Genomic DNA, 44,026 nt, shown 5'->3' with positions numbered 1-44,026 from the left:
ACGGAGGAACTCCCACTCCTCATCAGACAGCTCATGACGACGTATCACCCGACCATGATCCACCACGCAAGATCAATTGAAGACACGCCCTAGGCGGCCGTCCTCGCCCTCGCCGCCCACACCGGCACGGCGGAGGCCCGCACCGCCCTGGCCACGGCGACCACGGACACCGACGCGGACGTCAGGGCATACGCGGCACGCGCGCTGTAGCGGCGAGGGGGCGGGGTGGGTCGGGGTGCTCGGCGCGAGCTTGGGCCGCCCCGCCGACTATCTCCAGTCCTCCGGCTCCGGCTCCACATCGCCCTCGGGCCACAGCTCATCCCCACCGGACCAGGACCCGGCCTCGGACCCGCCCCCGGACGCGGACCCCGAAGTCACCCCGCCCCGGTCGCCCCGCCCAGCCCCAGCCCCACCAGAGCCGCCACCGGCACCAGAACCAGAACCGGCACCGGCACCGGCAGCAGCACCAACGCCAGAACCCGCACTCTCCCCCGGCCGCTCCATCCCCCCCAGTACCTCCAGCACACCCTCCCCATACGTCGCGAGCTTCTTCTCGCCCACTCCACTGATGCCGCCCAGCTCCCGCACCGACCCCGGCCACTGGGTCGCGATCTCGCGCAGCGTGGCGTCATGGAAGATGACGTACGCCGGAACGCCCTGTTCCCGGGCCTGCTCGGCGCGCCAGGCGCGCAGCGCCTCGAACGCGGGCGCCAGCGCCTCCGGCAGCTCGGCCACCGCCGCCGAAGCCTTGCCCTTGCGCTCACCCCGGGAGCCCCCGGTCCGGGCCACCGGCACCTTCTTCGGCTCCTTGCGCAGCGGCACCTCCCGCTCCCGCCGCAGCACCTCGCCGCTCGCCTCGGTCAGCACCAGCGTGCCGTAGTCGCCCTCGACCGCGAGGATGCCCTGGGCCAGGAGCTGCCGGACGACCCCGCGCCACTCGCCCTCCTCCAACTCCTCGCCGATGCCGAACACCGACAGCTGGTCATGATCGAACTGGATCACCTTGGCGGTCCGCTTGCCGAGCAGGATGTCCACGATCTGCACGGCGCCGAACTTCTGCCCCCGCTCCCGCTGCAACCGCACCACCGTCGACAGCACCTTCTGCGCCGCCACCGTGCCGTCCCAGGTCTCCGGCGGGGTCAGACAGCTGTCGCAGTTGCCACAGCCGGTCGCGCCGGGCTCCTGGCCGAAGTAGGCGAGCAGCTGGCCCCGCCGGCACGCCGCGGTCTCGCACAGGGCGAGCATCGCGTCCAGATGTGCCTGCGCGCGCCGCCGGAACGCCTCGTCGCCCTCGCTGGACTGGATCATCTTGCGCTGCTGGATGACGTCATTGAGCCCGTACGCCATCCAGGCCGTGGACGGCAGGCCGTCGCGCCCGGCGCGGCCGGTCTCCTGGTAGTAGCCCTCCACCGACTTCGGCAGATCGAGATGGGCCACGAACCGGACGTCCGGCTTGTCGATGCCCATGCCGAAGGCGATGGTCGCCACCACCACGAGGCCGTCCTCGCGCAGGAACCGCGACTGGTGCGCCGCACGGGTCCCGGCGTCCAGCCCCGCGTGGTACGGCACCGCCTCGACGCCGTTGCGGGAGAGGAACTCGGCGGTCTTCTCCACCGAGTTGCGCGACAGGCAGTACACGATGCCCGCGTCGCCCGCGTGCTCCTCCCGCAGGAAGCCCAGGAGCTGCTTCTTGGGGTCGGCCTTGGGCACGATCCGGTACTGGATGTTGGGCCGGTCGAAGCTGGCCTCGAAGTGCCGCGCGTCGGGCATGCCCAGGCGCTGGGTGATCTCCTGGTGGGTGGCCCGCGTCGCCGTGGCCGTGAGCGCGATGCGGGGGACGTCCGGCCAGCGCTCGCCGAGCACGGACAGGGCGAGATAGTCGGGCCGGAAGTCATGGCCCCACTGCGCCACGCAGTGCGCCTCGTCGATCGCGAAGACGGAGATCCTGCCGCGCGCCAGCAGATTCAGCGTGGCGTCCAGCCGCAGCCGCTCCGGCGCCAGGTACAGCAGGTCCAGCTCCCCGGCGAGGTACTCGGCCTCCACCACCCGCCGCTCGTCGAAGTCCTGGGTGGAGTTGATGAACCCGGCGTTCACCCCCAGCGCGCGCAGCGCGTCCACCTGGTCCTGCATCAGCGCGATCAGCGGGGAGACGACAATGCCCGTGCCCTCTCTGACCAGGGAGGGGATCTGATAGCAGAGGGATTTTCCGCCGCCGGTCGGCATCAGCACCACGGCGTCCCCGCCGGACACCACATGCTCGATCACGGCTTCCTGCTCGCCCCGGAAGGCTTCGTACCCGAAGACCTTGCGGAGCGTCTCCAGCGCCTCGCTGTCGGCTACCGCCGCCATACCACCGATCCCGCCCGTCCCACGCATCGCCGTGCCCCCGTACGTCGTGCTTCGACCACTGCGTCCACGATAGGCCCCCGCACTGACACCGCCGGAGTTATCCACAGACCCACTCCAGCCATCCGGCTCCGCCGGGAACCGGCCATCCCGACCCGGCCATCCCGACCCGGCCAACCCCGACCCGGCCAACCCCGACCCGGCCAACCCCGACCCGGCCACCCGGATCAGCCTCCCCCACCAGCCACACTCACCAGCCACTCCGACCAGCCACCCCCGCCAGCCACACTCGCCGCGCGCCGAGACCCGGGCGAGCCCCGGCTCCGCCACGGGAAGCGGGCGGGTCCAGCTCCGCCACGAAATCCGGACGGGTCCCAGCTCCACCACGGAAACCCCCGAGCCCGCTCCCACCCCCGCCCACGCCCCCGCCCCCGCCCCCGAACAGGTCCCGCCCCCGCCACGAAACCCGGACCAGCTCCGACCGCGCCCACGAAACCGGAGAAGCTCCAGCCCCGCCACAAAAACCGGGCGGGCCCCGACTCCGCCAGGAGCCGGGACCCGCCCGCACAAAGAACCCGGTCAGCGCTTCAGCAACACCGCGCCTCAGCGCCACCGCACCACCGCGCCTCAGCGCACAAACACCCCCGCAGTCCCCGCCAGATCCAGGAAGTACTGCGGGGCCACACCGAGCACCAGCGTGACCGCGACCCCCACCCCGATCGCCGTCATGGTCAGCGGCGACGGCACGGCGACGGTCGGGCCCTCGGGCCTCGGCTCGCTGAAGAACATCAGCACGATCACCCGGATATAGAAGAACGCGGCGATCGCCGACGAGATCACACCGACCACGACCAGCGGCGCCGCCCCACCCTCCGCCGCCGCCTTGAACACGGCGAACTTCCCGGCGAAGCCGGAGGTCAGCGGGATACCGGCGAAGGCCAGCAGGAACACCGCGAAGACCGCCGCGACCAGCGGTGATCTCCGGCCGAGCCCCGCCCATTTGGACAGATGCGTGGCTTCGCCGCCCGCGTCGCGCACCAGGGTCACCACGGCGAAGGCGCCGATCGTGACGAAGGAGTACGCGGCCAGATAGAACAGCACCGAGGAGATGCCGTCGGGGTTGGTCGCGACGACACCGGCGAGGATGAAGCCGGCGTGCGCGATGGACGAGTAGGCCAGCAGGCGCTTGATGTCGGTCTGGGTGATCGCCACGATGGCGCCGCCCAGCATGGTGATGATCGCCACGGCCCACATCACCGGCCGCCAGTCCCAGCGCAGGCCGGGCAGGACGACGTAGAGGATGCGCAGCAGGGCGCCGAAGGCGGCGACCTTGGTGGCGGCGGCCATGAAGCCCGTGACCGGCGTGGGGGCGCCCTGGTAGACGTCCGGTGTCCACATGTGGAAGGGGACGGCGCCGACCTTGAAGAGCAGGCCCATGACGACCAGCGCGGTGCCGACCAGCAGCAGCGCGTCATTGTCCATGGTGTCGGCGAGCGCCGGGGTGACCGTGGGGATCGTGCCGTCGACGACCTGCGCGATCGTGGCGTACGACATGGAGCCCGCGTAGCCGTACAGCAGAGCGATGCCGAACAGGGTGAACGCGGAGGCGAACGCGCCGAGCAGGAAGTACTTGACGGCCGCTTCCAGCGAGATCATCCGCTTGCGGCGGGCGAGCGCGCACAGCAGATAGAGCGGCAGGGAGAAGACCTCCAGGGCGACGAACAGGGTCAGCAGATCGTTGGCGGCCGGGAAGAGGAGCATTCCAGCGACCGCGAACATCAGCAGCGGGAACACCTCGGTGGTGGTGAACCCGGCCCTGACCGCGGCCTTTTCGGCGTCGCTGCCCGGGACCGCGGCGGCCTGGGCGGCGAAGGAGTCGACCCGGTTGCCGTGCGCCTCGGGGTCGAGGCGCCGCTCGGCGAAGGTGAACAGGCTGACCAGCGCCACCAGCAGGATCGTGCCCTGGAGGAACAGGGTCGGTCCGTCGATGGCGATGGCGCCCATGGCCGCGATGCCGGACTTGGTGGTGGCGTATCCGTCGGCGGCGAGCGCCACCACCCCGGCGAAGGCGGCGGCGAGCGCGACGACGGCCGTGAAGGTCTGGACGTAGTAACGGGACTTGCGGGGTACGACCGCCTCGATCAGGATCCCGAGGATCGCCGCGCCGACGACGATCAGGATGGGCGAGAGCTGGGCGTACTCGATCTTCGGCGCGTCGATCTTCGAGATCGGGGTCGCCGCGGTTGTCCACAGGCTGTGGACGGCTGCCGCACTCACCTTGCCGCCTCCACCTCGGGCTGGGGGTCCTGCTTCTGGACATCGGACATGGTCTGCTCGACCGCCGGGTTGACGATGTCGGCGATCGGCTTCGGATAGACGCCCAGCCCGATCAGCAGGGCGACCAGCGGGGCGACCACCACGAGTTCCCGGACCCGGAGGTCGGGCATCTTGGCCAGCTCCGGCTTCACCGGGCCCGTCATCGTCCGCTGGTAGAGCACCAGCGTGTAGAGCGCGGCGAGCACGATGCCGAAGGTGGCGATGATGCCGATCACCGGATAGCGGGAGAACGTGCCGACCAGGACCAGGAATTCACTGACGAAGGGCGCGAGACCCGGGAGCGAGAGGGTCGCCAGACCGCCGATCAGGAAAGTGCCGGCGAGCACCGGGGCGACTTTCTGCACTCCGCCGTAGTCGGCGATGAGCCGCGAGCCGCGCCGGGAGATCAGGAACCCGGCGACCAGCATCAGCGCGGCCGTGGAGATCCCGTGGTTGACCATGTAGAGCGTGGCGCCGGACTGGCCCTGGCTGGTCATCGCGAAGATGCCCATGATGATGAACCCGAAGTGGGAGATCGACGCGTACGCCACCAGCCGCTTCATGTCCCGCTGGCCGACGGCGAGCAGCGCCCCGTAGATGATGCTGATCACGGCGAGGACCAGGATCACCGGGGTGGCCCACTTGGACGCCTCCGGGAAGAGGCCGAGGCAGAAGCGGAGCATCGCGAAGGTGCCGACCTTGTCGACCACCGCGGTGATCAGTACGGCGACCGGTGCGGTGGATTCCCCCATCGCGTTGGGCAGCCAGGTGTGCAGCGGCCACAGGGGCGCCTTCACCGCGAAGGCGAAGAAGAAGCCGAGGAACAGCCAGCGTTCGGTGCTGGTCGCCATGGTCAGTTCACCGCTCGCGCGGGCGGCGGCGATCTCGGGCAGCGAGAAGTTCCCGGCGACGACATAGAGGCCGATCACCGCGGCCAGCATGATCAGACCGCCGGCCAGGTTGTAGAGCAGGAACTTCACGGCGGCGTAGGACCGCTGGGTGGCGGCCACCTTCTCGCCGTGCTCATGGGCCCGGTCCCCGAAGCCGCCGATGAGGAAGTACATCGGGATCAGCATGGCTTCGAAGAAGATGTAGAAGAGGAAGACGTCGGTGGCCTCGAAGGAGAGGATCACCATCGCCTCGACCAGCAGGATCAGCGCGAAGAAGCCCTGGGTGGGGCGCCAGCGCGTGGAGCCGGTCTCCAGCGGGTCGGCGTCGTGCCAGCCCGCCAGGATGATGAACGGGATGAGCAGGGCGGTCAGCGCGATCAGCACCACCGCGATGCCGTCCACGCCCAGTTCGTAGCGCACCCCGAACTCGGAGATCCAGGCGCGCGACTCGGTGAGCTGGTAGCGGTCGCCGCCGGGGTCGAAGCGGACCAGGATCGCGAGGGCGAGCCCGAGGGTGGCGAGCGAGACCACCAGCGCCAGCCATTTGGCCGCGGTGCGTTTGGCGGCCGGTACGGCGGCCGTGGCGATGGCCCCGACAGCCGGGAGCAGCGCCGTCGCTGTCAGCAGGGGAAAGGACATCGGTATCAGACCGCCCTCATCAGCAGGGTCGCGGCGATCAGCAGTGCCGCACCGCCGAACATCGAGACCGCGTAGGACCGCGCGAAGCCGTTCTGGAGCCCCCGCAGGCGTCCGGAGAGACCGCCGACCGAGGCCGCCGTGCCGTTGACGACTCCGTCGACCAGGCTGTGGTCGACGTACACCAGGGAGCGGGTGAGGTGCTCGCCGCCGCGGACCAGCACGACATGGTTGAAGTCGTCCTGGAGGAGGTCGCGGCGGGCGGCGCGGGTGAGCAGGGAGCCGCGCGGGGCGGTGACCGGGACCGGGCGGCGCCCGTACTGGGCCCAGGCGACGGCGACGCCGACGACCATGACGGCGACCGTGGACAGGGTGACGGTGAGGGCGCTGACCGGCGGGTGTCCGTGCTCGTAGCCGGTGATGGGCTCCAGCCAGTTCACGAAGCGGTCGCCGATGCTGAAGAAGGCGCCGCCCGCGACGGAGCCGACGGCCAGCACGATCATGGGGATCGTCATGGACCTGGGGGACTCGTGCGGGCGGGGCTCCTCGCCGTTCTCGTCGGGCTGCCAGCGCTTCTCGCCGAAGAACGTCATCAGCATCACGCGGGTCATGTAGAACGCGGTGATGGCCGCGCCGAGCAGGGCCACGCCGCCGAGGATCCAGCCCTCGGTGCCGCCCTTGGCGAACGCCGACTCGATGATCTTGTCCTTGGAGAAGAAGCCGGACAGCCCCGGGAAGCCGATGATCGCGAGATAGCCGAGGCCGAAGGTGACGAAGGTGACTGGCATGTACTTCCTGAGGCCGCCGTACTTGCGCATGTCGACCTCGTCGTTCATGCCGTGCATGACCGAACCGGCGCCCAGGAACAGCCCGGCCTTGAAGAAGCCGTGGGTCACCAGGTGCATGATCGCGAAGACATAGCCGATGGGGCCGAGGCCCGCGGCGAGGACCATGTACCCGATCTGCGACATCGTGGAGCCCGCGAGGGCCTTCTTGATGTCGTCCTTGGCACAACCGACGATCGCACCGAACAGCAGCGTGACCGCGCCGACGATGGTGACCACCAGTTGCGCGTCCGGCGCCGCGTTGAAGATCGCGCCGGAGCGGACGATGAGGTAGACGCCCGCGGTGACCATCGTCGCGGCGTGGATCAGGGCCGAGACCGGGGTCGGGCCCTCCATCGCGTCCCCGAGCCAGGACTGGAGCGGCACCTGGGCGGACTTGCCGCAGGCGGCGAGCAGCAGCATCAGGCCGATGCCGGTGAGCACGCCCTCGCTCGCCCCGCCGATCAGGGGGGACTCCTCGTGCCCGCCGAGCAGGGGGCCGAAGGCGAAGGTGCCGAACGTCGTGAACATCAGGAAGATCGCGATGGCCAGGCCCATGTCGCCGACCCGGTTGACCAGGAACGCCTTCTTGGCGGCCGTGGCGGCGCTGGGCTTGTGCTGCCAGAAGCCGATCAGCAGATAGGAGGCGAGACCGACGCCCTCCCAGCCGACGTACAGCAGCAGATAGTTGTCGGCGAGGACGAGGATCAGCATCGCCGCGAGGAACAGATTGAGATAACCGAAGAAGCGGCGGCGGCGCTCGTCGTGCTCCATGTACCCGATCGAGTACACGTGGATGAGCGTGCCGACGCCGGTGATCAGCAGGACGAACGTCATCGACAACTGGTCGAGGCGGAAGGCGACGTCCGCCTGGAAGCTCTCGACCGGGATCCAGGTGAACAAGTGCTGGATCAGGGTGCGGTCCTCGGCGCCCCGGCCCAGCAGATCGGCGAAGAGGATCACGCCGAACACGAACGAGACGGCCGACAGCAGCGTGCCGATCCAGTGGCCGACCGCGTCGAGCCGGCGTCCGCCGCACAGCAGCACGGCGGCTCCGAGGAGGGGCGCCGCGATCAGCAGCGCAATGAGGTTCTCCACGATTCTTCCGACCCCTTACAGCTTCATCAGGCTGGCGTCGTCGACCGAGGCCGAGTGGCGGGCGCGGAACAGGGACACGATGATCGCGAGTCCGACCACGACCTCGGCGGCGGCGACGACCATCGTGAAGAAGGCGATGATCTGTCCGTCGAGATTGCCGTGCATCCGGGAGAAGGCGACGAAGGCGAGGTTGCAGGCGTTGAGCATCAGCTCGACGCACATGAACAGCACGATCGCGTTCCGCCTGATCAGGACGCCGGTGGCGCCGATCGTGAACAGCAGGGCCGCGAGGTAGAGGTAATTGACCGGGTTCACTTGGACGCCTCCTCGGTCCGCTGGAAGTGCGGCGGCTCGATCTCGTCCCGCTCCAGCCGCTCCTGCGAGCGCTGCTCCAGGGCCTTGAGGTCGCTGATGGCCTCGGTGGACACATCGCGGATCTGGCCGCGCTCGCGCAGGGTCCGGTTGACCGTCAGCTCCGAGGGGGTGCCGTCGGGCAGCAGACCGGCGATGTCCACCGCGTTGTGCCGGGCGTACACGCCGGGGGCGGGCAGCGGCGGCAGGTGCTTGCCCTCGCGCACCCGCTGCTCGGCCAGCTCGCGCTGGGTCCGGGCGCGCTCGATGCGCTCGCGGTGGGTGAGCACCATGGCGCCGACGGCGGCGGTGATCAGCAGGGCGCCGGTGATCTCGAAGGCGAAGACGTACTTGGTGAAGATGAGGGAGGCGATGCCCTGGACATTGCCGCCCGCGTTGGCCGTCGCCAGGCCGTCGAACTGGTTCAGCGAGGCGTTGCCGATCCCGCCGATCAGCAGCGCGCCGAAGCCGAGACCGCACAGCAGGGCCAGCCAGCGCTGGCCTCTGATGGTCTCCTTCAGCGAGTCGGCGGCCGTGACCCCGACCAGCATCACCACGAAGAGGAACAGCATCATGATGGCGCCGGTGTAGACGATGATCTGCACCACGCCGAGGAAGTAGGCCCCGTTGGCGAGGTAGAACACCGCCAGGATGATCATGGTCCCGGCCAGACACAGCGCACTGTGCACGGCCCTCTTCATGAGTACGGTGCACAGGGCGCCGATCACCGCGACCGTGCCGAGGATCCAGAACTGGACGGCCTCGCCGGTGGAGGTGGAGTAGGCGGCGAGCTGCGCGCTCATGCGTCCACCCCCTCGTCCTCGGGCTTCTCGCCCTTGGAGACGGCGGGCTGCTGGACGGTGCCGGGGGCGGCCTCGGTGACCAGGCCCCGGTAGTAGTCCTGCTCGTCCATCCCGGGGTGGATCGCGTGCGGCGAGTCGACCATGCCCTCCTCCAGACCGGCGAGGAGCTGTTCCTTGGTGTAGATGAGGTTGGCGCGGCTGGAGTCGGCCAGCTCGAACTCATTGGTCATGGTCAGCGCGCGCGTGGGGCACGCCTCGATGCACAGACCGCACAGGATGCAGCGGGCGTAGTTGATCTGGTACACCCGCCCGTACCGCTCGCCCGGCGAGTAGCGCTCCTCGTCGGTGTTGTCGGCGCCCTCCACATAGATGGCGTCGGCGGGGCAGGCCCAGGCGCACAGCTCGCAGCCGACGCACTTCTCCAGGCCGTCCGGATGGCGGTTGAGCTGGTGCCGTCCGTGGAACCGGGGTGCGGTGGTCTTCTGCTGCTCCGGGTACTGCTCGGTCAGCCGCTTCTTGAACATGGCCTTGAAGGTCACGCCGAAGCCGGCCACGGGGTTCTGGAAACCGGGGTCGGTCTCCTTGGGCTCCTCAGCCATCGGACGCCTCCTTTCCATCCAGCGATCCGTCACTGTGAGTATCGGGCCCGCCACTGACAATCAGCTCCCGCTCCTGACGGGAACGGCGCCGGGGAACCGGCGGAAGCTCCTGTCCGGGCAGCGGCGGCACCGGGAATCCACCGGCCATCGGGTCGAACCCGGGGGTCTGGCCGGGCGGTTCGGGCGCCGGTTCGCCGCGGTCGCGGAACAGGTCGGCGATGAAGGAGACCAGCAGCAGGACAAGGACGGCGCCGCCGACGTACAGCGCGATATCGGCGAAGTCGTAGTTCTCGTTGCGCAGCGTCCGTACGGTCGCGACCAGCATCAGCCAGACCAGCGAGACCGGGATCAGCACCTTCCAGCCGAGCTTCATCAGCTGGTCGTAGCGGACGCGGGGCAGGGTGCCGCGCAGCCAGATGAAGAAGAACAGCAGCAGTTGCACCTTGAGGACGAACCAGAGCATCGGCCACCAGCCGTGGTTCGCGCCCTCCCAGAACGTGGAGATCGGCCAGGGCGCCCGCCAGCCGCCGAGGAACAGCGTCACCGACACCGCGGAGACCGTCACCATGTTCACGTACTCGGCGAGCATGAACATCGCGAACTTGATGGACGAGTACTCGGTGTTGAAGCCGCCCACCAGGTCGCCCTCGGACTCGGGCATGTCGAACGGGGCCCGGTTGGTCTCCCCGACCATGGTGACGATGTAGATGAGGAAGGAGACCGGCAGCAGGATCACGTACCAGCGGTCCGCCTGCGCGTCCACGATCGCCGAGGTGGACATGGAGCCCGAGTACAGGAAGACGGAGGCGAAGGCGGCGCCCATGGCGATCTCGTACGAGATCATCTGGGCGGCGGAGCGCAGACCGCCGAGCAGCGGGTAGGTGGAGCCGCTGCTCCAGCCGGCCAGGACGATGCCGTAGACGCCGACCGAGGCGACCGCGAGGATGTAGAGCAGCGCGATCGGCAGGTCGGTGAGCTGCATCGTGGTGCGCTGGCCGAAGATCGAGATCTCGTTGCCGGCCGGTCCGAAGGGGATCACCGCGATCGCCATGAACGCCGGGATGGCGGCCACGATCGGCGCAAGGACATAGACCGCCTTGTCGGCGCGCTTGACGATCAGGTCTTCCTTGAGCATCAGCTTGATGCCGTCGGCGAGCGACTGGAGCATGCCCCAGGGGCCGTGCCGGTTGGGCCCGATGCGCAGCTGCATCCAGGCGACGACCTTGCGCTCCCAGACGATGGAGAACAGCACGGTCACCATCAGGAAGGCGAAGCAGAAGACCGCCTTGATGACGACCAGCCACCAGGGGTCGCGGCCGAACAGCGAGAGGTCCTCGGCGGCGAGGAAGTACGGGCTCATGCCCCGGCCTCCTTGGGGGCCTCGTCGGCGGGGGCCGCCGGACCGATACGGACGAGGGAGCCGGGCAGGGCACCGGTGTCGGAGGCGACCCCGCCGCCGGTGGAGTTCAGCGGGAGCCAGACCACCCGGTCGGGCATCTCGGTGACCTCCAGCGGCAGTTCCACGGTTCCGGCGGGGCCGGTCACCACCAGCGGCGCACCGTCGGCGACCCCCGCCTCCACGGCAGTGGCGGCCGACACCCGCGCGCGGGCGGCGTGCCGGGTGCCCGCGAGGGCGCTGTCGCCCTGCTGGAGGACGCCCCGGTCGAGCAGCAGCCGGTGCCCGGCGAGGACCGCCTCGCCCGCGGCCGGACGGGGCACCTGGGCGCCGCTCTCGCGGGGCTCTCCCGCGCGGGGCCCGCCCCAGGAGCCGAGCCGGTCGATCTCCGAGCGGGTGGTCCGCAGATCCGGCAGGCCCAGATGGACGTCCATGGCGTCCGCCAGCATCTGGAGCACCCGGGCGTCGGTCGGCGGCAGCGGGCGGGTCATCTGGTCGGGCTTGAGGGCGGCGTCGAAGAACCGCACCCGGCCCTCCCAGTTGAGGAAGGTGCCCGCCTTCTCGGCGACCGCGGCGACCGGCAGCACCACATCGGCGCGCCGGGACACCTCACTGGGCCGCAGTTCCAGCGACACCAGGAAGCCGACCGCGTCGAGGGCCTCCCGCGCGCGGGCCGGGTCCGGCAGATCGGCGGTCTCCACCCCGGCGACCAGCAGCGCCTGGAGTTCGCCGGAGACGGCGGCCTCCACGATCTGCCCGGTGTCCCGGCCGTAGCGGTGCGGGAGTTCGGCCACGCCCCATACGGCCGCGACCTCCTCCCGCGCGCGCGGGTCGGTCGCCGGGCGCCCGCCCGGCAGCAGCGACGGCAGCGCACCGGCCTCGATCGCCCCGCGCTCCCCGGCCCGCCGGGGGATCCACACCAGCCGCGCCCCGGTGGCGGTCGCGGCCCGCACGGCGGCCGTCAGCCCGCCCGCCACCGCGGCCAGCCGCTCGCCGACGACGATGACGGCGCCCTCGGCCCGCAGCGCCTCGGCGGCCTGCTCACCGGGCGCCTCCAGGCCGACCCCGCCGGCCAGCGCGTCCAGCCACTCGGTCTCGGTGCCGGGCGCGGCCGGCAGCAGTGTGCCGCCCGCCTTCTGAAGACCCCGGGTGACATGGGTGGCCAGCGAGAACACCCGCTGCCCGTGCCCCCGCCACGCCTTGCGCAGCCGCAGGAAGACGCCGGGCGCCTCCTCCTCGGACTCGAACCCGGCGAGCAGCACGGCCGGCGCCTTCTCCAGCAGGCCGTACGTGACACCCGTACCGTCGAGGTCGCGGCCCCGGCCCGCGATGCGGGCGGCGAGGAAGTCGGCCTCCTCACCGCTGTGGACGCGGGCCCGGAAGTCGATGTCGTTGGTGTCCAGCGCCACGCGCGCGAACTTGCTGTAGGCGTAGGCGTCCTCGATGGTGAGCCGTCCGCCGGTGAGCACCCCGGTACGGCCGCGCGAGGCGAGCAGGCCCTGCGCGGCGATCTGGAGCGCCTCGGGCCAGGACGCCGGTTCGAGATCGCCCTCGGCGTTGCGCACCAGGGGGGTTCCCAGCCGGTCGCGCTGCTGGGCGTAGCGGAACCCGAAGCGGCCCTTGTCGCAGATCCACTCCTCGTTGACCTCGGGGTCGTTGGCGGCGAGCCGCCGCATGACCTTGCCGCGCCGGTGGTCGGTGCGGGTGGCGCAGCCGCCGGCGCAGTGCTCGCACACACTGGGCGTGGAGACCAGGTCGAAGGGGCGGGAGCGGAACCGGTAGGCGGCCGAGGTGAGCGCGCCGACCGGGCAGATCTGGATGGTGTTGCCGGAGAAGTACGACTCGAACGGGTCGCCCTCGCCGGTGCCGACCTGCTGGAGCGCGCCGCGTTCCAGGAGTTCGATCATCGGGTCGCCGGCGATCTGGTTGGAGAAGCGGGTGCAGCGGGCGCACAGCACACAGCGCTCGCGGTCCAGCAGCACCTGGGTGGAGATCGGGACCGGCTTCTCGAAGGTGCGCTTCCTGCCCTCGAAGCGGGAGTCGGACTGGCCGTGCGACATGGCCTGGTTCTGGAGCGGGCACTCACCGCCCTTGTCGCAGACCGGGCAGTCCAGCGGGTGGTTGATGAGCAGCAGCTCCATCACCCCGTGCTGGGCCTTCTCGGCGACCGGGGAGGACAGCTGGGTCTTGACGACCATCCCGTCGGTGCAGGTGATGGTGCAGGACGCCATCGGCTTGCGCTGGCCCTCGACCTCCACGATGCACTGGCGGCAGGCGCCGACCGGGGCGAGGAGCGGATGGTCGCAGAACCGGGGGATCTCGATGCCGAGCTGCTCGGCGGCCCGGATGACCAGGGTGCCCTTGGGCACACTGATCTCCGCGCCGTCGATGGTCAGCGATACGAGGTCCTCCGGCGGGACCGCCGCCTCTCCCCCGCCGGTGGGGGCGCTGGTGGTCACGGTCATGCGTTCACCTCCGGGCGGTCCGCCCAGGCTGTCGACTTGGCCGGGTCGAAGGGGCAGCCCCGGCCCGTGATGTGCTGCTCGTACTCCTCGCGGAAGTACTTCAGCGAGGAGAAGATCGGTGCCGCGGCGCCGTCGCCGAGGGCGCAGAAGGACTTGCCGTTGATGTTGTCGGCGATGTCGTTCAGCTTGTCGAGGTCGGACAGGGTGCCCTTGCCCGCCTCGATGTCACGGAGCAACTGGACCAGCCAGTAGGTGCCTTCGCGGCAGGGCGTGCATTTGCCGCAGGACTCATGGGCGTAGAACTCGGTCCACCGGGTGACGGCGCGCACCACGCAGGTCGTCTCGTCGAAGCACTGGAGTGCTTTGGTGCCGAGCATGGAACCCGCGGCGCCCACTCCTTCGTAGTCAAGAGGGACGTCGAGGTGCTCGTCGGTGAACATCGGGGTCGAGGAGCCGCCCGGCGTCCAGAACTTGAGTCGGTGGCCGGGGCGCATCCCGCCGCCCATCTCCAGGAGTTGGCGCAGGGTGATGCCGAGCGGGGCCTCGTACTGGCCGGGGGAGGCGACATGGCCGCTGAGCGAGTAGAGCGTGAAGCCCGCGGACTTCTCGCTGCCCATCGACCTGAACCATTCCTTGCCCTTATGCAGGATCGCGGGAACGGAAGCGATCGACTCGACGTTATTCACCACAGTCGGGCAGGCATAGAGGCCCGCGACAGCAGGGAAGGGAGGACGCAGCCGCGGTTGGCCGCGGCGGCCTTCGAGCGAGTCGAGCAGCGCGGTCTCCTCACCGCAGATGTACGCGCCCGCGCCCGCGTGCACGGTGATGTCGAGGTCGAGCCCGCTGCCCAGGATGTTCTCGCCGAGGAAGCCGGCCGCATACGCCTCGGCGACCGCCGAGTGCAGCCGCCGCAGCACGGGGACGACTTCACCGCGGAGATAGATGAAGGCATGCGACGACCTGATGGCGTAACACGCGATGATCATGCCCTCGATGAGGCTGTGCGGGTTCGCGAAGAGGAGCGGGATGTCCTTGCAGGTCCCGGGCTCCGATTCGTCGGCGTTGACAACTAGATAGTGCGGCTTTCCATCGCCCTGCGGGATGAACTGCCACTTCATGCCCGTGGGGAATCCGGCCCCGCCGCGTCCGCGCAGACCGGAGTCCTTGACGTAGGCGATCAGATCGTCCGGTGACATGGCGAGCGCCTTGCGCAGACCCTCGTAGCCCTCGTGCCGCCGGTAGACGTCCAGTGTCCAGGACCGGTCCTCGTCCCAGAACGCGGACAGCACGGGTGCGAGCAGTTTCTCCGGGCTCGTGCCCTTCAGCTCGGGTGCCAAGGTCATCACTCCCCCTCCTCGGCGACCGGCCCCGCCGGGTGGGCGGGGTCCGATGCCGATGTGTCCTGCGGCGCGTCGTGCGAGCTGAGGTGTTCGGTGGACGGTGCTGCGTCCTGGGGTGCCCCGGGGGCCGCGTCGCGCGGGTGGACCACCCGGGCGGCTCCGGTCTCGCCCTTGGCCAGGCGCAGCCCGATCAGGGAGGCGGCTCCGGCGCTGCCGCCGGCGGCGACGGCTCCCTCGCGCTCGTCGGGGAAACCGGCCAGGATCCGGGCGGTCTCCTTGAAGGTGCACAGCGGCGCCCCGCGCGTGGGGGTCACCTCACGGCCGGCCCGCAGATCGTCGACCAGCCGCTTGGCGCTCCCCACGGTCTGGTTGTCGAAGAACTCCCAGTTGACCATCACGACCGGCGCGAAGTCGCAGGCCGCGTTGCACTCGATGTGCTCCAGGGTGACCTTGCCGTCGTCGGTGGTCTCGTTGTTGCCGACGGCCAGATGCTCCTGGAGCGCCTCGAAGATGGCGTCGCCGCCCATCACCGCGCACAGCGTGTTGGTGCACACCCCCACCTGGTAGTCGCCGGACGGGCGGCGCCGGTACATGGTGTAGAAGGTGGCGACGGCGGTGACCTCGGCCGTGGTCAGGGCGAGCATGTCCGCGCAGAACTGCATCCCGGTGCGGGTGACATGGCCCTCCTCCGACTGGACGAGGTGCAGCAGGGGCAGCAGGGCGGAGCGGGAGTCGGGGTAGCGGGCGATCACCTCGCGCGCGTCCCGCTCCAGCCGGGCGCGGACATCGTCCGGGTAGGCGGGCGCGGGCAGTTCGGGCATGCCCAGGCTGACGCCGCGCTCCGAAGAAGAGGTGGTCACCGGTCGACGCCTCCCATCACGGGGTCGATGGACGCGACGGCGACGATGACATCGGCGACCTGGCCGCCCTCGCACATCGCCGCCATGGCCTGAAGGTTGGTGAAGGACGGGTCGCGGAAGTGGACCCGGAAGGGGCGGGTGCCGCCGTCGGAGACGGCATGGACCCCGAGTTCGCCCTTGGGCGACTCGACGGCGGTGTACGCCTGGCCGGGCGGGACCCGGAAGCCCTCGGTGACCAGCTTGAAGTGGTGGATCAGGGCCTCCATGGAGGTGCCCATGATCGTCTTGATGTGGTCGAGGGAGTTGCCGAGCCCGTCGGGGCCCAGGGCGAGCTGGGCGGGCCAGGCGATCTTCTTGTCCCCGACCATGACCGGGCCGGGCTCCAGCCGGTCCAGGCACTGCTCGACGATCCTGAGCGACTGGCGCATCTCCTCCAGCCGGATCAGGAAGCGGCCGTAGGAGTCGCAGGTGTCGGCGGTCGGGATGTCGAAGTCGTAGGTCTCGTAGCCGCAGTACGGCTGGGCCTTGCGCAGGTCGTGGGGCAGGCCGGTGGAGCGCAGGATCGGGCCGGTGGCGCCCAGCGCCATGCAGCCGGCCAGGTCCAGATAGCCGATGTCCTGCATCCGCGCCTTGAAGATGGGGTTCCCGGTGGCGAGCTTGTCGTACTCGGGGAGGTTCTTGCGCATCTTCTTGATGAACGCGCGGATCTGGTCGACCGCGCCGGGCGGCAGGTCCTGGGCGAGTCCGCCGGGGCGGATGTAGGCGTGGTTCATGCGCAGACCGGTGATCAGCTCGTACAGGTCGAGGATCATCTCGCGGTCGCGGAAGCCGTAGATCATGATCGTGGTCGCGCCCAGTTCCATCCCGCCGGTGGCGATGCACACCAGGTGGGAGGAGAGCCGGTTCAGCTCCATCAGGAGGACCCGGATGATCGTGGCGCGGTCGGGGATCTCGTCCTCGATGCCGAGGAGCTTCTCGACGGCCAGGCAGTAGCCGGTCTCATTGAAGAAGGACGTCAGGTAGTCCATGCGCGTGACGAAGGTGGTGCCCTGCGTCCACGTGCGGAACTCCAGGTTCTTCTCGATGCCGGTGTGGAGGTAGCCGATGCCGCAGCGGGCCTCGGTGACCGTCTCGCCGTCGATCTCCAGGATGAGCCGGAGCACTCCGTGGGTGGAGGGGTGCTGGGGGCCCATGTTGACGACGATGCGTTCGTCGTCGGCGCGGGCGGCGGACTGGACGACCTCGTCCCAGTCGCCACCGGTGACCGTGTAGACGGTGCCCTCGGTGGTCTCCCGCGGGGTGGCGTGCTGTGTGCTCATGAGTACGACCTCCGCTGGTCCGGAGCCGGGATCTGGGCGCCCTTGTACTCGACGGGGATGCCGCCGAGGGGGTAGTCCTTGCGCTGCGGATGGCCCTGCCAGTCGTCCGGCATCATGATCCGCGTCAGGGCCGGGTGACCGTCGAAGACGATGCCGAAGAAGTCGTACGTCTCGCGCTCGTGCCAGTCGTTGGTCGGGTAGACCGGGACCAGGGACGGGATGTGCGGGTCGCTGTCGGGGGCGCTCACCTCCAGCCGGAGCAGCCGGTTGTGGGTGATCGAGCGCAGATGGTAGACGGCGTGCAGCTCGCGCCCCTTGTCGTGCGGGTAGTGGACACCGCTGACGCCGGTGCACAGCTCGAAGCGCAGGGCCGGGTCGTCGCGCAGGGTGCGGGCGACGCGGACCAGGTGCTCGCGCTCGATGTGGAAGGTCAGCTCACCGCGGTCGACGACCGTCTTGCCGATGGCGTTCTCGGGGACCAGGCCCTGTTCCTCCAGGGCGCCCTCCAGTTCGTCGGCGACCTCGTCGAACCAGCCGCCGTAGGGGCGGGAGGAGGCGCCGGGGAGGCGGACGGGGCGGACCAGGCCGCCGTAGCCGGAGGTGTCGCCGCCGTTGTTGGCGCCGAACATGCCGCGCTGGACGCGGATCTCCTCGCCGCCGTCGCCGCGCCGGCCGGGGAGGTTGGCGGCGGCGAGGTCCTTCTCGGGGTTCACCCCGTCCGGGGCCCCGCCGGTGCCGTTGGCGTCGCTCATCGCAGCAGCCCCTTCATCTCGATCGTCGGCAGGGCCTTCAGCGCCGCTTCCTCCGCCTCCCGGGCCGCCTCCTGGGCGTTCACCCCGAGGGGGGTGCTCTGGATCTTCTGGTGGAGCTTGAGGATCGCGTCCAGCAGCATCTCGGGGCGCGGCGGACAGCCGGGGAGATAGATGTCGACCGGGACGACATGGTCGACGCCCTGGACGATGGCGTAGTTGTTGAACATGCCGCCCGAGGACGCGCAGACGCCCATGGAGATGACCCACTTGGGGTTGGGCATCTGGTCGTAGACCTGCCGCAGCACCGGCGCCATCTTCTGGCTGACCCGGCCGGCCACGATCATCAGGTCGGCCTGGCGCGGTGAGCCGCGGAAGACCTCCATGCCGAAGCGGGCGAGGTCGTAGCGGCCGGCGCCGGTGGTCATCATCTCGATGGCACAGCAGGCGAGGCCGAAGGTGGCCGGGAAGACGGACGACTTGCGCACCCAGCCCGCGGCCTGCTCGACGGTGGTCAGCAGGAATCCGCTCGGCAGCTTTTCTTCGAGTCCCATGGCTAAAGGCCCCTCAGTCCCATTCCAGGCCGCCGCGCCGCCATACATACGCGTAGGCGACGAAGACGGTGAGCACGAAGAGCAGCATCTCCACGAGCCCGAACACACCCAGGGCGTCGAAGGTGACGGCCCATGGGTAGAGGAAGACGATCTCGATGTCGAAGACGATGAAGAGCATCGCCGTCAGGTAGTACTTGATGGGGAAGCGCCCGCCGCCGGCCGGCGTGGGGGTCGGCTCGATTCCGCACTCGTAGGCTTCGAGCTTGGCGCGGTTGTACCGCTTCGGACCGATCAGCGTGGCCATGACCACGGAGAAGATCGCAAAGCCTGCCCCGAGGGCTCCCAGTACGAGGATGGGCGCATACGCGTTCACCGCTCCTCGCTCCTCTCAGTCGGCACTGACTGCTGGCGGTGGTGCATGGGCTCACATCCGCCCCACCAGTCCCACGAGGTCCACTCGTCCCGGCGAAGATCGAGAACATGTGAAGCAGGTCACAAGCCCAACTGCTCCGCATCTTATGCCCGCCGCTCTGTGATCTGCGACACGGGGTATTACACAAGCTTTGTGATCTCCACCACCTGACGAAGGATCATGAAGTCGGATGAGCGGTGATCTTCATACTGGAAGCAGCCGAGCGATCACCAATCGCGACATCCTCGGCCGCCCGCGCGACTAAAGGGCAGCTCAGAGGCGTCTCGGAAGGAGCGTCTCCATATCAAGAGAGTTCCGCTGCATGCAAATTGGCGGTGGACGGGAGCGCTTGATAGAGGGGCGCATTCACACATGAGGGCGAGGTGTCGGGTCAGGTGTGGACGTGTGCATACATTCACGAGCCGATCAGGAGTGATCCATACCGAATCACCTGGATCCACACCGATTTAGCTAAATCTGAACCGATCTCATCGAATCCCATCGGATCTCAGCTGATCTGATCACATGCGCCCCGATCGAGCCTGAACCGGCGTACCGGCCAAGCGGCCCGTACAAGACGCAGCCACCCCCGGAGACCGTTCCGTGACCTCCGCCACATTCATGAGAGGTGGCTGAGAACCGGGCTTGGCCAACCTTCGTCACCGATGGTAGGTGCGGGGCAATTCGGACGTAACCGCGAAAGCCCATGATCACAGGCGTATTACGGCCCGTCCACAATGTCCGTTACGGCGTCAATAAAGAGTGACACGCCCGGGATTCATCACGCCGATTGAACAACTGTGGCGCAGCACACGTTCCTTGAAGGTATGGAGGAGCCCCTGATACCGGTTGGTCCCATGTCCCACACCGCTCACATACGCAGCCACCGGAAACCCCGGCCCCGCAGCGCCTCGTCGCTCGCGCTGAAGGCCGGAGTGGCCGGTGGCATCCTCAGCACCGTGGCCGTCGGTTCGGCCTCGGCTTCGGCGAACGCCGCCGAGCCGGTGACGCAGACGCTCGAACTGCCCACCCTGACGTCGGACCTGTCCGTCCAGGTGTCCAAGTCGGCCCACGCCACCCAGCTGGCCGCCGCCAACTACGAGCTGCGGGCCGAGCGTGACGCCGCCGCGGCCGAGGCCGCGAAGAAGGCCAAGGCCGATCTCGCGGAGGCGAAGAAGAAGGCCGCGGCCAAGAAGAAGGCCGAGGAAGCCCGCAAGGAGGCCGCCGAGCGCGCGGCCCGCGACGCCGAGCGCACCGCGCTGGCCACCGCGTCCTCGCCCGCCTCGTCGCCCTCGTCGTCCTCGTCCGACAGCGGCTCCGAGTCGACCGCCTCCCCTGCCAGCGGCAGCGTCGGCACCGTCATCGCCTTCCTCAAGGCCCAGCTCGGCGACGCCTATGTCATGGGCGCCACCGGCCCCAACGCCTGGGACTGCTCCAGCCTGGTGCAGGCCGCGTTCAAGCAGGTCGGCGTCGATCTGCCGCGGGTCTCGCAGGACCAGTCGACGGTCGGCACCGAGGTCGGCACGTCCAACCTCCAGGTCGGGGACATCCTGTACTGGGGCGGCAAGGGCTCCGCGTACCACACCGGTGTCTACATCGGAAACGGCCAGTACCTCGACGCGGCGAACCCGTCGAAGGGTGTCGTCATCCAGGATCTGTCCGGCTACCCGGCGTCGGGCGCGGTCCGCGTCCTCTGACCCCGCCGGTCACCGGGCCACCGGATCACCGGGCCACCGGATCACCGGCCTGGGGTGACGGGACGACCGCTCCGGCGCTGCCGCCGTCCCCGTCACCCCAGGTCGAAGGTATTGGGCAGCCCCAGCCCGTACCGCACCTCGTCCACCCGCTTCAACGGCTCGAACTCCGGTGGGCGGTACAGCTCGAACACCTCGCACCGGGGCGCGTCCGAGCCCTCCGCGTCCAGCAGCGCGTTCACGGCGTGGCGCGCGGACTCGTTGGCGCCCTCCATGGTCGCGAGGTCCACGTCGGTGCGGACATAGTCCCCGGCGAGAAAGAGGTTGGGCACCCGGGTGCGGGCCGTGGGCCGGTGGTACAGGGTGCCGGTCGGATGGACGAGCAACTGCTCCCGGTTCTGCGGATCGGGCCCGCCCAGCCCCGTCACCGCCGGATCCATGAACCAGCCGAGCCGGTCGGCGTCGGTGAGGGTGGTCTTGCCGGAGTCGTTGAGGCTGTCCTTGAGCTGGGCCCAGAGTTCGGCGACGACCTCCTCCCGGGTGCACTCGCGTGCCGTCTTCCCATACAGGATGCCGGGTTTGTCCCACTCGGAGATGATCGCGGAGAGACAGTCCCGCGCCCGGCCGTCGCCGTAGTCGCGGGCGAAGTCCCGGCCGTCCCAGAACTGGGCCTGCCCGATCGCGGTCACCGACCAGGGCGAGTCCAGGCAGTTGACGTGGCCGTGTACCACGGGGGTGGGGGTGCGCAGATAGAACATCACGCCGGTCATCCAGTCGGTGGTCAGCGCGTCACAGCGGGCGAGCTGCGGGTCGGCCGCGCGCAGGGCCGGTCCCCAGGTCCGGCGGGCGTGCTCGACGGGCAGCGCGCAGACGTAGTGGTCGGCACGGACGGTACGGACCTGCCCGCCCTCGCCACGGCTCCGCCCACCGTCACCGCGACCCCGTCCGCCCTCGTCCTGTCGGCTGGGTCCGCCCGCCCGCGGGGCGACGCGTACGCCGGTGACGCGTCCGGCCTCGTACTCGATCTCGCGCACCTCGGTGCCGAGGACGAATTCCACGCCCAGTGAGCGCAGATACCGCTCCCAGGGGTCGATCCACGCCTCGCTGGTCGGGGCGTTGAGCACCCGGTCGATATCGGCGTCCGGGCCGTCCATGCCCCGGCCGAGCAGGCCCCACAGCATCAGGGCCTCGATGATGACGCGGCCGACGGTCCGGGTGGAGGCGGCCTCCGCGCGGGTGGCGACCAGATTGCGGGTCAGGCCGACGCCGAGGAGCGTGCCGTACTCGGTGCTCATCTCTCCCGCGCGGATGAAGTCCCACCAGGCGGTCCGCTCCCACTGGCCCTCGCGCCGGGCGTCGCAGCTGGTGAGGTGGACGAGGAGCCGGCCGGCGAAGTAGGCCGCCTCGTGGGCGGGCAGCCGGGTGCCGAGGTCCAGGACGGACAGCAACTGGTCGCGGAGCCAGCTCGGGGTGAGACTGCCCAGGTCGGGCGGGGTGGTGAGGCGGCGCAGCGGGACATGCAGATCGGGCCGGCCGTCGGCGCGGGCGAACAGGGCTTCGGTGCCGTTGCGGAGATTGCCGCGGACGCCGTCGGCGTTGCCGGGGAACGGGATGCGGCGCATGGTGTCCGGGAGGTTCCGGTAGAAGCCCGGGAAGAAGCGGAAGCCGTGCTCGCCGGGGAGCGGCGCGCGCCCTCCGGCGGCGGTGCCGGGGACGTCCATCGAGCGGGCCTTGCCGCCGAGCGCGTCGTAGTACTCGTAGACGGTGACGCGGTAGCCGCGCTCGGCGAGTTCCTGGGCGGCGCTCAGGCCGGAGACACCACCGCCGAGGACGGCGACCCGCGGGGCCGGGGCGGAACGGGCGGCGCCGTGGGTCGTCCCCGCGGCGAGGAGGCCGGTGGCCGCACCGGCACCGGCACCGGCGAGGAAGCGGCGGCGGGTCGCGCCTCCGTTCGGGGCGTCGGGCAGCTGATGTGGGGGGTGTTCCGTGGTCATGGGCAGGGGAGGGTACGGACGGACGGCCGGGGCCGAAAGGACGGTTACCGGCCACTCACGTCAACACACCCACACCGAAAGGCAGGACAGACCCATGCCCAGCGTCTTCGTCCAGGGACGGCCCCTCGCCTCCTACCCCCCGCTCGCGCCCGAGGCACGGCGCGGCACCGTCCGGCGGATCACCGAGTTCGGCGCGGAGGTGCTGCACAAGCCCTGCCGGGACATCACCGAGTTCGGACCGGACCTCGCCGCGCTGATCGACGACATGTTCCTGACCATGTACGTCGCCGAGGGCGCCGGGCTCGCCGCGAACCAGGTCGGCGTCGACTTGCGCCTGTTCGTCTACGACTGCCCGGACGACGACGGGGTGCGGCATGTCGGACACCTCGTCAACCCGGTGCTGGACCCACTCACCCCGGACGAGCGACAGCTGATCGAGGAGGGCGAGGGCTGTCTGTCGGTGCCGGGCGCCACGGTGGAGGTGCCGCGCCCTGACCGGGCCGTGGTGCGCGGCTACGACCGCGAGGGGCAGCCGCTGGTGATCGAGGGGACCGGGTACTTCGCCCGCTGCCTCGCCCATGAGACCGACCATGTCAACGGGCAGCTCTATCTCGACCGGCTGTCCCGGCGCGACCGCAAGGAGGCCCTGCGGCAGACGGAGGACCGCCGGGAGCGGGTCTATGCGCGGCGGGCCGCGAGGGAGCGGGCGCTGAGGGGGTGACGGCCATGGGGTGACAGCCATGGGGTGACGGCGATAGGGGGTGCCCCGATGACTTTGGTCAAGGGGCACCCCCACTCACCCAGCGGAGCGCAACGCCCCGGCGGGACGCGACGTCACGCCTTCGGCGCCACCTTGCTCAGCCCATTGATGATCCGGTCCATCGCGTCGCCGCCCGTCGGGTCGGTCAGGTTGGCGAGGAGCTTGAGGGTGAACTTCATCAGCAGCGGATGGGTCAGACCCCGCTCCGTCGCGAGCTTCATCACCTTCGGGTTGCCGATCAGCTTCACGAAGGCACGGCCCATCGTGTAGTAGCCGCCGTAGGTGTCCTTCAGGACCCGCGGATAGCGCCGGAGGGCGATCTCGCGCTGGGCCGGGGTCGCGCGGGCGAACGCCTGGACGACGATCTCGGCGGCGATCTGCCCGGACTCCATGGCGTAGGCGATGCCCTCGCCGTTGAACGGGTTCACCAGCCCGCCCGCGTCGCCGACCAGCAGCAGCCCGCGGGTGTAGTGCGGCTGGCGGTTGAAGGCCATCGGCAGGGCCGCGCCGCGGATCGGGCCGGTCATGTTGTCGGGGGTGTAGCCCCAGTCCTCCGGCATGGAGGCGCACCACGCCTTGAGGATCTCCCGCCAGTCCAGTTCCTTGAAGGACGACGAGGTGTTCAGGACGCCGAGGCCCACATTGGACGTGCCGTCGCCCATGCCGAAGATCCAGCCGTAGCCGGGGAGCAGCCGGTCCTCGGCGCCGCGCCGGTCCCAGAGTTCCAGCCAGGACTCCAGGTAGTCGTCCTCGTGGCGGGGGGAGGTGAAGTACGTCCGGACGGCGACGCCCATCGGGCGGTCCTCGCGGCGGTGCAGGCCCATCGCCAGGGACAGCCGGGTGGAGTTGCCGTCGGCGGCGACGACCAGCGGGGCGTGGAAGGTGACTTCGCGCTTGTCGGTGGAGTCGGGGTCGCCGAGCTTGGCCCGCACCCCGGTGATCCGGCCGGTGCGGTCGTCCACGATCGGCTCGCCCACATTGCAGCGCTCGTACAGCCGCGCGCCCGCCTTCTGGGCCTGCCGGGCGAGCTGCTCGTCGAAGTCGTCGCGCTTGCGGACGAGTCCGTAGTTCGGGTAGGACGCCAGATCGGGCCAGTCGAGCTGGAGCCGGGAGCCGCCGCCGATGATGCGCAGCCCCTTGTTGCGCAGCCAGCCGGCCTCCTCGGAGATGTCGATGCCCATGGCGACCAGCTGCTTCACGGCGCGCGGAGTGAGCCCGTCGCCGCACACCTTCTCGCGCGGGAAGGCGGTCTTCTCCAGCAGCAGGACATCGAGTCCGGCACGGGCGAGGTGGTAGGCGGTGGTGGAGCCGGCCGGCCCCGCGCCCACGACGATCACATCGGCGGTGTTGTCCGACAGACCCGACTGGTCCGCCAGGTCTGACTGGTCCGCCGGGTCTGACTGGTCCGCCGGGTCTGACTGGTCCGCCAGGTCTGACTGGTCCGCCGGGTCCGCCGGGTCCGACAGGGGCTCGATCAGTGGCTCGGTCACGACTGGGATCTCCCCGGGGCTCGAAATCTGCGTGCCGCCCGGCACTGGACATGGGCAGTCTATTCAGCAGAATTGATCAACCGGCCGAAGGGATGCCCTGTGAACCCAGCTCCGCCCGTGGTACGGCTGCGGGTCCCCACCGACGAGGACGCGGTGGCCTGGCACCGGGTCTTCGACGACCCGGACGTCATGGAGTTCCACGGCGGACGCAGCAGCGAGCTGTCCGTCTACGAGGAGCTGACCGCCCGCCAGCGCCGCCACGACGCCGAGCACGGCTTCTGCCTCTGGACCCTGCTGGACGAGCGGGACCAGGTGCTCGGCTTCACCGGCGCGCAGCCCTGGCCGGGCGACTGGGGCCCCCAGGGCGAGATCGAGATCGGCTGGCGGCTGGGGCGCGCGCACTGGGGCAAGGGCTATGTCACCGCCGGCGCGCGGCTCACCCTGGAGCGGCTGCGAGCCGGGCGCACGGCACGGGTCGTCGCCATGGTCAACGCCCGCAACACCCGCTCGATCGCGGTGACCCAGCGACTCGGTATGCGGCTGGCGGAGACCTTCATGACCCCGGAGACCCAGCAGCAGGGCCACTGCTACCGGCTCGACCTCTGAGGGATCACCCGGCCCCGACCCCCACGACTCCCCCGACTCATCACCTTGAGTAATCGTCGGCTACAGAAAGACACTTGACGCTTCCGATCGACGCCCCCGTGCGGTTACCCTGCCAGTACCGCAGGGGGTGACATCTGTGCACATACCACCCAAGACGCCCGAAGTGCGCGTACCGAAGCTGGTCGGACTGATGGCCGTGGACGCCCGCGACACCGCCGAGACGCACGGAGTCCTGCTCGCCGCGCCCGACAGACCCGACTTCCATCTCACCGTCGTCGACCATGTCGTACGGCAGTATCCGCCGCCCGGGGTCGAGGTCCCGCGCGGTGCGGTGGTCACCGTCTGGTTCGATCTGGGTGAGGGGGAGGGCGGAGGCGGCGCGGGTGTGCGTGAGCCCCGGGTGCCGAGGCCGCCGAGCGGCGGGATGCAGCGGGAGCTGGGTGCGCCGGGAGACGCGTTCGAGCCGATGCACTGAACGCCGTCCGCATGGACTCAGTCCCCCTTGAACCCCCGGTGCAGCGCCACCACACCCCCCGACAGGTTCCGCCACGCCACCCGCGACCAGCCCGCCGACTTCAGCCGCTCGGCCAGTTCGGGCTGGTCGGGCCAGGCGCGGATGGACTCGGCGAGATAGACGTACGCGTCCGGGTTGGAGCACACCGTCCGGGCCAGCGGCGGCAGCGCCCGCATCAGATACTCGGTGTAGACGGTCCGGAAGGGCGCCCAGGTCGGCTGCGAGAACTCGCAGATCACCACGCGCCCGCCCGGTCGGGTCACCCGGTACATCTCGCGCAGCGCGGCATCGGTGTCCTGCACATTGCGCAGCCCGAAGGAGATCGTCACGGCGTCGAAGACATCGTCCCTGAACGGCAGCCGGGTCGCGTCCCCCGCCGTGAACGGCATCCAGGAGTGCCGCTCCTTGCCGACCTGGAGCATCCCGAGCGAGAAGTCGCACGGCACGACATAGGCACCGGCGCGGGTGAACGGCAGCGAGGAGGTGGCCGTACCGGCGGCCAGGTCCAGCACCTTCTGCGCGGGCCGGGCGTCGACCGCCCTGGCCACCTCCTTGCGCCAGACCCGGTCCTGGCCGAGGGAGAGGACATCGTTGGTGAGGTCGTAGCGGGCGGCCACGTCGTCGAACATCGTGGCGACTTCGTGCGGCTGCTTGTTCAGGGAGGCGCGGGTCACGGGCCCATTCTTGCAGCCTGCCCCCGGCACCCGGCTCGTGCCTCAGGCATCCGGAACCGGGCATTCGACCCCATCGGCCCCTCCCCCGACATACCTTGTCCCTCAACTGGCACAACGGGAACAGAAGTCGTGGAAACGGGTGGGTGTGCGATGAGGGGTCTGCTGCGGCCTGCGGCCGGACTGGGTTTCGTACTGGCCGTGGCAGCGGGTGGCACGGGGTGCTCCGCCGGTGAGGACGACCGTACGGACGCGGAGTCCTCCGGCAAGCCGTCCCTCTCCGCCCCGGCGACGGACGAGACCGCGGCGGAGGGCGGCAACGGCGGCAGCGGGACGGCTTACGCCCCTTACGTCATCGCCACCACCCCCTCGCTGGTCGACGGGGCGGGAGCGCCGCAGTCGTACAACCTGGCCTTCGTGCTCTCCGACGGGAAGGGGTGCACGCCGATGTGGGACGGGGTGGTGGCGATCGACGACGCGGCGATACCGACCCGGATCTCGATGCTGACCGGTTCCGGCGCCGATGTCCGGGTCTCCTTCGGCGGCGCCGACGGCGAGGAACTCGCGGCGGTCTGCGGCAGCGCGGAGGAACTGGCGCGGGCCTACGGGGCGGCCCTGGACGCGGCCGGGGCCGATAAGGCCGACTTCGACATCGAGGGCGACGACCTCGGTGACGCGGAGTCGGTCGAGCGGCGCAACGAGGCGATCGCGCTGCTCCAGAGCGAGCGGGCCGAGCTGGAGGTGTCGTACACCCTGCCCGTGATGCCGTCCGGGCTGGAGGAGGACGGCCTCGATCTGCTGGCGTCCGCCGAGGAGAAGGGCGTCGAGGTCCACACGGTCAATCTGATGACCATGAACTACGGCGAGTCCTTCGACGGTGACATGGGGGACTACGCGATCGAGGCGGCGGGCGCGGCGCACGGACAGCTGATGGACGTGTTCGGGCGCACGGAGGCCGAGGCGTGGGGCGGGATGGCGCTGACCTCGATGATCGGCGTGAACGATGTGAAGGGCGAGACGTTCACGGTCGAGGACGCCGGGCAGGTGCGGGGGTTCGCCGAGGAGAAGGGCATCGGGTGGGTGTCGATGTGGGCGGCGTACCGGGACCGGGCGTGTGCGCAGGGGCAGACGACGGAGTGCAGTGGGGTGGAGCAGGAGGAGGGGGCGTTCGGGGAGGCGTTCGGGGGGTGACGGGTTGAGTTCCTCGCCCAGAGCGGGGACCTCCGGGGGACCTCACAGGGGGGTACCCCCAGCGACCCCGAAGGCAACATCATTCACCGGCGTCGATAGACGATCCGCCCCTCCACCACCGTCGCCACGCACGTCCCCGACGCCCCCCTTTCCGCCAGCTCCCCTTCATCCTTGACATCGAAGACCGCGAACCGGGCCGCCGAGCCCTCCTGACGATCCGGGGCGAAGTCCGCCGGGATTCCGCAGGCGAAGGGGTCGAGGGAGGCAGGGCCCTGGGGTTCGCCCAGCCGCCCCACGGTCCCGATCCCGGACCGCCGTACGGCAGCCGCGACCGCCGGGCGGGTCGGGCTGCCCGCCACCGCGACCGTCCCATGGGCCAGCATCCGCTGGACGCCCCGGCGGGCGCTCGCGCCCCAGCGGGTGTCGTCCGGGCGCAGGGCGTCCAGGGCGGGGCCGGTCAGCGGCTCGGTGCCGAGGGTGTCGGCCTCGCGGGGGTCGGGATGGTAGGCGTGGTCGAGGAGTTCGGGCCCGTAGAGGTTGACCAGTCCGGCGGTGAGGATGCCGGGCCAGCGGCGCAGTCGGGCGGCCGGGAACGCGGCGGTCAGGGTGTCCAGGTCACCGACGGCCGCGATCCACTCCCCCCGTACCGCGTACGCCCGCCCCCGGCCGTCGGTGTGGATGGTCAGCACGGGAGCGGCGGTCAGCTGGAGGCGAGGAGCTTCAGCTCCGGGTGGGCCGTGCCGCCCTCGATGGCGGTGGAGGAGATATGGGACATGACCCGCTCGTCCACCGGGTCGTTCGCCGGGTCATCGTGCACGACGAGGTGCTGGTAGGTGGTGGAGCGCTGGGCCGGGGTGCGGCCGGCGCCGCGGATCATCTCGATCATCTCCAGCAGATTGGAGCGGTGCCGGGCACCGGCCGCGGAGACGACGTTCTCCTCCAGCATGATCGAGCCGAGGTCGTCGGCGCCGTAGTGCAGGGTGAGCTGGCCGGCGTCCTTGCCGGTGGTGAGCCAGGAGCCCTGGATATGGGCGATGTTGTCGAGGAAGAGCCGGGCGACGGCGATCATCCGCAGGTACTCGAAGATGGTGGCCTGCGTACGGCCCTTGAGGTGGTTGTTCTGCGGCTGGTAGAGGTACGGGATGAAGGCGCGGAAGCCGCCCGTCCGGTCCTGTACGTCACGGATCATCCGCAGATGCTCGATGCGCTCGGCGTTGGTCTCGCCGGTGCCCATCAGCATGGTGGAGGTGGACTCCACGCCCATCCCATGGGCCGTCTCCATGATCTCCAGCCAGCGCTCGCCGCTCTCCTTGAGCGGGGCGATGGCCTTGCGGGGCCGCTCGGGCAGCAGTTCGGCACCGGCGCCGGCGAAGGAGTCGAGACCGGCGGTGTGGATGCGCCGGATGGCCTCCTCCACCCCGACCCTGCTGATCCGGGCCATGTGCTCGACCTCGCTGGCCCCCAGGCTGTGGATGACGAGCTGCGGGAAGTCCTTCTTGATCGCCGCGAAGTGCTCCTCGTAGTACTCCACGCCGTAGTCCGGGTGGTGGCCGCCCTGGAACATGATCTGCGTGCCGCCGAGTTCGACGGTCTCCGCGCAGCGGCGCAGGATGTCGTCCAGATCCCGGGTCCAGCCCTTGTCCTTGGCCTTCGGCGGGGCGTAGAAGGCACAGAACTTGCAGGCGGTGACGCAGACGTTGGTGTAGTTGATGTTGCGCTCGATGATGTACGTCGCGATGTGCTCCACCCCGGCGTACCGGCGGCGGCGTACGGCGTCGGCGGCGGCGCCGAGGGCGTGCAGCGGGGCGTCGCGGTAGAGGACGAGCGCCTCCTCGGGCGTGATCCGCCCCCCATCGGCGGCACGGTCCAGCACGGACTGAAGGTCGGCCTTCTCGCTCACCGAAGCGTCCCTTTCGTCGGAGGTCGGGACCGGGTCCCGGGGTCTTCCGGCTGGTCTTCCGGATGTTTTTCCGGTTGGTCTTCCGGATGCTCCTCCGGAAGCACTCCCGGTTGGTCTTCCGGTTGGTCTTCCGAACAGATCTTCCGGACGGACTGAACCAGCCTACGTCAGCCTTTTTCACGCGACGGCGTCAGCCCGCCGCCACCGCCCCCAGCACCACCCCCGCGTACACCCCGCCCAGCAGGAACGGCCCGAACGGGATCGTGGAGCGGCGGTTCGCGCGGCGCAGGGCGATGAGGAGGAGGCCGTAGAGGGCGCCGGAGGCGAAGGCGGTGAAGGTGCCGACGAGGACCGTCGGCCAGCCGTACCAGCCGAGGGACGCGCCCGCGGCGAGGGAGAGCTTCACATCGCCGAAGGCCAGGCCGGAGGGGTTGAGGAGGTGGAGGGCGAGGTAGAGCGCGGCCAGGGCGGGGGTGGCGAGCAGGGCCGTCGGCCAGTCGCCCGCGTGGGCCGGGAGCAGGGCGGCGAGGCCGAGGGCGGCCGGGATCGCCGCCGCGAGGGGGAGGGTGAGCAGGTCGGGGAGGCGGTGGACGCGGATGTCCACGACCGCGAGGAGGACCGCCACGGGGGTGGCGAGAAGCCAGACGGCGAGTTCCGGGCGGGGGCCGGTCGCCGCGGCGAGGCCCGCGCAGAGGACGGCGGTGAGGGCGGGGAGGGGGAGGCTGCGGGTCGGTATCGGCCAGGGGGGCAGGGGGGTGCCGTCCGGGGCGGTGCGGCGCCAGGGCTGGTCCGGGGGGACGGACAGGCGGTACGCGGCGCTGGTCAGCAGGCTGCCGGTCGCCGCGCCCCAGAGGAGAGCCACGGCCATCAAGGACGCGATTGTTGCCATCGGCGCCTACTCGACCTTCGTCAGACGGGCCGTCGGCAGGCCCGAGTCCTCGCTGTCCGAGGTGTAGGTGACGTCGTCGCCGGTGGGGGTGAGGGTGACCATGTGGGGGGTGCCGGAGCACTGGACGGGGTTGTCGTCCACGCCTTTCGCCTCCGCCACCACCTCGGTCGCGGAGGCCGACTTCAGGCTGAGCTCGTCCACGCAGACCCCGCCGAGCAGATCGGTCTGGCGCACCTCGCCCAGATCGCCGCCGATCTCCGCCTGCTTCAGGACCACCCGGAAGGTGCCCATGGGGATACCGCCCTGCGCGGAGCCCTGGCCCTCCCAGGTGCCGAGGTAGCGCTCCGGTACGCCGGACTCCGTCCCGGTGTCCGCCTCGGTCGGGCTGGGGGGCGCCGTCCCGCCCGACGGCGCTGTCGCGGCGCCGTCGTGGGAACCGCTGTCCTGGGAACCCTGGCCCGGCAGCAGCTCGAAGACGAAGAGCGAGCCGACGGTCACCGTGGCGAGCGCCGCCGCGACCCCGAGGGCGAGGGTGCAGCTGAGCCGACGGCCCCGCCCGACCGGCCCGGTGGTGGTACTCGCGGCAACGGAGAACGAGACCCGACCGGGACCGGTAGGCGGGGAGGGAGGGGAAGCCTCGGGAGTGGAGGACGGGCCCCCCGCCGCGAACGCCCCCGGAACCGCGTCCTGCGGCCCCGGCCCCGCCGTCGTCCCGGCCGCCGTCCCCCTCGTCGGCCCGACCGTCGCCCCCATCGTCGGCGCGGGCCCGAACTCCCCCGCCACCGCGCCACCGCTCCCCGCCCCCACACCGCCACTCCCCGCCCCCACGCCACCACCCCCCACCCCCACCGCCGGACTGCTGAACCCCACCGGCCCCGACGGCGCCGCGTCGCCCTCCCCCGCCTCCAGGTTCAGCAACTGCACGGCGCTGCGGCTGACCTGCTCCACCAGCGGGCCCGGCAGCCAGCCGCCCGCGACCAGCCGGGCCGCGCCCTCGGGAGCCAGCCGGGCGGCGATCTCGGCGGGGCGGGGCCGGGCCCCCGGGTCCTTCGCGAGGCACTCGGCGACGAGGGCGCCCAGCGTGCCGTCCAGCCCGGTCAGTTGCGGCTCCTCGTGCACCACCTTGTAGAGCAGCGCCGCCGAGGAGTCCCCGGTGAAGGGCGGCTCCCCGGTCGCCGCGTACGCCAGGACCGCGCCCAGCGAGAAGACGTCCGCCGCGCCGGTGACGCCCTTGCCGAGGATCTGCTCGGGGGCCATGTAGCCGGGGGAGCCGACGGAGACGCCGGTCGCGGTGAGGGACGCGGTGCCCTCCGTGGCGCGGGCGATGCCGAAGTCGATGAGGAGCGGGCCGTCGAGGGTGAGCAGGACGTTGGACGGTTTCACGTCCCGGTGCACCAGGCCCAGTTCGTGGACGGCGGTCAGCGCCTCGGCGAGGCCCGCGCCCAGGGTCCGCACGGAGTGCGCGGGCAGCGGGCCGACGGAGGCGACGGCCGAGGTCAGCGAGGGGCCCGCCGCATAGGCGGTGGCCACCCAGGGGACCGGGGCCCCGGGGTCGGCGTCCAGGACCGGCGCGGTCCACGCCCCGCCGACCCGCCGCGCGGCCTCCACCTCCCGGCGGAAGCGGGCGCGGAACTGCTCGTCCAGCGCGAAGTGCGGATGGACGATCTTCACGGCGACGGTACGGCCGCCCGCGCTGCGGCCGAGATAGACCCGGCCCATGCCGCCCGCCCCGAGCCGGCCGAGCAGCCGGTAGGGACCCATGACGGTCGGTTCATCGGCTCCGAGCGGCTGCATGGCGGCCTCTTCCCCCTGTGTGCCCGTACGCGCCTGCCGCCCGGAAGCGTATAAGCCGAGGAGCTGGTAAGCCCAGAAGCCGAGGGGCGGTGGTGCCCGGTGCTACGGCCGCAGCAGTTCCACCCTCGGGTCCGCCGGGGAGCCGTTCGCCGGGGCGATCCGGCGGGCGTACTCGGCGACGGCGGCGAGCTGCGGGGCGCCGAAGTGGAAGTCGAGGGTGGTGAAGTACCGCTCCAGGATCTCCGCGTCGAACGACTCCCAGCGGGCGGCCTGCTCGGCGACCTTGCCGACCTCCTGGCGGGACAGCTCCAGGGAGTCGAGGAACGCCTGGTGGACCTGGCGGGTCAGCTCGGGCTCGCGCTCCAGATAGTCGCGCCGGGCGGCCCAGACCGCGAAGACGAACGGCAGCCCGGTCCACTCCTTCCACATCGAGCCCAGGTCGTGCACGGCGAGGCCGTAGCGCGGTCCGTCGTGCAGCAGGGCCCGCAGGGCGGCGTCGCCGATGAGGACGGCGGCGTCGGCCTCCTGCATCATCAGGCTGAGGTCGGGCGGACAGCTGTAGTAGTCGGGTCGCACACCGTAACGGTCGGCCAGCAGGAGCTGGGCGAGGCGGACGGAGCTGCGGGAGGTGGAGCCGAGGGCGACCCGGGCGCCGTCCAGCCGGTCCAGGGGGACCTGGGAGACGATCACACAGGACATGACCGGACCGTCGCAGCCGACCGCGATATCGGGGAAGACGACCAGGTCGTCGGCGTGCTTCAGGAACTCGGCGACGGCGATGGGGCCGATGTCGAGATCACCGCGGACCAGTCGCTCGCTGAGTTTGTCCGGCGTGTCCTTGGTCAGCTCGAAGTCGAGGAGGGTGCCGGTGCGCGCGAGCCCCCAGTACAGGGGCAGGCAGTTGAGGAACTGGATGTGGCCGACGCGCGGCCGGGTGCGAGAATTGTCCACATCGCGAGGCTAGACCCTGGGTGGGCCGGGAACCGGCCTTGGGTGCCCGTGGGGCCGGAGCGGGGCGTGGTCCCCGCCGCGGCGCACGCGCGGGGCCCCGTTCAAACACCCGGATGGCGTGATCTTGACCTCTATTGCATTCCCGGGCCCGCGTGCTAGGCTCGCCGCAAGTTGCAGTTTGGTTTCCCTTGCAGTACAGAGCCTGCGGAGCATGTGACCGCGGGCTCTCGTCGTTCTTGGACTTATGGCAGTTGTGCAGAAACACATCTTCACACTTGCTGGTTCTGGAGCAGGGCAACCCTTTGGGCCCAAGGAGGGCTTATGGCTACCGGAACCGTGAAGTGGTTCAACGCCGAAAAGGGCTTTGGTTTCATCGCCCAGGAAGGCGGCGGCCCCGACGTCTTCGTCCACTACTCCGCGATCAACGCGAGCGGCTTCCGCTCCCTTGAGGAGAACCAGCAGGTGTCTTTCGACGTCACCCAGGGCCCGAAGGGCCCCCAGGCGGAGAACGTCACCCCGGTCTGACCGGTCTGATTCCCTCGGATCCAGGATCGATTAGCAGTACCCAAGGAGCCCCACGCCGCAAGGCGACCGGGGCTCCTGCCCTTTTCCCGGCCGGGCCGGGAGGCCCCCTCCACCCGGAGCGGGCCGGGGCGGGATGAATTCTCCGCGAATTCCCCCCGATCCCCTCTCAAACGTGCTGCATGACCAGGACGAACTTCGTCCCCGGCACCAGCGCCCGGTACGAATGGGCGATATCCCCCCGGTAGGTCATGTAGTCCCCGGGACCGAGTTCCTCCTCCGCGCCGAGCGGCCCCGCTTTCACCCGGCCGGCCGCCACCACGAGATGTTCCACGGTCCCCGGAATGTGCGGTTCCGACTCATGGGCGGCGCCGGGTTCGATCTGTACGTCGTAGAGATCGCGGCGGGCGCCGGGCGGGCTGGCCGAGAGCAGGGCGGCCGAGTAGCCGCCGAGCTGGCCGGACCGGGTCGTGGGTCCCTGGCCCGCGCGGATCACCCGGACGGCCGGAACGGGCGGTTCCACCAGCGCGCTGAACGGCACCCCGAGGGCCACGGCCAGCGCCCAGATGGTCTCCATGCTCGGATTGCCGCTCGCCGCCTCCAGCTGGCTGAGCGTGGACTTGGCGATTCCGGCGCGTTTCGCCAGCTCGGAGAGGGACAGCCCGACGCGGGTGCGCTCCCGGCGCAGGGCGGCGGCGAGCCAGTCGAGGGGGAGGCGGGGTGGGGGTGCGGTGTCGTCGCCCATGGGCGGCCATCCGTTCGTTCGCTGTGCCGGTCCATTCGTTCGCCTTGACGAACGCGGTCTCTGTTGTTCATTGTAGAGAACATGCGTTCGCTACTCCGAACACCGGCTTCGCTGCTCCCTGCCGCCGTCCCCAGGGATCTGGTCCGGGACGCCTCGCTGGTCTGGCTGGCCAGCGGGGTCGTCGGCGTGTCCTTCGGGGCGATCTCGGTGGCCGGGGGGCTGCCGGTGTGGGTGCCGGTGGTGATGTCGCTGGTGGTGTACGCGGGATCGGCGCAGTTCAGCGCGGTCGGGGTCCTGCTGGCGGGCGGGGGCCCGCTGGCCGCCGCGGCGACCGGCCTGCTCCTGAACACCCGCACGGTCGCCTTCGGGCTCGCGGTGGCGGACGTACTGGGCCGGGGCCGGGTGGCCCGGCTCCTCGGAGCGCATCTGGTGACCGACGAGACGGTGGCCTTCGCCCTCGCCCAGGAGGACCCGGCGCGACGCCGGGCCGCGTTCTGGATCTCCGGGCTGGGCCTGTTCGCGGTCTGGAACGTCGGGGTCCTGGGCGGCGCCCTGGCGGGCAGCGCGCTGGGCGACACGGCCCGCTTCGGCCTGGACGCCGCCTTCCCCGCCGTGCTGGTGGCCCTGGTCCTGCCGACGCTGCGCAAGGACCCGTCGGTGCGGCGGGCGGCGCTGGCCGGGGCGGCGGTCGCCCTCGCGGTGACCCCGCTGGTCCCGGCAGGCGTCCCGGTCCTGCTGGCCCTGGCGGGCCTCACCCTGCACCGCCGGGAGGCGGTACGGGCATGAACGCGACGGTGGCGATGATCCTGGCGCTGGCGGTCGGCACGTATGCCTTCCGGCTGGTCGGCCCGGTGCTGCACGGCCGGGTCGAACTGCCGGGTCGGCTACGGGAACTGCTGGCGGCCGGGGCGGTGGTGCTGCTGGTGGCCCTGCTGGCATCGGGGGCGCTGACCGAGGGCGGCGGTTTCGCCGGGTGGGCGCGTCCGGCGGGGGTGCTGGCGGGGGGTGTGCTGGCGTGGCGGGGGGCGCCGTTCGTGGTGGTGGTGCTGGGGGCGGCGGGGGTGACGGGGCTGCTGCGGTGGGTGGGGGTGGCGTGATCCGGGGGGAGCCGACCGTCGAGTGGGGGGACCGCTGGCGGTCGGCTCGGGAGGTCCGCTCAGGGAGCTTTGAGGGACACCTCGGCCCAGACCGTCTTGCCGATCTGCCGGTCCGCGACGCCCCACGCCAGGCTCAGCAGGGTGACGATGATCAGGCCCCGCCCGTTCTCGGCGTCCGCGTCGGTGACGAACCGGAGCTTGCGCTCGCCCCGGGGATCGCTCACCTCGATCCGCAGGATGTCCTCGGACGGCAGCAGCAGCCGCAGATTGCATCCTCGGCCCCGAACGTGACCGTGCGTGACGGCGTTGGAGGCGAGTTCGGCGACGATCTGTTGGGCGATTTCGTTCACTTCACTGCCCCTCGGGTACCCCCAGGCAGCGACCTGACGTTGTGTGATGTTTCGCGCGATGCGTGCGCCGAGGGGGGTGGCACTGAAGTGCCGGGAAAGTTGGGGGGTGGAGATTTCGGGGTTCATGTGACAGAGCGTGTCGGCTCGTCTCTACCCTGAACAGGGAAGGCGGGGCGACTGCCGTGTTCTGTACGGATGCGGTGTGCCCACTGTCGGCCGGTCGGCCGTGACCACAATGACGTGAGGACGGGCACATGACGGAGCGGGCGGAATTGCCACTGGAGGTCGCCGAGTCGGCCGCGCTGTTCGCAGCGGTCGGCACCGTACTGAAGCTGCTGCGGGAGCGGAAGGGCTTAACCCAGAAGCAGTTCGGGGAGACGGTCGGCTACGGGCCGGACGCGATCGGGGCGATGGAGCGCGGAGTGCGGGTGCCGCGCCCGGAGATGCTGGAGAAGGCGGACGAGATCCTCGGCGCCAACGGGATGCTGCGGAAGATGATTCCGGACGTCCATCAGGCGATCAAGCGGTCTCGGCTCCGGCATCCGGAGTGGTACCGGAACTATGCGGCGCTGGAGGCGGAGGCGGTTGAGCTGCACCACTACAGCAACCAGGTGGTGCAAGGGCTGCTCCAGACCGAGGACTACGCGCGCGCTGTCTTCACTCAACGACGCCCGTTCCTGACCGAGGAGATCATCGAGAAGCGCATCGCCGACCGGCTCTCCCGACAGGGAGTGTTTGAGGCACCGCCCGTTCCCGTCGTCAGCTACGTGCTCGAAGAGGTCGTTCTTGACCGGCCGATCGGTGGACGGGCGGTCTTTGCTGGGCAGTTGCAGCGACTCTTGAGCGTCGGCAGTATGCGAAACATCGAGATTCAGGTGATGCCAACGCGGGTTGAGGTACATCCCAACATGGATGGTGGCTTCAATCTGCTGACACCCAAGGACCATGGGCAAGTGGCATACACGGAAGTGCAGGGCTTCCCGCAGTTGATCACCGACCGGAACGAGGTCCGTAAGATCGTCGACCGCTATGGGATCATGCGGGCGCTGGCTCTGAACCCTATGGAGTCAGAGGTACTGATCAAGAAGAAGCTGGAGGAGCTATGAGCACCGAGGAACGGATCTGGTTCAAGTCCAGCTACAGCGGCGGTGAGGGCGGCGACTGCCTCGAAGCCGCCTACATCTGGCGCAAGTCGAGCTACAGCGGCGGCGAAGGCGGCGAGTGCATAGAGGTCGCCACCTGCCCCCACACCATCCACATCCGCGACTCCAAAAACCCCACCGGTCCCCAACTGGCTCTGTCGGCCGACGCCTGGAGCCAGTTCCTCACCCACAGCACAAGGCATCACGAGCGCTGACCTCGAAGAAGCCGGAGGAACCGTGAGCACCGAGGAACGGACCTGGTTCAAGTCCAGCTACAGCAGCGGTGCGGGCGGCGAATGCCTCGAAGTCTCCTTCACCTGGCGCAAGTCGAGCTACAGCGACGGTGAAGGCGGCGACTGCGTAGAGGTCGCCTACAACTGGCGCAAGTCGACCTACAGCGATGGGTCGGGCGGCGAGTGCGTAGAGATCGCCACCTGCCCCCACACCATCCACATCCGCGACTCCAAAAACCCCACCGGCCCCCAACTCGCTCTGTCGACCGACGCCTGGAGCCAGTTCCTACGGCTCACGGCACACTGACCGTCTCCGCGAATGCCCTCGCCAGCGGCGACAGCGCCGACCAGCGGCGTACTGCCCAACCGACCGTCAGCGGGGGCAACTCGGGGAGTGGAACCAGGCGTAGGTCCCCGGAGGGCACCGTGTCCGTGCCGTTGATGTGCAGGCGGGGCAGGGCGGGGACCACCGCCCTGCCCAAGCCCAGCTCGGCCAGCAGCAGCGCCGTGTCCCAGTCCGTCACACTCGTGTCGAACGAGAACCTCACCCCCAACTCCGCGCATCCCGCGTCCAGTTGCGCGGCGGATGTGGAGTTCGGTGGGAGTCGGATCAGGCGCAGGTCGGCGAGTTCCCGGACCTGGGCGTGGGGGCGGTCGGCGAGAGGGTCGTCCGCGCGGACGGCCAGGACCCACGGCAGATCGACCACCGCCCGTTGCTCTATCCCCCTGACCGGCGGTCCCAGCGTCACCCACGCCAGGTCCAGCTCGCTGTCCGTGAGCGCGTCGAAGCACGCCCGGCTGGACGGCTCCGTACGGAATTCGAGGCTGGCCTCGGGATAGCGCTGGCGGAAACTCACCACCGCGTCCGCCATGAAGTGCCGGACGGTCGTCGCACCCGTCGCGACCCGGACGGAACCCGTCTCGCCGTCGGCGAGTTCGCGGAGATTGCGCAGGGCCAGATCGAGGCCGGCGAGCCCTTCGGAGGCGGCGGTCTCCAGGATCTGACCGGCGCGCGTCGGGACGACCCCGCGCGGCTGGCGTTCCAGCAGGCTCACCCCCGTCTCCCGCTCCAGGCGTTTGACGTGCTGGCTCACCGCCGACTGGGTCACCCCGAACTGCCGGGCCACCGCGCTCAGACTGCCCGCCCGGCACACCGCGACGAAGATACGCAGATCCTCAAGAGTCATAACTCCAAGCTAACACTTGGGGATTGCGAGAAATTCTTAGGATTGACTTGGCGGAGTGGCCATTGGGACGATCGATCACCGGGGAGCCGGCCGCGCTCCCCAGGGCGGCAACCCGCTGTCCGTTCCTCGTACCCCGGGACCGGGCCGGGTGCCGACCCCACGACGAGCCGCGTCGGAAAGGGGACAACCGTGCCCTCCGTACAGCCGCGCAAAGGGACGACCGCACCGCCGCCGTCCACCCACACCCGTGCCGTGACGCTGCTCCGGCATCTGGGAGCGGAATCGATTCCGCATCCCGGCGGGACGTTGTACGCGCATCTCGACCGGGTGCATCTGAGGCTGGCGAGATGGCAGGCCCGGCCCGCGCTTCAGCTGGCCGGGTTCTGCCATGCGCTGTACGGGACGGACGGTTTCCCGAAGGCACTGCTGCCACTGGACCGGCGGGGTGCGATCGCCGCCGCGATCGGGGCGGAGGCGGAGGCGCTGGTGTATCTGTACGCGAGCTGCGACCGGGGGGCGACCTATCCGGGGCTGCCGGAGGGGCCGTTCCACGACCGGTTCACGGGCGTCGTACGGATGCCTCCGGCGGGGCGGCTGCGGGACTTCGCGGAGCTGACGGCCGCGAACGAGCTGGATCTCGCCACCCAGGACGAGGACTTCAGGGTGAGGTACGGGCGGGAGCTGCTCGCGTTGTTCAGCCGGATGCGTCCGTTGCTGGGGGACGCGGCCTGGGGGGACTGCCGGGCGGTTCTTCGGGGGTAGGGGGCTGGGGCGCGGCACGAAGGACGTCCAGGACGGTACGGACGCGGACGGTGTCGGGGTGATCGGCGCCGAGGACCCGCTCGTACTGGGCCAGTACCCGCTCGCTGAGGACGAGAGCATCCCGCGACCGCCCCGCGTCGCGATAGGTGACGGCGAGATTGTGGCGGGCGTGGAGGGTGTCGGGGTGGTCGGCACCCGACTTCCGCTCCCGATCCGCCAGCACCCGCTCACTCAGCTCCAGCGATTCCTGAATCCGCCCGACATTGCCCAGGGCGATGGCGAGATTGTGGCGGGCGGTGACGGTGTCAGGGTGGTCGGCACCCAGGATCCGTTCGCGATCCGTCACCACCCGCTCGCTCAGTTCCAGCGCATCCTCGAACCGCCCCGCGTCGCCGTAGGAGATGGCGAGATTCTGGCGGGCGGTGAGAGTGTCGGGATGGCCGACACCCAAGATCCGCTCCCAGTCCGGCAGCACCCGCTCACGAATGGCCAGCGCGTCCTGGATCCGTCCGGCGTCGTTGTAGGAGACGGCGAGATTGTGCAGGCCGACGAGCGTGTACGGGTGGTCGGGGCCGTGAATGTCGCTGCTGACGCGGACGATGATCTCGTCGATGCGCAGCGCCTGGGGATACAGACCCGCCTGGGTGAGGCTGTCGCTGGCCCGGAGGACGCACGGGTGGGGGCTCGGTCGCCACAGAGCCGGGCGGGTCGTCTCTTCGAGGTGGATCGCGTTCGCGCGGAGCAACGCGGCCACTTCGCGCTCCTCGTGCTCATGGCGGGGCCACAGGTCCATGATCGCGTCGGCGGCGGCACGGGCGACGGCGGGCACGGCATCCGGCGCCATCGACTCCCGTACCGCCCGCGCGGTCAGGGCGTGCATCCGTAGCGGCGCCCCGGTCGTGTCCTGCGCGATCAGGGCGTAGATCCGCAGCCGCTCCAGTACGTCCAGCACCTCCGCCTCCGTGACGGCCGGTCGGTGCTTGCGCAGGCGGCGGCGCCGGGGCGGGCGGGCCGAGCGGAGGTGGGCCAGGGCCTTCGGCGTGGTCCACGCGTCGGCGGGGTGGCCGAGGGGGTCCATCAGGGAGATCAGCTGGAGCAAGGGGCGGGCCAGTCCGCTGCTGTCCGCCTCCTCGATCGCCTCCAGGGACAGCAGCAGGGAGACGGTCACCGGGCGCCCGTACCCTTCCGTGTCCGCGCTCGGCGGCAGCAGATCCGCCAGTCGGTTCCTCGCGGCGTCCCGCAACAGCGCGAGATAGTCCGCCATCACCACCCGTTTGTTGATCAGATACGCGGCGGCATGCCCGAGGGCCAGCGGCAGATGCCCCAGCGCCCCCGCCAGCTCCACCGCACAGCCCGGGTCGTGCAGATGGCCATGACCCGCGTCCGCCAGCCGCCGGTGGAAGTACGCCCGCGCCTCCGCGTCCGAGTACAGGCCCAGCCTGATCAACGCCCGGCCCGCCCCGCTGAGTTCCGCGTCGTCCCGGCGGCTCGTCGCCACCACCCAGCCGCGTCCGCCCCCGCTGTCCGGCCACCAGTCCCGTACGTCCGCCGGGTCGTCGATGTCGTCCAGCACCACCAGCCAGCGGCGCTCCGTCGCGGCCAGCCAGCGCAGCAGCAGGCGGGCCGCGCTGTCGTCGTCGTCCGGGGACAGGCCCGGGAGCTGCAACCGCCCCGCCGCCTCGGCGTACGCGCTGATCACCTGATCCGTGCTGGTCGCCCGCACCCACACCAGCACATCCAGCCCGGTCCCCTCCGCCCCTTCCGCCCGCTCCGCGTCCCGGGACTCCCGGGCCAGCGTCGCCGCCAACTGGCTCTTGCCCACCCCGCCGGTGCCGGACAGCACCACGTCCGCGCCCCTGCCCCGCGCCGACTCGACCTTCTTGCGGACCGCCGTCCTCGGCTGGAACGCCGCCGCCCTGCGCGGCACGTCCCCGACCCATACCGGCCACTCCACCGAAGGGCCCGGCTCCGGCGCCGGATGCATATGCAGGTCCCCGGCCACCTGCGTCACATCCCGGCCCGCCCGCGCCCCCTGACGCGCCCGCCGCTCCCCCGAGCCCCCCATCGCCATCAGCCTCGATCCCCACCGACCTGATCGATGTCCCCGGAACCGGAGCCGGAGCCATCGGAGCGCGCTCGTTGGCGTACGTCCGTCGGCCCGCCGGAACCCGCGCCGGAGGCCCTGGCCCCCGCGTTGCCGCCCGTCTGGCGGATCCGGCCCCCGCCGCGCGCCGACTGCCGTACCCGGCGCACCCCCGGGCCGCCCGCCTGCGCGGCCCACCAACTCAGCGCGGCCAGCGTCCCCGCCGCCGCCAGCCCGGCCACCGGGCCGATCACATCCCAGGGGTCGTCACCCCCCTCCACCAGCATCGCCCACGGCACCGCCACCACCGCGAACGCCGCCGCCGAACCCACCACCGCCACCAGCCACCGCACCGCCGTCATGGCCAACCCCCCGACCGTCCCCGCCTGTTGGACCGCCCATGCTGGCACGCCCGCCCCGGCGCGCGCCCCGCGAATCCCCTCACTCCCCGCCGTACATCTGCGCCACCACCGCCGAGAAGTCCCGCAGGATCTGTTCCCGGCGGACCTTCATGGTGGGGGTCAGATGGCCGCTCGTCTCCGTGAAATCGACCGGCAGGACCGTGAACCGGCGGATCGACTCCGGGCGGGAGACCAGCTTGTTGGCCTCGTCCACCGCGCGCTGGAGGACCGCGAGGAGTTCCTCGTCGTCGGCCAGGAGTTCCGGGGGGACGGGGTGCTTGCCGTTCATCCGGCGCCAGTGGGTGATGCCCTCGGCGTCGAGGGTGAGGAGGGCGGTGATGTAGGGGCGGCGGTCGCCGAGGACCAGGGCCTGGGAGATCAGGGGGTGGGTGCGGAGGTAGTGCTCCAGGGGGGCCGGGGCCGTGTTCTTGCCGCCCGCGGTGATGATGATCTCCTTCTTGCGGCCGGTGATGGTGAGATAGCCCTCGTCGTCCAAGCGGCCCAGGTCGCCGGTCGGGAACCAGCCGTCGGGGGACGCGGGGACGACCCCGCCCGCCGCCGGGTCCCAGTAGCCCCGGAAGACCGGGCCCCCGGCGAGGAGGATCTCGCCGTCCGCCGCGATCCTGACCCGGACCCCGGGCAGCGGCCAGCCGACCGTGCCCATCCGGGGGCGCAGCGGTGGCGTGAGCGTCGCCGCGCCCGTTGACTCGGTCAACCCGTACCCCTCGTAGATCTCCAGGCCGATGCCCGCGTAGAACGCCGAGATGTCCCGGCTGAGCGGGGAGCCGCCGCAGATCAGCTGGCGGACCCGGCCGCCGAGGGCGGCCCGGATCTTGCGGTAGACGAGCGGGTCGTAGAGCGCGCGGGCGGCTCGCAGGCCCTTCCCGGGGCCCTCGCCCGAGCCGTGCTGGGCGGACTCCAGGGCCTCCCCGTAGCGGCGGGCGACCCGGGCCGCGCGGTCGAAGGAACCGGCCCTGCCCCGGCGTTCGGCGGTGGCGCGGGCGCTGTGGAAGACCTTCTCCAGCATGTAGGGGATGGCGAGGAGGAAGGTCGGACGGAAACCGGCCAGGTCGGCGAGGAGATCCTCGGACTTGAGGCTGGGCGCGTGGCCGAGGCGGACCCGGGCGCGGACGCACGCGATGGCCACCATCCGGCCGAAGACATGGGAGAGGGGGAGGAAGAGGAGGGTGGCCGGTTCGTCGTGGTGGCGGGCCTTGAAGACCGGGTAGAGGAGTTCGATCGCGTTGTCGACCTCGGAGAGGAAGTTGCCGTGGGTGAGCGCGCAGCCCTTGGGGCGGCCGGTCGTGCCCGAGGTGTAGACGATCGTGGCGAGCGTGTCGGGGCCCAGCACCCCGCGCCGGACGTCGACCTCCGCGTCCGGCAGCGCCCGCCCCAGCTCCGCCAGCCGCTCGACATGCCCCTTGCCGATCGTCCACAGATGCTTCAGATCCGGCAGCTGCCCCAGCTGCGGGCCCAGCGCGGCGGCCTGCTCGGCGGTCTCGGTGAGCATCGCGACCGCACCCGAGTCCTGGAGGATCCAGCGCGTCTGGAAGACGGAGGACGTCGGGTACACCGGCACGCTCACCAGCCCGGCCGCCCACGCCGCGAAGTCCAGCAGCGTCCACTCGTACGACGTCCGGGACTGGAACGCGATCCGGTCCCCCGGGTTCAGCCCCTCCGCGATCAGCCCCTTGGCCACCTCCCGCACCTCGGCCGCGAACTCGGCCGCCGTGACATCCCGCCAGCTCCCGTCCGCCGTCCGCCGGCTGAGCACCCGGTGCTCCGGCGCGGCCGACGCGTTCTCGAACGGCAGATCGGCCAGCGACCCGTGCGACACCGCCGCCACCAGCGCCGGTACGGCCGCCTCCCGCACCTCCCCGTCCAGCCACCGCACCTCCGGCACCACGACCACCGGGCCGCCGTCGGGGTCGTAATCCTCGTAGGAGGGAGAAGGGGAAGGGGACGAGTGCGAGGACGAGTACGAGAGGGTCATGGCAGCTCCGTAAGTTGTTGGGTGGCCCGGGAGGGCCGGATGTGGCTGATGGTGGCTTGCCGTTTGTGGCTCCCCAGGAGTGGCCGTCCGGCTCTCCGG

The 44,026-nt window shown here is 70.6% G+C and carries 41 protein-coding genes; 12 read left to right on the top strand and 29 right to left on the bottom strand.

Annotation, left to right across the window (positions count from 1 at the left end):
• Positions 1 to 267: 267 nt before the first annotated feature.
• The 15 genes from recQ to ABZX40_RS38800 all read right to left on the bottom strand — a co-directional run bounded on the left by recQ (position 268) and on the right by ABZX40_RS38800 (position 18,919).
• A complete protein-coding gene (gene recQ, locus ABZX40_RS38870) occupies positions 268 to 2,376 on the bottom strand; it encodes a DNA helicase RecQ (RefSeq protein ID WP_355750100.1) in 2,109 nt (702 codons plus the stop codon).
• 597 nt (positions 2,377 to 2,973) lie between these two features.
• Complete coding sequence (gene nuoN / locus ABZX40_RS38865) at positions 2,974 to 4,623, bottom strand: NADH-quinone oxidoreductase subunit NuoN (RefSeq protein WP_355750097.1); 1,650 nt, start codon at positions 4,621 to 4,623, stop codon at positions 2,974 to 2,976.
• On the bottom strand, positions 4,620 to 6,191 hold the full coding sequence (locus ABZX40_RS38860; RefSeq protein WP_355750094.1) for an NADH-quinone oxidoreductase subunit M: 1,572 nt from the start codon (positions 6,189 to 6,191) through the stop codon (positions 4,620 to 4,622). The genes nuoN and ABZX40_RS38860 overlap by 4 nt, the downstream gene beginning before the upstream one ends.
• Before the next feature lie 5 nt (positions 6,192 to 6,196).
• The gene (gene nuoL / locus ABZX40_RS38855) at positions 6,197 to 8,110 is read right to left on the bottom strand and encodes an NADH-quinone oxidoreductase subunit L (protein ID WP_355750091.1); all 1,914 of its coding nucleotides are present in this window, start codon (positions 8,108 to 8,110) and stop codon (positions 6,197 to 6,199) included.
• Positions 8,111 to 8,125: 15 nt separating this feature from the next.
• The gene (gene nuoK, locus ABZX40_RS38850) at positions 8,126 to 8,425 is read right to left on the bottom strand and encodes an NADH-quinone oxidoreductase subunit NuoK (RefSeq protein ID WP_073940625.1); all 300 of its coding nucleotides are present in this window, start codon (positions 8,423 to 8,425) and stop codon (positions 8,126 to 8,128) included.
• Positions 8,422 to 9,264, bottom strand: coding sequence for an NADH-quinone oxidoreductase subunit J (locus tag ABZX40_RS38845; protein WP_355750087.1), 843 nt, complete (start codon positions 9,262 to 9,264; stop codon positions 8,422 to 8,424). Before ABZX40_RS38845 ends, nuoK begins: the two co-directional genes overlap by 4 nt.
• On the bottom strand, positions 9,261 to 9,863 hold the full coding sequence (gene nuoI / locus ABZX40_RS38840; RefSeq protein WP_355750084.1) for an NADH-quinone oxidoreductase subunit NuoI: 603 nt from the start codon (positions 9,861 to 9,863) through the stop codon (positions 9,261 to 9,263). The genes ABZX40_RS38845 and nuoI overlap by 4 nt, the downstream gene beginning before the upstream one ends.
• Positions 9,856 to 11,223 carry an NADH-quinone oxidoreductase subunit NuoH gene (gene nuoH / locus ABZX40_RS38835; protein ID WP_355750081.1) on the bottom strand — a complete coding sequence of 456 codons (1,368 nt, stop codon included), beginning with the start codon at positions 11,221 to 11,223 and terminating at the stop codon, positions 9,856 to 9,858. The genes nuoI and nuoH overlap by 8 nt, the downstream gene beginning before the upstream one ends.
• Positions 11,220 to 13,724, bottom strand: coding sequence for an NADH-quinone oxidoreductase subunit G (locus ABZX40_RS38830; RefSeq protein WP_355750078.1), 2,505 nt, complete (start codon positions 13,722 to 13,724; stop codon positions 11,220 to 11,222). The genes nuoH and ABZX40_RS38830 overlap by 4 nt, the downstream gene beginning before the upstream one ends.
• Positions 13,721 to 15,070 (bottom strand): NADH-quinone oxidoreductase subunit NuoF, encoded by a 1,350-nt coding sequence (gene nuoF, locus ABZX40_RS38825; protein ID WP_355750075.1) that lies wholly within the window; start codon positions 15,068 to 15,070, stop codon positions 13,721 to 13,723. Before nuoF ends, ABZX40_RS38830 begins: the two co-directional genes overlap by 4 nt.
• Positions 15,067 to 15,924: an NADH-quinone oxidoreductase subunit NuoE gene (gene nuoE / locus ABZX40_RS38820; protein ID WP_355750072.1), complete on the bottom strand. Its 858-nt coding sequence runs from the start codon at positions 15,922 to 15,924 to the stop codon at positions 15,067 to 15,069. The genes nuoF and nuoE overlap by 4 nt, the downstream gene beginning before the upstream one ends.
• A complete protein-coding gene (locus tag ABZX40_RS38815; RefSeq protein ID WP_355750069.1) occupies positions 15,921 to 17,243 on the bottom strand; it encodes an NADH-quinone oxidoreductase subunit D in 1,323 nt (440 codons plus the stop codon). The genes nuoE and ABZX40_RS38815 overlap by 4 nt, the downstream gene beginning before the upstream one ends.
• On the bottom strand, positions 17,240 to 17,995 hold the full coding sequence (locus tag ABZX40_RS38810; RefSeq protein ID WP_355750066.1) for an NADH-quinone oxidoreductase subunit C: 756 nt from the start codon (positions 17,993 to 17,995) through the stop codon (positions 17,240 to 17,242). Before ABZX40_RS38810 ends, ABZX40_RS38815 begins: the two co-directional genes overlap by 4 nt.
• Entirely contained in the window at positions 17,992 to 18,546 is a 555-nt protein-coding gene (locus ABZX40_RS38805; protein ID WP_355750063.1) for an NADH-quinone oxidoreductase subunit B family protein, read from the bottom strand. Before ABZX40_RS38805 ends, ABZX40_RS38810 begins: the two co-directional genes overlap by 4 nt.
• A gap of 13 nt (positions 18,547 to 18,559) precedes the next feature.
• Positions 18,560 to 18,919, bottom strand: a complete 360-nt coding sequence (locus ABZX40_RS38800; protein ID WP_007383963.1) for an NADH-quinone oxidoreductase subunit A — start codon at positions 18,917 to 18,919, stop codon at positions 18,560 to 18,562.
• An 866-nt stretch (positions 18,920 to 19,785) separates the two neighbouring features.
• On the opposite strand from ABZX40_RS38800, the gene ABZX40_RS38795 reads away from it, so the two are divergent.
• Positions 19,786 to 20,655 carry a C40 family peptidase gene (locus tag ABZX40_RS38795; RefSeq protein ID WP_355750060.1) on the top strand — a complete coding sequence of 290 codons (870 nt, stop codon included), beginning with the start codon at positions 19,786 to 19,788 and terminating at the stop codon, positions 20,653 to 20,655.
• 92 nt (positions 20,656 to 20,747) lie between these two features.
• Here ABZX40_RS38795 and ABZX40_RS38790 read toward each other — a convergent pair whose 3' ends face one another.
• Positions 20,748 to 22,646, bottom strand: a complete 1,899-nt coding sequence (locus tag ABZX40_RS38790) for an FAD-dependent oxidoreductase (RefSeq protein WP_355750057.1) — start codon at positions 22,644 to 22,646, stop codon at positions 20,748 to 20,750.
• Positions 22,647 to 22,740: 94 nt separating this feature from the next.
• Between ABZX40_RS38790 and def the strand changes: the two genes are divergently transcribed.
• Entirely contained in the window at positions 22,741 to 23,367 is a 627-nt protein-coding gene (gene def, locus ABZX40_RS38785; protein ID WP_355750054.1) for a peptide deformylase, read from the top strand.
• 113 nt (positions 23,368 to 23,480) lie between these two features.
• On the opposite strand, the gene ABZX40_RS38780 is transcribed toward def, so the two are convergent.
• On the bottom strand, positions 23,481 to 24,782 hold the full coding sequence (locus ABZX40_RS38780) for a geranylgeranyl reductase family protein (protein WP_355750103.1): 1,302 nt from the start codon (positions 24,780 to 24,782) through the stop codon (positions 23,481 to 23,483).
• Positions 24,783 to 24,995: 213 nt separating this feature from the next.
• On the opposite strand from ABZX40_RS38780, the gene ABZX40_RS38775 reads away from it, so the two are divergent.
• Positions 24,996 to 25,502: a GNAT family N-acetyltransferase gene (locus ABZX40_RS38775; RefSeq protein WP_355750051.1), complete on the top strand. Its 507-nt coding sequence runs from the start codon at positions 24,996 to 24,998 to the stop codon at positions 25,500 to 25,502.
• A gap of 163 nt (positions 25,503 to 25,665) precedes the next feature.
• The gene (locus ABZX40_RS38770) at positions 25,666 to 25,977 is read left to right on the top strand and encodes a PASTA domain-containing protein (RefSeq protein WP_355750048.1); all 312 of its coding nucleotides are present in this window, start codon (positions 25,666 to 25,668) and stop codon (positions 25,975 to 25,977) included.
• A 17-nt stretch (positions 25,978 to 25,994) separates the two neighbouring features.
• On the opposite strand, the gene ABZX40_RS38765 is transcribed toward ABZX40_RS38770, so the two are convergent.
• Positions 25,995 to 26,690: a demethylmenaquinone methyltransferase gene (locus ABZX40_RS38765; protein ID WP_355750046.1), complete on the bottom strand. Its 696-nt coding sequence runs from the start codon at positions 26,688 to 26,690 to the stop codon at positions 25,995 to 25,997.
• Positions 26,691 to 26,840: 150 nt separating this feature from the next.
• Here ABZX40_RS38765 and ABZX40_RS38760 point away from each other — a divergent pair, with 150 nt between their 5' ends.
• Positions 26,841 to 27,878: a chitinase gene (locus ABZX40_RS38760; RefSeq protein ID WP_355750043.1), complete on the top strand. Its 1,038-nt coding sequence runs from the start codon at positions 26,841 to 26,843 to the stop codon at positions 27,876 to 27,878.
• Positions 27,879 to 27,961: 83 nt separating this feature from the next.
• Here ABZX40_RS38760 and ABZX40_RS38755 read toward each other — a convergent pair whose 3' ends face one another.
• From ABZX40_RS38755 to ABZX40_RS38735, 5 genes are all read right to left on the bottom strand, one after another.
• The gene (locus tag ABZX40_RS38755; RefSeq protein WP_355750040.1) at positions 27,962 to 28,567 is read right to left on the bottom strand and encodes a hypothetical protein; all 606 of its coding nucleotides are present in this window, start codon (positions 28,565 to 28,567) and stop codon (positions 27,962 to 27,964) included.
• 11 nt (positions 28,568 to 28,578) lie between these two features.
• A complete protein-coding gene (mqnC, locus tag ABZX40_RS38750; RefSeq protein WP_355750037.1) occupies positions 28,579 to 29,778 on the bottom strand; it encodes a cyclic dehypoxanthinyl futalosine synthase in 1,200 nt (399 codons plus the stop codon).
• A 190-nt stretch (positions 29,779 to 29,968) separates the two neighbouring features.
• On the bottom strand, positions 29,969 to 30,667 hold the full coding sequence (locus tag ABZX40_RS38745) for an A24 family peptidase (protein WP_356009233.1): 699 nt from the start codon (positions 30,665 to 30,667) through the stop codon (positions 29,969 to 29,971).
• A 6-nt stretch (positions 30,668 to 30,673) separates the two neighbouring features.
• Positions 30,674 to 32,461, bottom strand: a complete 1,788-nt coding sequence (locus ABZX40_RS38740) for a serine/threonine-protein kinase (protein WP_355750031.1) — start codon at positions 32,459 to 32,461, stop codon at positions 30,674 to 30,676.
• Between the two features lie 102 nt (positions 32,462 to 32,563).
• Complete coding sequence (locus ABZX40_RS38735) at positions 32,564 to 33,412, bottom strand: menaquinone biosynthesis protein (RefSeq protein ID WP_355750028.1); 849 nt, start codon at positions 33,410 to 33,412, stop codon at positions 32,564 to 32,566.
• 321 nt (positions 33,413 to 33,733) lie between these two features.
• On the opposite strand from ABZX40_RS38735, the gene ABZX40_RS38730 reads away from it, so the two are divergent.
• A complete protein-coding gene (locus tag ABZX40_RS38730; protein WP_003992177.1) occupies positions 33,734 to 33,937 on the top strand; it encodes a cold-shock protein in 204 nt (67 codons plus the stop codon).
• A 166-nt stretch (positions 33,938 to 34,103) separates the two neighbouring features.
• Here the strand turns inward: ABZX40_RS38730 and ABZX40_RS38725 are convergent, their stop codons facing one another.
• Complete coding sequence (locus ABZX40_RS38725; protein WP_355750024.1) at positions 34,104 to 34,679, bottom strand: XRE family transcriptional regulator; 576 nt, start codon at positions 34,677 to 34,679, stop codon at positions 34,104 to 34,106.
• A gap of 81 nt (positions 34,680 to 34,760) precedes the next feature.
• Between ABZX40_RS38725 and ABZX40_RS38720 the strand changes: the two genes are divergently transcribed.
• Positions 34,761 to 35,465 (top strand): AzlC family ABC transporter permease, encoded by a 705-nt coding sequence (locus ABZX40_RS38720; protein WP_355750022.1) that lies wholly within the window; start codon positions 34,761 to 34,763, stop codon positions 35,463 to 35,465.
• Complete coding sequence (locus ABZX40_RS38715) at positions 35,462 to 35,776, top strand: AzlD domain-containing protein (protein ID WP_355750019.1); 315 nt, start codon at positions 35,462 to 35,464, stop codon at positions 35,774 to 35,776. Before ABZX40_RS38720 ends, ABZX40_RS38715 begins: the two co-directional genes overlap by 4 nt.
• 59 nt (positions 35,777 to 35,835) lie before the next feature.
• Here ABZX40_RS38715 and ABZX40_RS38710 read toward each other — a convergent pair whose 3' ends face one another.
• Complete coding sequence (locus tag ABZX40_RS38710) at positions 35,836 to 36,126, bottom strand: ATP-binding protein (protein ID WP_355750016.1); 291 nt, start codon at positions 36,124 to 36,126, stop codon at positions 35,836 to 35,838.
• A 254-nt stretch (positions 36,127 to 36,380) separates the two neighbouring features.
• Here ABZX40_RS38710 and ABZX40_RS38705 point away from each other — a divergent pair, with 254 nt between their 5' ends.
• From ABZX40_RS38705 to ABZX40_RS38695, 3 genes are read left to right on the top strand one after another with little or no spacing between them, the layout of a single operon-like run.
• Positions 36,381 to 37,232 (top strand): helix-turn-helix transcriptional regulator, encoded by an 852-nt coding sequence (locus ABZX40_RS38705; RefSeq protein ID WP_355750013.1) that lies wholly within the window; start codon positions 36,381 to 36,383, stop codon positions 37,230 to 37,232.
• Positions 37,229 to 37,483: a DUF397 domain-containing protein gene (locus ABZX40_RS38700; protein ID WP_355750010.1), complete on the top strand. Its 255-nt coding sequence runs from the start codon at positions 37,229 to 37,231 to the stop codon at positions 37,481 to 37,483. The genes ABZX40_RS38705 and ABZX40_RS38700 overlap by 4 nt, the downstream gene beginning before the upstream one ends.
• Before the next feature lie 22 nt (positions 37,484 to 37,505).
• Entirely contained in the window at positions 37,506 to 37,808 is a 303-nt protein-coding gene (locus tag ABZX40_RS38695; RefSeq protein ID WP_355750007.1) for a DUF397 domain-containing protein, read from the top strand.
• Here ABZX40_RS38695 and ABZX40_RS38690 read toward each other — a convergent pair.
• A complete protein-coding gene (locus ABZX40_RS38690; protein ID WP_355750004.1) occupies positions 37,795 to 38,688 on the bottom strand; it encodes a LysR family transcriptional regulator in 894 nt (297 codons plus the stop codon). The genes ABZX40_RS38695 and ABZX40_RS38690 overlap by 14 nt on opposite strands.
• A gap of 189 nt (positions 38,689 to 38,877) precedes the next feature.
• Between ABZX40_RS38690 and ABZX40_RS38685 the strand changes: the two genes are divergently transcribed.
• Complete coding sequence (locus tag ABZX40_RS38685) at positions 38,878 to 39,450, top strand: DUF6817 domain-containing protein (RefSeq protein ID WP_355750001.1); 573 nt, start codon at positions 38,878 to 38,880, stop codon at positions 39,448 to 39,450.
• Here ABZX40_RS38685 and ABZX40_RS38680 read toward each other — a convergent pair.
• From ABZX40_RS38680 to ABZX40_RS38670, 3 genes are all read right to left on the bottom strand, one after another.
• Positions 39,383 to 41,521, bottom strand: a complete 2,139-nt coding sequence (locus tag ABZX40_RS38680; RefSeq protein WP_355749998.1) for a tetratricopeptide repeat protein — start codon at positions 41,519 to 41,521, stop codon at positions 39,383 to 39,385. The genes ABZX40_RS38685 and ABZX40_RS38680 overlap by 68 nt on opposite strands.
• Positions 41,521 to 41,895: a hypothetical protein gene (locus ABZX40_RS38675; protein ID WP_355749995.1), complete on the bottom strand. Its 375-nt coding sequence runs from the start codon at positions 41,893 to 41,895 to the stop codon at positions 41,521 to 41,523. The genes ABZX40_RS38680 and ABZX40_RS38675 overlap by 1 nt, the downstream gene beginning before the upstream one ends.
• A gap of 79 nt (positions 41,896 to 41,974) precedes the next feature.
• Complete coding sequence (locus ABZX40_RS38670; protein ID WP_355749992.1) at positions 41,975 to 43,927, bottom strand: AMP-dependent synthetase/ligase; 1,953 nt, start codon at positions 43,925 to 43,927, stop codon at positions 41,975 to 41,977.
• Positions 43,928 to 44,026 lie beyond the last annotated feature (99 nt).

The sequence above is a fragment of the Streptomyces sp. NPDC004610 genome (assembly GCF_040609715.1).
GTDB lineage: Bacteria > Actinomycetota > Actinomycetes > Streptomycetales > Streptomycetaceae > Streptomyces.
Note: the sequence above shows the minus strand (reverse complement) of the source record. Positions and strands in the feature narration are given on the sequence as shown.

What these genes read in the sequence shown, in the direction of transcription:
- ABZX40_RS38720 (WP_355750022.1), top strand. Translation starts at nt 34,761, where the DNA reads ATGCGTTCGCTACTCCGAACACCGGCTTCGCTGCTCCCTGCCGCCGTC.
- nuoH (WP_355750081.1), bottom strand. Translation starts at nt 11,223, where the DNA reads ATGAGCCCGTACTTCCTCGCCGCCGAGGACCTCTCGCTGTTCGGCCGC.
- nuoI (WP_355750084.1), bottom strand. Translation starts at nt 9,863, where the DNA reads ATGGCTGAGGAGCCCAAGGAGACCGACCCCGGTTTCCAGAACCCCGTG.
- ABZX40_RS38690 (WP_355750004.1), bottom strand. Translation starts at nt 38,688, where the DNA reads ATGACTCTTGAGGATCTGCGTATCTTCGTCGCGGTGTGCCGGGCGGGC.
- ABZX40_RS38715 (WP_355750019.1), top strand. Translation starts at nt 35,462, where the DNA reads ATGAACGCGACGGTGGCGATGATCCTGGCGCTGGCGGTCGGCACGTAT.
- ABZX40_RS38860 (WP_355750094.1), bottom strand. Translation starts at nt 6,191, where the DNA reads ATGTCCTTTCCCCTGCTGACAGCGACGGCGCTGCTCCCGGCTGTCGGG.
- recQ (WP_355750100.1), bottom strand. Translation starts at nt 2,376, where the DNA reads ATGCGTGGGACGGGCGGGATCGGTGGTATGGCGGCGGTAGCCGACAGC.
- ABZX40_RS38680 (WP_355749998.1), bottom strand. Translation starts at nt 41,521, where the DNA reads ATGGCGATGGGGGGCTCGGGGGAGCGGCGGGCGCGTCAGGGGGCGCGG.
- ABZX40_RS38795 (WP_355750060.1), top strand. Translation starts at nt 19,786, where the DNA reads ATGGAGGAGCCCCTGATACCGGTTGGTCCCATGTCCCACACCGCTCAC.
- ABZX40_RS38810 (WP_355750066.1), bottom strand. Translation starts at nt 17,995, where the DNA reads ATGAGCGACGCCAACGGCACCGGCGGGGCCCCGGACGGGGTGAACCCC.
- ABZX40_RS38830 (WP_355750078.1), bottom strand. Translation starts at nt 13,724, where the DNA reads ATGACCGTGACCACCAGCGCCCCCACCGGCGGGGGAGAGGCGGCGGTC.
- ABZX40_RS38675 (WP_355749995.1), bottom strand. Translation starts at nt 41,895, where the DNA reads ATGACGGCGGTGCGGTGGCTGGTGGCGGTGGTGGGTTCGGCGGCGGCG.
- def (WP_355750054.1), top strand. Translation starts at nt 22,741, where the DNA reads ATGCCCAGCGTCTTCGTCCAGGGACGGCCCCTCGCCTCCTACCCCCCG.
- ABZX40_RS38730 (WP_003992177.1), top strand. Translation starts at nt 33,734, where the DNA reads ATGGCTACCGGAACCGTGAAGTGGTTCAACGCCGAAAAGGGCTTTGGT.
- ABZX40_RS38745 (WP_356009233.1), bottom strand. Translation starts at nt 30,667, where the DNA reads ATGGCAACAATCGCGTCCTTGATGGCCGTGGCTCTCCTCTGGGGCGCG.
- ABZX40_RS38700 (WP_355750010.1), top strand. Translation starts at nt 37,229, where the DNA reads ATGAGCACCGAGGAACGGATCTGGTTCAAGTCCAGCTACAGCGGCGGT.
- ABZX40_RS38740 (WP_355750031.1), bottom strand. Translation starts at nt 32,461, where the DNA reads ATGCAGCCGCTCGGAGCCGATGAACCGACCGTCATGGGTCCCTACCGG.
- ABZX40_RS38725 (WP_355750024.1), bottom strand. Translation starts at nt 34,679, where the DNA reads ATGGGCGACGACACCGCACCCCCACCCCGCCTCCCCCTCGACTGGCTC.
- ABZX40_RS38760 (WP_355750043.1), top strand. Translation starts at nt 26,841, where the DNA reads ATGAGGGGTCTGCTGCGGCCTGCGGCCGGACTGGGTTTCGTACTGGCC.
- ABZX40_RS38670 (WP_355749992.1), bottom strand. Translation starts at nt 43,927, where the DNA reads ATGACCCTCTCGTACTCGTCCTCGCACTCGTCCCCTTCCCCTTCTCCC.
- ABZX40_RS38815 (WP_355750069.1), bottom strand. Translation starts at nt 17,243, where the DNA reads ATGAGCACACAGCACGCCACCCCGCGGGAGACCACCGAGGGCACCGTC.
- ABZX40_RS38705 (WP_355750013.1), top strand. Translation starts at nt 36,381, where the DNA reads ATGACGGAGCGGGCGGAATTGCCACTGGAGGTCGCCGAGTCGGCCGCG.
- ABZX40_RS38805 (WP_355750063.1), bottom strand. Translation starts at nt 18,546, where the DNA reads ATGGGACTCGAAGAAAAGCTGCCGAGCGGATTCCTGCTGACCACCGTC.
- ABZX40_RS38845 (WP_355750087.1), bottom strand. Translation starts at nt 9,264, where the DNA reads ATGAGCGCGCAGCTCGCCGCCTACTCCACCTCCACCGGCGAGGCCGTC.
- ABZX40_RS38790 (WP_355750057.1), bottom strand. Translation starts at nt 22,646, where the DNA reads ATGACCACGGAACACCCCCCACATCAGCTGCCCGACGCCCCGAACGGA.